Source organism: Altericroceibacterium xinjiangense, from assembly GCF_003958635.1.
GTDB lineage: Bacteria > Pseudomonadota > Alphaproteobacteria > Sphingomonadales > Sphingomonadaceae > Altericroceibacterium_A > Altericroceibacterium_A xinjiangense.
In genome coordinates, this window is the sequence record NZ_RSEK01000007.1 from 56348 (window position 1) to 114018 (window position 57671).

Below are 57671 nucleotides of genomic sequence, written 5' to 3' on the forward strand. Positions count from 1 at the left end.
GCGTCTGTTCAGCTGGCTTGAGCACCACGGTGCAGCCGGCAGACAGCGCCGGGGCGATCTTCGACACGGCCATAACGAAGGGGAAGTTCCACGGCACAATCGAGCCGACGACGCCGACCGGTTCACGCAAAGTGAAGGCGTGCCATTCACCGGGAGCGGAGGGGGTCAGCGTCTCGCCTGCGAGTTTCGTCGCCCATCCTGCGTTGTAGCGCAGCTGTCCGGCCGCCCCCATCACCCCGGCGAACTTCGCCATCATGAAGGGCATTCCGTTGTCGAGCGTTTCCGTGAGGGCGATCCGCTCCCCTTCCCGCTCGATCAGGCTGGCCAGCTTCAGCAGCATGTCCGCCCGGGTGGCGGGCGGGGTTGCGGCCCATTTCGGGAAAGCGGCGCGGGCGGCCTTTACCGCCCGGTCGATATCCTCCGCCGCGCCGGAAGCAGCGCTGGCGAACGTTTCGCCGGTCGCCGGATCGGTCACGTCGAAGGTCTCGCCGCTGGCGGCGGCTACGAATTCGCCATCGATGAACAGCTTGCGCGCCTTGGATTCAAGCTCGCTGCGCAGGGAGTTCAGCGTATCGGGGGAAAACGGTGCGGTCATGTCGTGGCCTTTCGGTTGGCGATGGCGTTCTGCCGCTTCACGCGGCGCGGTCCTTGCGGACCGGGATCTCCTCGGGAGGAAGCGAGCGGCCAAGGATCAGGTCGGCGGCGCGTTCCGCGACCATGATCGTCGGCCCGTTGGTGTTGCCGCCCGGCACGGTCGGCATGACGGACGCATCCACCACGCGCAGCCCCTCAATCCCCCGCACGCGCAACTGGGGATCGCAGACGCTGTCGGGATTGCCGCCCATTGCGCAGGTGCCGACCGGGTGTTGGGTGACCCCGGCGTTGGCGCGGATGAATTCGTCCAGTTCGTCCGCTTCCGTCAGATCGGCGCCGGGCAGGATTTCCCGCCCGGTCAGATCGGCTTGCGGCGGGGTGCTGTAGATCTTGCGGACAATCTCGATCCCCCGGCGCGCGGTTTCGAAATCGGCTGCATCGGAAAAGATGTTGAGCGTTATTGAGGGCAAGTCCTTCGGATCGGCGGACTTCAGCTTGACCCAGCCGTGGCTGCGCGGGTGGAGCAGGATGACGTCCGCGGTCATCCGGTGCTCCTGCCGTTCGCCGACGCCAGGGACCCATATCTTCGCGTCCATCCGCACCGGGTTGGACCAGACCTGGATATCCGGTTGGGCCAGGTCCGGCCGGGTCTTCAGGATCGGATTGCAGCTGTTCACCTGCGTGGCAAATACGCCCTTGCCGGTCAGCGCCCAGCGAAGGACGGACAGCGCAACCTTGTCGAAGCGAAGCTGGTTAAGGAAACTTTCCGGTTTCGCCATCGCGAAATGGACCGGAACCCGCGGGTGTTCCTGCAGGTTGCGCCCGACCATCGGCGCGTCGAGCACCGGATCGATCCCCACGTCGCGCAAATGCTCCGCCGGGCCGATGCCGGACAGCATCAGCAACTGCGGCGAGTTATAGCTGCCGCCGGACAGGATCACCTCGCGCCGGGCACCAAAGTAGCGGACCTCGCCCTCCCGCTCCACTTCCACGCCCACGGCCTGGCGGTTCTCGATCAGGACGCGGCGCGTCATCGCCCGGGTGATCACCGTCAGGTTCGGGCGGGACAAGACGGGCGCGAGATAGGCGCGGGCGGTGCTGGCCCGGCGACCTTTTTCGTCAATCGTCAGCTCACCCCGGGCAAAGCCTTCCTCCACTTCTGCGTGAAGATCTTCGGTGGTGTCGAACCCGGCCGCCTTGGCCGTGCGCATCAGCGGTTCGTGCAGGAGGTGATCGGTCTGGATCGGCTGGACCGCCAGCGGGCCGCTGTCGCCGTGATACGGCCCCGCCCCGCGCCAGCTGCGCTCCATCTTCTTGAAATAGGGCAAGACGTCGGAATAGGACCAGCCTTCGCAGCCCATCTGCCGCCAGGTGTCGAAGTCCAGACTGTGCCCGCGCATGAAGAACATGCCGTTGACGGAGGACGATCCGCCCAGCATCCGCCCGCGCGGAACCGACAGGCGGAGTCCGCCCAGATGCGGTTCCGGCTCCGTCATCATCGGCCAGGTGAAATCCGGGTTCATGAACGCGCGCATGAAGCCCAGCGGCATGGAGACCAGCCAGTGCTTGTCGCTGCCGCCTGCTTCCAGCAGCAGGACGCGCTTGTCCGGGTCCGCGCTCAGCCGATTGGCAAGTACGCAGCCGGCGGAACCGGCGCCGACGATGATGTAATCGTAGATTGCCGGATCAGAAATGAGAGCCTCCGCACGTTTCGCCGCGCCGGCTGCCGTGTCCAGGTCGGTCATGCCATCCCCTTTTCGCCGGCGACTGGCTGTTCTTTGATCGCCTGCAGATGTCCTATCCCGCCACCGGACAGTGTCAATCACCGATCCGCCTCACCCCCATCGCCGCTTGCGCCCGAAGGCTTGAACGGAAATAGTGCGCAAAACAGCGTAACGCGGAAGAGGGTAAGGCCGACATGGCGGATTCGTTCGATTACATCATCGTGGGCGCCGGTTCCGCCGGCTGCGTCATCGCTAACCGGCTGACGGAAGACCCGTCGGTTTCGGTCCTGCTGCTGGAAGCGGGGGGTGAGGACAAGCAGTTCTTCTACCGGCTCGCCCTGGGGTTCCACAGCTGGCGCTATCCCGAAACTAACTGGGATTACGAGACAGAGCCGGAACCGCACCTGGGCGGCAGGCGCATCGGCTTGCCGCGTGGGAAGGTGCTGGGGGGATCCTCCACCATCAACGCCATGCTCTATTCGCGCGGGCACCCGGGCGATTACGACTTATGGCGCCAGATGGGCTGCACCGGATGGGGTTTTGAGGATGTCCTGCCCTACTTCCGGCGCGCGGAGACCAACTGGCGCGGGGAGACGGACTACCACGGCGGCTCCGGCCCCCTGCAGGTCAGCCGCGTGCCAACGGAGCGGTTCCTGGGCAAACCGGTGATCGAGGCAGCGCGCCGCCTGGGCTATCCGATCACCGACGATCACCATGGCGAACAGCCGGAAGGCTTCGGCGGCGGGGATACGACCACGGACGCGCGCGGGCGGCGGTCCAGCGCCTCGCGCGCTTACCTGGATCCGGTCCGTTCCCGCCCCAACCTCACGATTATCACCCGGGCGATGGCTCGCCGCATCCTGATGCAGAACCGCCGGGCCGTGGGCGTGGAAGTGGAGCGGGACGGAGAAGTCCGCTACTTCGGCGCCCGGCGGGAGGTGATCCTGTCCGGCGGCGTCTACAACTCGCCCCAATTGCTGATGCTATCAGGCATCGGCCCGGCGGAACACTTGCGCGAGATGGGGATCGAGCCGGTGGCCGACCTCCCCGGGGTGGGCCGCAACCTGTCGGAGCACGCCGGCTTCTGGTCGCAGTATGCGACGAAGGAAAACGTTACCCTGCTCAATGAGCTGAGGGCCGACAAGCTGGCGCTTTCGTTCGCCCGCTGGCTGGTGTTCGGAACCGGGGTGATGGCATCCCAGTGCAACAGCTGCCACGCCGAAATCCGCACGCAGGAAGACGTCGCCCAGCCCGACATCCAGATCTACTTCAACCCCGTGCGCGCCGACGCCAAACCGTGGTTCCCCGGGATTGGAGAACGGCAGGAACACCGCCTGACCGCCGTTACCTGCCTGCTCCAGCCGCGCAGCCGCGGCTGGGTGAAACTGCGGTCCGCCGATCCGAAGGACAAGGTGCGGATCACCCTGAACCTGATGGCCGACCAGTGGGATGTGGATACGCTGGTCCGCGGCGTTGAACGCGTGCGGGAACTCTACGCCACGCCGCCACTATCCGATCTTGTCGCACGCGAACTGATGCCTGGGCCGGATGTCCGCTCCCGCGACGAGATCGAGGCCTGGTTGCGTGAGACGCTGATCACCACGCACCATTCTGTCGGCACGTGCGCAATGGGCATCGGAGAAGAAGCGGTGGTCGATCCGCAACTGCGCGTTCGGGGGATCGAGGGCCTGCGGGTGTGCGATGCCTCGATCATGCCGACCGTGCCTGGCGGCAACACCAACGCCCCTTCGATCATGGTCGGCGAGAAGGCGGCGGACCTGATCCGCGGCCAGTCCCTCCCCGCGGCAGACATCGACAGGCGCGAAGCGGCCTGAGCGAACTTAAGGGGACAGGGTCCGCACGCGGGCCTTGTCCCCTTCCGCAAGCGGTGTTTTTCTTGGCCGGTCGTCACAAACCGGTCACATCGCGGCGGCACTTCGTCCTGGTATGAGGGGCGAACCGATGAACCGCGTTACCATCTTCCTGACCAATCCAGCCGCATCCGATTTCGAAGACTACGCCAACGGGGAAAGCCTCTACCGTTTCGAACGGATCGGACCCGAAGGACCGGATCATACGGTGAGTGGACCGGTGCCGATCTTCATCGATTGGGTGCTGCCGGAGTTGTCGGGACTGGAAATGTGCCGCCGCCTTCGTGCGGACCCGGCGCTGCGCGATGCGCACATCACCCTAGTTCTGGACTTCGACGATCTGGACGATCGCCGCCGGGCGATCCGCGCCGGAGCGGACGATTACCTGATCGGCCCGCTGGAGCGCAGAACCGTGCTCGACCGGGTGATGGCGCTGCGCCCCAACCGCCCTTGCGCCAACCGCCACGTGGTGGGCGTCTCCAGCCTCGTGGTCGATCTTACGGCCGAACAGGCCCAGTGGAACGGTACGCCGCTGCAGATCCGCCCGAATGAGCTGCGGCTGCTGTGCTTCTTCACCGAAAACCCGAACCGGGTCTTCTCCCGCCAGGAACTGATCGAGGCGCTGGGCAAGGACAAGTCCCCGGTCGACGAACGGACCGTCGATGTGTGGGTCAAGCGGCTGCGCATGGGGCTGAAGCAGGCCGGCGCGCGGCACTTGCTGCGCACGGTCCGCACGCGCGGCTATGTGCTGGATGCCCCTCGCGCGATGCACTGATCGCAGCGGTTACCTTGGTTGAAACAAGAAAGGCCCGACTCTCGCATGAGAGCCGGGCCTTTCTGCTCAGGGCTCCTTCTCTTTAGAAGGCGACCGAAGCCGACAGCCCGACCTTGGTTCCGACGTCGTACGTGTTGACGTCCACCCGGTTGCTACCGACCTGCTGATATTCCTCGTGCCTGCGGCCGAAGATGTTGCGCACTTCGAACTTCCATTCCGTGGTCAGGCCGAACAGGTCGACGCCCTGCCGCGCGACGAAATCGACCCGCAGGCCGGGTTGCTCGATGATGTCCGGCTGCCCGGTATTCACCAGGCCGCGGCTCGTCACGCGCTCACTGGCGTAGCTGATGAGGAACGTCTGCTGCGACAGGCGGTCCAGGTCTTCCAGGCCGATCTGCACGTTGACGATATGATCCGATTGCCCGGTAAGCGAAGCGCCGTCGCGGAAGAAGTCCGTCGCGTTGGTGGAAGACGCGGCGAACACCGCTACCGTATCGTCTTCATCAACGTTCAGGCTGGACTTGGTATACGTGTAGTTGCCGATCAGCAGCAGCTGGCGCGTATCGAACATCCCGCCGAAGGACTGCAGGTCGAAGTTCTTCTGCACTTCGACTTCCGCACCGTAGAGCGTGGCCTCGGGCGCGTTGGCGAAGCTGGTTATGAACCGCTCGCTCGCAACAAAGGTTTCGATCGGGTTGTCGATCTTCTTGTAGAACCCGGCGAGGGAGAACCGCTGGTTCCGGCCGAAATACCATTCGTACCGCGCTTCGGCGTTGGTCAGCTGGCTGTCCACCAGCAGCGGATTGCCGCGGAACATCCGGTTGGAATCCGGATCGAAGTAGAACTGGTAGATCAGTTCGCGGAACTGCGGCCGGGCCAGCGTCTTGGACGCATTCAGGCGCACCTGCATCTCCGGCATGAACTGCCAGGTCAGCGTGGCTGCCGGCAGCCAGTAATCGCGATTGAGGTTGGTTTCCGCCAGCGACGCACCGGGGGTGTTGAACACCTGGATCGGCGTGACCGTTTGCTCGGCGGTTTCGTAGCGCACACCGGCATCAAGCTGCAGCGTGTCGGTCAGCTGGGCATCGATCTTGCCGTACCCGGCATGGTTGAGCAGCCGGGCGCGGAAAGCCGGGTTGCCTTCGTTCGTCTCGATGAAGCTGACGTTGAAGTAATCGATCACCGTGGGCTGGAGCAGGAGATCGGGCCGGAACATGCCGACGGCCGGCGGGAAGTCGCTCGGCGCCTGGAACTGGAAGTCGCGGCGCGAGCTGGTCCGGTCGGTATCGGCATAATAGTATCCGGTGACGAACAGCAGTTCCGGCGTGAGCCGGTAGCCGACGTCGATTCCGCCGGTCCACAGGTTCTCGTTGAGATCGGAGAAGCTGACCGTAGCGTCGCCGCCGTTGCCGTTGTTCAGCCGGTTCACGAAATAGCCGCCGTACGGATCCGCATCCACGTTGGTCCGGACGTATTCGAACGACAGCTCATACGGTGCCTCGCGCTGCGAGTTCGCGTAGGCGCCGCGCAGGTCGACCGTCAGGTCGGGCAGCGGCCGCAACTCGGCGACCAGTTGGGAGTCGATCAGCTGACGTTCGAACCACGCGGTGTCCTGCTGCAGGAAGTCCGTGATCTCATTCGCGTTGCGCTTGCCCACGGCGTAGCGCGAGTTCTTCAGCGTGTCCCGGATGTAGAGGTTGGTCCAGCGCACGGTATTCTCGCCAAACTCAAACCCGAGACCCAGCATTCCGTTGGCGACGATGCGGTTATCGGTCGTCAGGCGGCGCATGTCGGTTTCGAGGATCGACAAGTCAGCCTGAAGCGATGTCTGGTTGATCGTATCGCGCGTGACCCAGGTATTGCTGTAACCCGCCGCGGCGATCACGCCCAGCGTGGCAGCCCCGGCATCGAACGATTGCCCGGCCGAAAAGTTGGCGGCGAAGTTCGGCGGCAAGGCACCGATCCGCTGCAGCACCGCATTGCGGCCGTTAACGATCTGCGAAGCGATCGGCGTGGTGTCCACCGTGCCCGAACTGATCCGGTCCCCGCTGGCGAAGAACGCCTCCAGCGCGGGCGGCAAGTCGCGCTGGCCGTTGTCAAACCCGGTCCAGTCGGTGCCGCTGCCGTAATAGGTGTAGCCGAAGTGGCCGGTTGTTTCCGAATCCACGGACAAGCCGGCGCCAATGGTAAGAAAGCCTTCGTCCGGCGTCGACCGGGTCGTCAGGTTGATGACGCCGCCGCCAAATTCGCCCGGAAAGTTCACCGAGTAGCTTTTCTGGACCAGCGAAGACGCGATGATGCCGCTGGGGAACAAGTCCAGCGGAACGACTCGCTTGAGCGGCTCCGGGCTCGGCAACGGGGATCCGTTCAGCAGAGCGAGGGAATAACGATCCCCAAGGCCGCGAACGTAGACGAAGCCGCTGCCTACGACGCTGAGGCCGGTCACGCGTTGCAGCGCACCCGCGATGTTGCCTTCACCGGTGCGGGCGATTTCGGCGGTCGAGAGAACCGAGACGACCTGCGTGGCCGCACGCTCGATATTCGCGTTGCGCCGTCCGGTCACGACGATTTCCGATCCGGGAATCGAGATTTCCGGCGTTTCGTCCTCGGCACCGACCGGGGGCGTGGGCGGGATGGCCGCAACTGCTCCACCGGTGGCCACACCGTCGGTCGCCTGGGCGTGCGCCAGCGCGGGTGTGACGAAAGCAGTGGTAAGCAGCAGCAGGCTGACGAGCCGCGGCGTGTTCATTTCAAGGTCCCCCTCGGACAAAAAACTGAAGCTCTTGCAGTGAGGGGGCAGCCGTTGCCGGCCGCCCCCCGTGTTCGCGGAAAGCGACCGATCAGGTGGTCGGCAGCGAAGTGCAGCTGTTGCCGGATGCGAAGTTCGCAGCCTGGCTGTCGCACGTCCAGCCGCGATACCAGGTATCGTTGCCGTCCCTGACCGCGCCAATGTACGTCGTCGTGTCAAAGAAGGCGGACAGCGTCTTCGGATCGAACGCGGCCACGGCGGCCTCGTTGGCTCCGTTGACGAACAAGCCCGTCAGCGTCGACGTGTAGGCGTCGTTGTTGTTCTGACCTTCGTTGAACTCCGCCGCCACTTGTGCAGGCGTGTAGCTGCCGGTGCCGATGAACTTGGTGGAGTTGCAGGCCAGCACCACCGAGTTGGCCGTCAGGGTAACCGGCTGGGTACCCGTTCCGTGCATCCGCAGGCATTCGTTGTTCGGGGCGTAGATGATCCCGTTCACCCACGTCATGTCGGTGTTGCCCCGCAGCAGGACGGCAGCCTGGTCATTGCTTTCGTTGTTGCTGCTGACTTCCGTCTGGATCGCGGTGAAGTTGGCGATCTTGCTCGTCTGCCGCGGCGTGTCGCTTTCAAAGCCGTTGCTGTCGATTTCCATCAGCGCATCGCCCCGGCCTGCACGCTGGAGCAGCAGCACGTACTGCAGGTTGGCCTGCACGCCGGTGTCCATGTCGAGGCTGTCGTCATCCGCGCCGACCGAGATATAGTGCTTGAAGTTGACGTTGCCGCCGAAGAATTCAGCGCCGTCGTCCGAGCTGTTGTAGCTCTGGTAGTAATCGAGCTGAGTGCCGCTGCCGACGCCTTCCAGCGTCAGGGACTGGAGTTCGGAGTTCGAACCGAGGACATAGCCCGAGTAGCGGATCTGGACGTACTTCATCACGCCGCTGCTGTCGGCCGGATCGTTGCCGCCGAAGACCGCCGGGTCCGCTGCGCCTTCGGTCTGGCGTTCGCACGTCTGGTTGGCGACGGAGCCGCTGGTGCAGTCCGTGATCGGCGCGCGGCCCATCAGCACCACGCCGCCCCACTGCCCTTGCGAGGTTTCGGTATTCAGGCCGAGCACGTTGTCGCGGCTGGTGAAGATGATCGGCTGGGTCGCGGTGCCAACGGCGTTGATCTGGTTGCCGCGGTTGACGGCCAGCCAGGACACGCCGGTGCCGCCGTAAAGGATGACGCCCGGCTCGATGGTCAGGGTTACGTCGGTGTCAGATGACGAGGCGGCAAACCCGCCGTCGGTGCCGACGTCCACGCGGCCCGGGATCTGGTAGAGCAGCCCGGGGACCTTCGTCAGGGTGATCGATTCATTGATGCGCGAGGGCAGGCTGCAGACGCGCCAGCTACCCGTCGGGCCCGTGATCGTGCCGGCGTCGATCAGACCCTGCGGGTCGGAGATCGTGGGACAGCCGGACGCCGGCGTCACGGTGCCGCCGTCCGTCGGAGTCGGCGTGGGTGCGGGCGTGGGAGCCGGGTTGTTGATCGTGATGTTGCCGCCCGTACCGGGCGAAGCAATGTCATCCGGCCCGCAAGCGGCAAGTGCCACAATGCTGGTGCCGAGGATGAGCGAGCGGGTGATTAGTTTCACTGCGAAGTCCCCCATGAGAATCGAGAGTGCGAATTCGTGGTCGCAACTCGCGAGCTAGGCGGGGGAAGTGACAGTTTAGTGGCAAATAAATGATTTGTTCACGTGACTATTAAATGACCGAATTGTGACATTTATGACAAGCAGTAGCGAAAGTTGAATGAATCTCGGGAATCAGGAGGCCGCCTTTCCCGCATCGTGTTTGTTACGTCTTGATGACGGTCTTACATTTTTGTTTCACTTTCCCGAAAAAAGGTGCAGAATTTCTCCATAAACAAACGATTAGGAGAGAAGATCATGGCTGTAGCTTTCGTCTGCGCCGTCCTGTGCACCGCCCTTGCCCCGCCCATGCCGGTCGCGACCGAGCAAGCCGCGGCGCAGGGGCTGGATGTCGCCTTTGAAGAGATGGCACAGGACCGCACGGAAACCGCGATTGCGCGCCTGGAAGGCGCTGCAGAGCCTCACGCGTCCGAACCGGCCCTGCTGATCAATCTCGGCACCGCCTATGCCCGGGAAGGCCGGACCCTCGATGCAGAAAGGATGTATCGCGCCGCGATCACCAGCGAGAAGCGGTACGATGTCGAGCTGGCGGATGGCCGATGGGTCGATTCGCGCTCGGCCGCCAAGCTTGCCCTGGAGCACCTCGACCGGGCGAAAGAATTCGCCATGCGCTGATCGATGCTCCTTTAATAACAACTGACAGGAGAACCCGCGCGGCTTGACGGCGACGCGGGTTTTCTGTCGCCGGTTGTCACGCATTTGTCATTTGCGACCGGCAGAGGCCGGGGGAGCAGGAGGGCTCCCGATGATTCTCGCCGTGACAAGACAAGCTGCCGCCATCGCGCTGGCCGCCTGCCTTTGCGCCCCGGCCCAAGCGGATGTCCTGGAAGTGGGCGCCGGCGCGGCGCGCTGGGTCTCGGGCCCGCTGACGCATGAATCCGCACCGGCTGAAGCTGCATGGACCGACATTCCCGTTCCGGAAGAAGCGATTGTCGACCCCGGCCTCAGCGGATCGCGGGTTCCGGCGGCCTATGCCGCCCGGGTGACGGAGCTTGCCGCCCGTTACGATCTCAGCCCCGCCTTGATAGAAGCGCTAGTGTGGCAGGAAAGCCGCTGGCGCGCCGACGCCGTATCGCCAGTCGGCGCACGGGGCCTGGCCCAGCTGATGCCGGGCACGGCGCGCGAGCTTGGCGTCGACCCGAACGATCCCTTCGCCAATCTTGAAGGCGGCGCGCGCTACCTGCGCGCACAGATCGACCGCTTCGGCGGCGACCTGGAGAAGGCGCTGGCCGCCTACAACGCAGGCCCGGCGCGCGTGATGCGTGCAGGAGGCATCCCGCGCATCCGTGAAACCCAGATCTATGTCGCCTCCGTGCTGGGGCGGCTGACCAATCACACCCGGAAGGACTGAAGCAATGCGTTTGTATTCCCGCTTGGCCGCGCTTTTCGCGCTGCTCATCCCCGCCGCTGCGCACGCGCAATCGGCCGACCCGCAGGGATCCGGTCCGATTGTCGCGGCGCTCGGCTGGATGCAGGGCACCCTGCTTGGCAACGTCGCCACCGCCGTCGCCGTCATGGCCGTGGCCGCGGTCGGCTTCATGATGCTGACCGGACGGATGAACTGGCGCTTCGGCGCGACCGTGATCGTCGGCTGCTTCGTGCTGTTCGGCGCCGGATCGATTGTGACGGGCATTCAGTCGGCCGCGGCGGTCGGTTGAGCCATGGAACTTGTCCGCCACCCGGTGCACCGCGCGCTCACTCGCCCGCAGATGTTTGCCGGGGTGACGTACAACTATTTCATCATCAACGCCGCCGTCACCACCGAGCTGTTCCTGATCACAGGCAGCTTCCTGGCCTTGCTCGCGGCGTTGGCGATCCACGTGGTCGGGTACTTCGCGTGCCTGCGCGAGCCGCGGGTGTTCGATTTGTGGATGACCAAGGTCAGCCGCTGCCCGCGGGTGAAGAACTGGAAGCGGTGGGGCTGCAACAGCTACGCCGCCTGAGGAGAGAAGCATGGGCGTGAAGACCAGATGGCGGGGCCCGGCGGCCTGGAGCGGCAAGGAAGCCCACGCCGGCGACCGCCTGCCGTACGCCCGGCTGATCGACGAACACGCCGTGCTGCTGCGCGACGGTTCGCTGATGATGGCGCTGCAAGTGCCCGGTCTCCTGTTCGAGACAGAGGAAACGGACGCGCTCAACGCCCATGCCGCGACTCGCGAGGTGATGCTCCGCTCCAACCTCGATGCGCGCTTCGTCCTTTATCACCACGTGATCCGGCGCCGGGTGCACGTGGAGCTGGACGGGCGGTTCGACGATCCGCTCGCCGCCCACATCGACCGGCGCTGGCGCGAACGGCTCGGCGCTGGCTCGCTGTTCATCAATGACCAGTTCGTGACGCTGGTAAGGCGCCCCGCACGCGGCAAGGCGGGCCTGGCGGAGCGGGCCGGCAAGATGTGGCGCCGGAAAGGCAGCGCGCAGCTTGAAGCCGACCCGAGGGAGCTGCGCTCCCTGCGCGCCGCGGCGCAGGCGCTGGCTGCCTCGCTCGGCGATTACGGCGCACGGCTGCTGAGCGATTACGTGGGCCCGAAGGGGAACACCAACAACGAAACGCTCGAGCTGCTGAGCGCTCTCTACAACGGCGAGATGCGCCCTGTGCGCCGCCCGGCCGAGAGTACCGATATCGGACGGATGCTGCCCTATCGCCGCGCCAGCTTCGGGCTTGATGCGATGGAGCTACGCGGTTCTTCCGGCGCGGATTTCGCCGCGATGCTCAGCCTGAAGGACTATCCCGACGCAACCTCGCCCGGGTTGCTCGATGCGCTGCTGCGCCTGCCGCACGAACTGGTGGTGAGCGAAAGCTTTGCACCTGCCGAACGCCAGACCGCGCGTGAACGCATCGACCTCGCGATCCGCCGCCTGCGCTCCGCGGATGAGGAAGCGATGGCCGAACGCGCCGACATGCTTGCCGCGCGCGATGCGCTGGGCAACGGCGCCGTCAGCTTCGGGGATCATCACCTGACCGTGCTCGTGCGCGAAAGCACGCTTGGCCGGCTGGATGAGGCGACTGCCTCTGCCGCCGCCGCGCTCGCGGATGCCGGCGCGGTCGCAGTGCGCGAAGATACGAACCTTGAGCCTGCCTTCTGGGGCCAGTTTCCCGGCAACGAGGGCTATCTTGTCCGCCGCGCCCTGATCTCCAGCGCCAACATGGCGAGCTTCGGGTCCCTGCATGGCTTCGCGCTCGGCCAAGCGGACGGGAACCACTGGGGCGAAGCGGTGACGCTGCTGCAAACGACCAGTTCCACCCCGTTCTTCTTCAATTATCATCACGGCGACCTCGGCAACTTCACCGTCATCGGCCCCTCGGGTTCCGGCAAGACGGTGGTGATGAACTTCCTCGCCGCGCAGGCGCAGAAGTTCAGCCCCCGCACGATCCTGTTCGACAAGGATCGCGGCGCGGAACTGTTCATCCGCGGAATCGGCGGGCGGTACGACCGGATCCATTCGGGAGAGCGGTCCGGCTTCAATCCGCTGGCCCTGCCCGACAGCCCCACCACCCGCGCCTTCCTGCATGAATGGTTAGCGGTTCTGCTGAAGGCGGAAGGTCCGGAAGAACTCGCGTCCATCGCTGGCGCGGTCGATGCCGCTTATGCCAACGACGCCTCTCTCCGGCGCCTGCGCCATTTCCGGGAACTTCTGTCCGGCACACGCCGTCCGCAGCCCGGCGATCTGGCCGACCGGCTGGCTCCCTGGATCGAGGGCGGGGAGCACGAATGGCTGTTCGACAACGCGGCTGACCGGCTGGATCTGTCCACCCGGGTGCTCGGCTTCGACATGACCGCGCTGCTCGACAATCCGCGCTTGCGCACGCCGGTGATGATGTACCTGTTCCACCGGATCGAAGAGCGGCTGGACGGCGAGCCGACCATGATCCTGATCGATGAAGGCTGGAAGGCGCTGGACGATGAAGTGTTCGCCGCCCGCATCCGCGATTGGCTGAAGACGTTGCGCAAGCGCAATGCGCTGGTCGGGTTTGCTACCCAAAGCGCCCGCGACGCGCTCGACAGCCGGATCGCTACCGCGCTGGTCGAACAGACCGCGACGATGGTGTTCATGCCCAACGCCCGGGCCCGGGCGGAAGATTACTGCGAAGGGTTCGGCCTCACCGCGCACGAACTGGCGCTGATCCGCAGCCTGCCTGCGCACAGCCGCTGCTTCCTGGTGCGCCAGCCCGATGCTTCGGTGGTGGTCCGGCTCGACTTGTCGGGTGCGCCGGAAGTGCTGACGATCCTTTCCGGCCGCGAAAGCGCGGTCCGGCGGCTGGATACGATCCGGGCGCAAGTGGGCGATAACCCGGCCGATTGGTATCCGGCGCTCACCGGTCAGGCCTGGCCCGGCGAGTCCGATGCGGACGAGCAAGTCTTCCCGATGTGGGAAGCGGCCGAATGAACGCCGCCTCCTGCCAGGCCGCGCTCCAGGGCGTCGGCAGCGGCGTCGCCGCTTCCCTGCAAGGGGTGGACTGCGCGGCTAACGCGATGGCGCAAGCCGCCTTCGGCCGGCTGTTCGCGCCCAATGGCGCGCTGGTCCCGGTATTGACGATCCTGCTGACGCTGTATGTGGCGTTCTTCGCCTTTGCCCTGATCACCGGACGCAGCCGTGTGGGCGTTTCCGCGCTTACCCCCCGGATGATGACGCTGGGCCTGGTGCTGACGTTCGCCACCAGCTGGGCCGCGTACAGCCAGGTGGTGTGGAACCTCGCCACCGGTGCGCCGGACCAGATCGCCGGAATACTGATGGGCATCGACGGTTCGGCGACCCGCGGCTTCGCCGACAAGATCGATGTCGTGTTCGGCGCGCTGATCCAGGCTTCGGGCGGAGAGGCGATGCAGGCCCCGCAAAGCGCCTTTTCGCCGCCGGGGTTGATGTGGTTCGGCGGCACCCTGCTGCTGCTTGGCACGGTTGGCGTGCTGGTGACGACGAAGATCGCCTTGTCCGTCCTGCTTGCGCTGGGCCCGGTGTTCGTGGTGCTGGCGCTGTTTTCCGGCACGCGCGGGCTGTTCACCGGCTGGCTCAAAGGTGTGGTACTGCTGTCGATCGCCCCGATGCTGGCGGTGTTGAGCGGATCGCTGATGCTGGAACTCGCCGTGCCGGTGCTGTCTGCACTCGCGGCGACGCCCGGGCAGATCGATCCCCGCGCCGCGATGGGCTTTTTCCTGATCGGGGCGGTCCATGCCTCGCTGATGATCCTGGTGATGAAGGTTGCCGGCGCAATGGTCGCTGGCTGGCGCGTATTCGGCCTTGCCGGCTCGGAGCGCGACAGCGGCCGGGCGGATTCCCCCGCCCGCACTCAGGTGGAACGCACTGTTGCACCCGCCCCGAGAGCCGAAATCATCCAGGGCGCGCTGGCATCTTCCCGTCAGATCCGGCTGGCTTCTATCCCCGCCTCCACCCCGGCAAACGACACTGCCCCGGCCTCTGTCCGGCGGGAGACGAAAGTGATCGGCACTGCCGCGTCCGCCGCCCCAAACCCGATTCAGCCCGGCGCCGTATCGCGCGCGCACGGGATTGGCAGCCGCTTCCGCGCTGCCCCCGCCCGATCCACGGAGATGCTCAAGTGAAACGCGCATTTTTGGCAGGCGCGCTCGGCGCCGCCATTCTCGCCTGCCCAGCCAAGGCCGACCCCCGGCTGGTCGAACGGCTGTACAATCCGGATGAGGTCGTCCGGATCGAAGGCCGGGTGAACGTGCAGGCGACGATCAAGTTCGGCGAGGACGAGCATATCGAGAACGTGGCCATCGGCGATTCCAACGCCTGGCAAGTGACGCCGAACAAGCGGGCGAACCTGCTGTTCATCAAGCCGCTCGATCCCAAGGCTGCCACCAACATGACGGTGGTGACCGACCGGCACACCTATTTCTTCGACCTTGTGCCCAGCGGGCGGGGAAATCCGCTGTACGTGCTCGCCTTCACGTATCCTGAGCCGATCGAGGCGGAGCCGGCCCTTTCCGTCCCCGCCAATCCGGCCAGCCCGGTCGAGATGGCGGCGGCCACGGATCCGTACGCGGTCGTCGATCCGGCACAACTCAACTTCGCGTGGGGGGCCAGCGGTGCGCAGAAGCTGCTGCCGACCAGCGCGTTCGACGATGGGGAAGCGACCTTCCTCGCCTGGCCGCGGGAAACGCCCGTGCCGGCAATCCTGGTCAAGGACCGCGAAGGAACCGAAGGGCCGGTGAACTTCGCGGTGCGGGGCGAGACGATCGTGATCGACGGCGTCCCGCGTGAGATCGTGCTGCGCTCCGGGCAGGACAGCGCCTTGCTGCTGAACAACGGTCCGGTGCGCGATCCCGCCGCCCCCGAACTCGCCCGCGCCGGAAAGGTGAAGTAATGCGACTTGCGATGCGCCTGCCCGAACGGAAGGCAACCGAAGACACGGACATCGACCCGCGGGAGCAGGAAAGCGCCGAGATCATCGATCTGGCGAGCCGCACGTCCTATCCGATGGTCACCCAGCGCAAGGGCAAATCCGATGCCCTTGGTCTCGCCACCGGGATCGGCGTGGTCGCGCTGCTCGGCGCGGCGACGCTCTGGGGATTGAGCAACGGGCGGATGGAACAGCCGGCAGCGGAACAGCCCGGTAACGCGGCGACTCCTGTCCCCGCAGCGGCTCCGGCCCCGGCGCCGGTCGTCAGCGCACCGCCGCCGGCCCCCATGGCGATGGCGGCCAATCCGGCGCCCAGCCCGGTGCTGGCGAACCCGCCGATGGCGAACCCTGCCCCAGCCGCCAATCCGTACAGTTCGCCCACGGTCGTGTTCGACGCCAGCAGCCTGCCCCCGATGGCCGACGCCGCGCCGCTTGCCGCGCCGGACGCGGCGGGTCAGCCCGGCAGCGCCGGAGCATCCGACTTCGCCAGCCGCATCGGCGGGATAGGCGGAGCGCCTGCCCAAGCGCGAGTTGACATCGATCCGGCCACCACGGTCACGCAGGGCACGATGATCCCCGCCGTGCTGGAAACCGCCATCGACACCGACGTACCGGGATACGTGCGCGCCGTGGTCAGCCAGGATGTGCGCAGCTTCGACGGACGGCGGGTGCTCGTCCCGCGCAGTTCGCGGCTCGTCGGCCAGTACCAGTCGGGCCTTCAGGCCGGGCAGAAGCGCGCCTATGTCATCTGGACCCGGCTGATCCGGCCCGATGGCGTTTCGGTCCAGCTCGCCTCCCCCGCCACCGGGTTCGACGGGACCACCGGCCTCGCCGGGAAGGTCGACAACCACTTCTTCCAGAAATTCGGTTCGGCGATGCTGCTGTCGGTCGTCGGCGGCTTGTCCGCGATCGGCACCGGGGGCGCATCGCTGATCGTCGGCGGCGGTACCAGCGCGGCGTCGGCCGCGGTGACCGAAGGCGGCAAGATCGGCCCGACCGTACGCGTGCGGCAGGGAGAGCCGATCCGTGTGTTCACCGCGCGCGATCTCGACTTCAGCCGCGCACCGCGGTTGTGAACGGAAACGATTCCATGACCGCTGAAGTCCACGCACTGGTGCCTGCGCCCGCTGCGTCTCCATCGCGCAGCGGCAGCGTCTATCTTGACGCCTATCTCGCCCCGTTCGCCGATTGGCTCGCGTGCGACAGCGTGACCGAGATTCTCGTCAACCGGCCCGGTGAAGTGTGGGTCGAGGATGCACGCCAGCCGGGAATGCAGCAGATCCAAGCGCCCGCGATCGACGACGCGCTGATCCAGCGCCTGGCGGAGCAAGTCGCACGCGTCAGCCATCAGGGAATCAACCGGGAACACCCGCTGCTGGGCGCGACCCTGCCCGACGGTGCCCGCGTCCAGTTCTGCGGACCGCCGGCCACCCGCCGCCATTGGGCGATGGCGATCCGCCGCCATCGCCGGCTGGACCTCCCGCTCGATGCCTATGACACCGGCCCGCTCGCTCCTGCCGATGAAGTCACAATGCCGGATCCGGTTGCCGAGCCGATCGCGTACCTGCGCGCGGCAATCGCGGCCCGGCGGACCATCCTGATCTCCGGCGGCACATCGACCGGGAAGACCACGTTCCTCAACGCCATGCTGGGCGAGATCCCGCGCGAGGAACGCGTCGTGCTGGTGGAAGACACGCCGGAACTGAAGTTCCCTGGATCGAACGGGGCCGGTCTGGTCGCCGTGAAAGGGGAACTGGGCGAAGCCAAAGTCACCGCCAACGAATTGCTGCAGGCCGCGCTTCGCCTGCGGCCCGACCGCATCGTGCTGGGGGAATTGCGCGGCGCGGAAAGCGTCAGCTTCCTGCGCGCGATCAACACCGGCCACCCGGGCAGCTTTTCGACCATCCACGCCAACTCCCCGCGCGGCGCGCTGGAACAGCTTTCCCTGATGGTGATGCAGACCGGTATCGGCCTTACCCGCACGGACACCCTTGCCTACGCCGCTTCGGTGATCGATGTCGTCGTCCAGCTCGAACGGAGGAGCGGGCGCCGCGGAATCGCTGCGATTCAACCGGCGAACGACCTGATCTGAAACGGCGCTCCCGCCAGGCCTAAGGGTTTCTACGGAACGACAGCCACCGCCGAATGCCCGTATATTCCGCTGTCCGGTTTTCTGCCGGAGGACGGGAGGACGGTTGAGGTGCGCGCGACTTGGCTCCGATGGTTCAGGCTTGCGGTTCGGCTCCGCGCCGACCGATCCGGAGTCGCGGCCGTCGAACTCGCCCTGCTGCTGCCGTTTCTTGTCCTGCTTCTGGCCGGGTTGATCGATTATTCGCGCTTGATCGTCACCGGAATGCAGGTTCGCTCGGCCGCGCAGGCGGGCGCCGACTACGCGCTGCTGCACGGATGGGATCAGGACGGGATCACCCAATCGGTCATGTCCGCCACCACCCTCGAGGTGACGGCCAATCCCGCGCCGCAACGCCTGCAGGGCTGCGTTTCCGGCACCAGCATCATCCCAACGACCGAGCCGACATGTCCTTCGGGCGCGCAACCCGGCGAATACGTTACCGCATCCGCCACGGCGCCTTTCAGCCCTCTGATGCCATGGCCGGGACTGACCCTGTCCAGCAGCTTGTCTGCGGACGCGATGGCGAGAGTGCGATGATCCGCCGCGTCCTGCGCTCCCTCGTCCGGTGCCAGGCAGGTTCCGCGGCCATCGAGGCAGCCTTCGCGCTGCCGGTTCTGTTCATTACCGTCTTCGGGACGATCGAGTTCGGCCGGCTGGCGCTGGTCCAGTCTTCCATCAACTATGCGGTAGCGGAAACTGCCCGCTGCGCCGTCATCCGCCCGGATGTCTGCGGCACGTCCGACCAGGCCGCTGCCTACGCTGCGGACAGGATCCGGGTGGCGCAGGTTCCTGCCGCCGCCTTCACCCTGACAAGTGAAGTGTGCGGAAAGAAGGTCAGCGCGCAAGTCCAGCATCAGCTGATCCTTTACCGCCTCTTCGACGATCCAACCCTCACAGCGGAGTTCTGCCGCGAATGATCGTGCGAAGATTCCCCCTCGTCCGAACTCGGCGGCTTTCCGGGCTGGCCCGCGACGAATGCGGCGCAGCCGCCGTCACCGTGGCGGTGCTGCTGACGGTGACGATGGGTTTCGTCGGGCTTGGGGTCGATGTGGGGCACAGCTACCTTACGCGGCGATCCCTGCAAAACGCCGCCGATTCCGCCGCGTTCAGCGCCGCCACGTCTCTTGCTGCGCGGGAAACCACCGTAGAGGCGGCCGCTCACGCAATTGCTGCGAATTATGGCTTCACCAACGGTGAGAACGAGGTGTCGGTCATCGTCAACACGCCGCCGTCGTCCGGTCCGAATGCCGGCCTTCCGTGGGCGGTCGAAGTCCTGCTGGCGCGACCCGGTCAGAAGTTCTTTTCGGGCTTGTTTCTTTCCGAAACAAGCATGGTGCGGGCGCGGGCAGTCGCGCACGTCAGTCCGGCCGCGAACGCCTGCGTCATGGCCCTGAACTCGACGGCCGAAGCTTCCTCGTTGCAGACGGGCTCGGCCGATATCACGCTCGATGGCTGCTCCCTCTTTTCCAATTCGAATTCGTCCTCAGCCCTGACGCTGAAAGGTTCGGCCACGCTGACAGCACCGAGTGCGGGAGTCGTCGGAGGCTATGACGCCGACTCCAGCAACCTCGGGGCAACACCCGTGCTGACCGGGCAAAGACCGATAGAGGACCCCTATGCGGATATGCCGGCGCCGTCCTACAACGAAAGCGCTTGCCATCCCAGCTCAGGTGGCTCGCTGCCTTCCGGCACGTACGGGGACGGTTCCACGCCGATGGTGTTTTGCGGCGGGCTGCAGATCAACAGCGGCGCGGAGGTCGTCCTCAATCCCGGGATATACGTGATCGCCGGCGGCACCTTCCAGGTGAACGGCGGAGCAAGTCTGACCGGGACCGGCGTAACCCTGTTTTTCACGGAAGGGGCTGTTCCCGACGACTACGCCACGATCCGGATCAACGGCGGTGCGGTTATCGATCTTACTGCACCAACGAGCGGCCCGACCGCCGGTGTGGTCCTCTACCAGGACCGGAATGCCCCCGCGGGGGGAGACAACCGCCTGAACGGCGGATCCGAGCAGAAATTCGGCGGCGCCGTCTATTTTCCCAGCCAGACGATCAACTTCAATGGCGGATCCGAGACCACCAGCGGAGCAAGCGGCGGCTGCACCCAGCTCATCGCCAGTCAGCTGGCCTTTAGCGGGAATTCCAACCTCTCCTTCGATTGCGACGGCATGCCGATCCGGAGACCACGCGCGGTGTACCTCGTCGAGTAGCCCCTGCAGCTACTCCGTACCGTAGTTCTACAGATTGGGTTGAACGGCTTCCCCTGCCATTCTTAGCGTTAAGTGATTGAGGGAATTCGTTGATGATCCTGGATTTTTCGACCGTGATGTTTCTCATCGGGGTTGGACTGTGCGGCGCGGCCCTGGGCTGGGCGGCGATCAGCGACGCGAAGCGCTTCGTGATACCCAATCGCGTATCCCTGCTCATTTTCGCCGGTTACCTTTGCACCGTCCCCCGTTTCGAACCGGAGTTGTGGCTGACGGGACTTGCCGCAGGCATGCTTATCCTCGCGGTCGGCGTTTTCCTGTTCGCCTTCAGGATGGCTGGCGGCGGCGACGTAAAGCTGGCGGCGGCGATTGGCTTGTGGGCGGGCGCCGGTCACTTCGGCCCGTTCGTGATGGTTGCGTCTGCGGCCAGCCTGCTGCTGGCGATCGCAATGCTGACCACTCCGCTGCCGCGCCTGTTCGGGCGGCGGATTTCCGCCATTGGCATGCACAGCGCAGCCCAGCCGGCGCTGCGTGCGCCGATGCCGTTCGCCCTGCCGCTTGCAGCCGGCGGGTTCTGGGTTCTCCGCCTCCACCTCATGTCGCTGGTCTAGGAGAGCATAGTGGCTCGCAATCGCCGCATCCTCTACCTTGGCGCAGCCTTCCTGCTGGCAGGCGGCACGGTCGTGCTGACGCAGCAGTGGCTCCAGAGCGAAGTCGCCCGGGCAAGCGCGACTGCTTCGGCAAGCTCGCAGAAGCCTGCCGTTCAGGTGCTTGTCGCCCGGCGCACCTTGTCCACCGGCACGATCCTCAAGGCGGAAGACCTCGGCTGGCAGGCCTGGCCGGAAGAGGCGTCGCTGGAAAACTACGTCACCCGCGACGGCGGCTCGGCCGATCAGTTTACCGGCTCGGTCCTGAGGACGGAGCTTGCCCCCGGTCAGCCGGTGACGAAAGGAAACGTGGTCGATCCCGAAGACCGGAGCTTCCTCGCTGCCGTTCTGCAACCCGGCTTTCGCGCCGTCACCATTGGCGTATCGGCGGCGACCGGCGTGGCGGGTTTCATCCGCCCCGGCGACCGGATCGACCTGATCCTCAGCCGCGTGATCAACGGCGAAGGCGGAAGCCGCCGAGTCATCACCAACACGGTCCTGCGAAACGTCCGGGTCCTGGGCATCGACCAGCGCGCCGCCAGCGGAGAGGAAGAGGACGTCGCCGTTCCGCAGACGGCGACGCTCGAAGTCACCCCAAGACAGGCTGAGGCCGTGGCCGGAGCCAGCGAACTCGGGCGGCTTTCGCTCGCCTTGCGCAGCCTTGCGTTGAACGATGGCACTCCTGAAGAAGACCCTGGGCCAAGTCGCGCCACCTCCTTCGGCGATGCGCCGTCACCGGTACGGGCAGCCCGTCCAGCGCCGCCTTCTCCCGCCCGCGGCGGTCCGCCTCCTCCGCCCCCACCCCCGCCCGTGGAGGTGGTGCGGGGTGGGCGAACCAACGGGAGCCAAAGTCAATGATCCGCCCCCTCGCGGCCGCCATCCTGTTGGCAACGGCAGCCGCCCAGTCCGTTCATCCGGCTGCCGCGCAGGAAGTCGTCTCCACCCGAGGGGCGCAGATGCGGCTCCCCGTCGGCGCAGGACGGCTGATCCGCCTCTCCCGACCGGCAGCTTCCGTGTTCGTCGCGGATTCGGATGTGGCCGATGTCCACGTGCGGTCGCCGACGCTGATCTACGTCATGCCCAAGGCACCGGGCAGCACCGCGCTCTTCGCGATCGATGCAGCTGAACGAGTAGTGCTGGGAACAGATATCGTCGTCGGCTTTGACGAGGAACGTCTGGCAACGACTATTCGCCAATACGCCCCGGACAGCCGCGTCACGGTCAGCAGCCTTGGCGATGCCCTGGTCCTGTCCGGAGAAGTGCCGTCAGCGGCGGCGGGAGAGGAAATCCTGCGCATGGCCAGCCGCCTCATCGGAGCCGGCGAGGATCGCGAAGCGCGGCTCATCAACCGCCTGACCCTTACGGTATCCAATCAGGTCAATCTCCGCGTCCGGGTGGCGGAGGTCTCGCGGGAGGCGGGGCAGGCGCTGGGGTTCAACTGGAACGCGATCGGAAACATCGGCAATCTCGCGGCAGGGTTCGCCACCGGCGGTCCGCTCCCCCCCGAAACGAGCGGAACGATCTACGGCGGCTTCCAGTCGACTGACGTGCAAGTGGACTTGCTGATCGACGCACTTGAACGCCAGGGCCTGGTCACCGTGCTGGCCGAGCCCAATCTCACGGCCCGGTCGGGTGAGCCGGCAAGCTTCCTGGCCGGCGGCGAATACCCGATCCCTGTCCCGCAAGGGCTCAACCAGATTACCATCGAGTACAAGCGTTACGGGGTCAGCCTGTCCTTCGTGGCCACCGTGCTCGACGCCGATCGGATCAGCCTCGACGTCCGGCCGGAAGTCAGCCAGCTTTCCAGCGATGGGGCCATCACGCTCAACGGCATTACCGTGCCAGCCCTGACCACGCGATGGGCGGAAACGACCGTGGAGCTTGGCAGCGGGCAAAGCTTCGCGATCGCAGGCCTGCTGCAGAATACGACCGGGCGCGAAGTCGAACGGCTGCCGGGTCTCGGCGATCTTCCCGTCCTCGGCCAGCTGTTCCGGTCCACCCGTTTCCAGCAGAAGAAGACGGAGCTGGTGATCATCGTCACGCCTTATCTCGTCCGTCCGGTAAGCCAGCCCCTGCCGACGCCGGTCGATCTGCTGGAGAACGACCGGACGATTGGGACGACAGAGACAAACCTGGCATCGATGGTCGCCTATCCGGAAGACCTGCACGATCCCCTGGACCTTGCCCCGACGCAAGGCAGCGCAGGAACGGATCCGGCGCGAAGGTTCCGGCGTGGAGAAGTCAAGCGGCTGCCCGATGCCAGCACAACGCTCGAGCCTGGATCCCAATGACCGCGAAACTCCCAGACGCCCTCCGTTTCCAGGCATTCCTCACCGACGGGCAAGCGATCGAATCCGTCGCCGAGGCTGCGCGCATGGCCGGTCTCGGCGACGATGGAATCCACCCCGGCGGATTGCCGGCTGCCTTGCAGGCGCTGTCCCTGGGCCGGGCGCCGGAGATCCTGCTGGTCGATCTGAGCGAAGCCGATGACCTGATCGCGGCCGTGGACCAGCTGGCCGATGAGTGCGAACAGCACACCCGCGTGATCGCGCTTGGGTCGGTCAACGATATCCACCTCTACCGCAAGCTGATCGAGATGGGGGTGAGCGATTACCTGATCAAACCCCTGGACCCGCAGCAGGTCGCTTCCGCGCTTCAGCGCGTGCGCACCTCCTTGACACCCGCGCTGCCGGAAAAAACCACATCGACGCAAGTCGTTGCGGTAATCGGCTCGCGCGGCGGGGCCGGCTCGAGCAGCATTGCCACGTCCCTCGCCTGGGCTCTTGCCCACCGCCACCAGCAACGGACCGTGCTGGTCGATCTCGATCTGCAGTTCGGCTCGGTGGCCATGACGCTGGACTTGGAGCCTTCACGCGGACTGCGTGAAATTCTCGGCACTCCGGACCGGATCGATACACTGCTGATCGCCTCGGCCATGAGCCAGGAAAGTGAGCGACTGCGCATCCTTAGCGCCGAAGAAAGTTTGGAAGCCGATATCCAGGTCGGGGAACAAGGCCTGAAAGCCCTGCTGGAAGCGCTCCAGCCGGACAGTGATCAAGTCGTGCTGGATGTGCCCCGACGGCTCGACAGCCTTGGCAGGGGCGCCTTGGCCCAGGCGGAGGTTATCTGCATCGCCGCGGACCTCAGCCTTGTCAGCATGCGCGACACCAAGCGCTTGCTGAAACTGTGCCAGGACATCAATCCCGCCGCGCGCCGCCTACTGGTGGGAAACCGGGTTGGCGGAATCGTTGGCGAAGTGCCCCAGCCAGAGTTTGAGCGGGGTATCGGCGCCAAGTTCGATTTCCGCCTCCCGGACGATCCCAAGGCGGCGGCGGCGGCGGCCGATCAGGGCAAGTCCCTGATCGAAACGGCGGCCGAAAATCCGTTCGCGGCCGAATTCGGCCGCCTGCTCGGGCAAATCCAACCGTCGACCGAAGACAAGCCGGACAAGGCTCCGGAAAAGAGCCTGCTGAAGCGGCTGTTCGGGTCCTGACAAGCAGGTCATCCCGCAATTTCAATATGTTGCCTAAACACCACGGAAACGTAGGAAGCTACTCAAGTAAGTATCCCTACCGATACTCATGAACAGAGCAAAGGAACACTATCCGAATCGGGAGCAGGCCCCAGCGGCTACGCATCCTTGAGGACGGTAGAAGAAGGGGAACAGGAATGTTCAAACTTATTAGAAAGCTTTCCGCAGACAACAGCGGTGCCACCGCGATCGAGTACGGGATGATCGCAGCGCTTATCTCCCTTGGTGTCATTGTCGCTGCGAACACCATCGGAGGCAATCTGACGGCGAAGTTTCAAAGCATCGCTACTGAAACGGGAACGGCAGCGCCGACGGCGTAAGTAGCGTCAGGAACCAATATCCGACTATATGGCCCCGGGCGACATCAGCCCGGGGCTTCCTTTCAAGAACGTCGCCCGATCATCTGATCGGAACCACCTTCAGGATCGGGCAAGAGGCATCCGATGTTCGGACGTAAGCCCAGAAGCGAACCAGGCGCCGTTGCGCCACTTCCCGGCCCGGTTGACGGGATCGCTGCCGCCCCGGCACCCGCGCCCGGCGTGCTTCCCGAGATCGAGGTATTTCCGTCCGCAGTGTCCGCCCCGGCGGCCAACGACACACCCGACACGGTGCAGGAGGCTGCCCGCCTCGTTCAACCCTACATTCTGGAACGGATCGACAGCGAGGCCGCCAGCAAGCTCGAACGTGACGAGTTGAGAAGTGAGCTGGCGGAAATCGCGCCCGAGGCCATTCGCGAGCTCAAGCTCCAGCTGAACCACCGGGAACAGGACCGGCTGCTCACTCTCCTGCTCGACAACATGCTCGGTCTCGGCCCGCTCGAACCGCTGCTGGCCGACGATACCATCACCGATATCATGGTGAACGGACCGGACCAGATCTATGTCGAACAACGCGGCAAGCTCGTCCTGTCACCCGCCCGTTTCCGGCATAACGAACACCTGATGAGCGTGGCGACCCGGATCGTCAGCCGGATCGGTCGCCGGGTCGACGAATCCTCTCCGCTGGTCGATGCCCGCCTGCCCGACGGCAGCCGCGTCAACATCATCATCCCGCCGCTGGCGATCGACGGTGCTTCGATCTCGATCCGCAAGTTCTCCAAGAAGGCGATCAGCCTTGATATCATGGCGAACCAGCAGAACCTCTCGCACGCCATGGCAACCGTCCTGAAGATTGCCTCTCGTTCAAGGCTGAACATCCTGATTTCGGGGGGCACCGGATCGGGCAAGACGACGCTGCTTAACGCCTTGTCCCAGATGATCGCGACCGACGAACGTGTCGTGACGATCGAGGACGCAGCCGAGTTGCAGCTTCAGCAGCCCCACGTCGTGCGCCTGGAGACCCGCCCCGCCAATCTTGAGGGCAAGGGCGAAATCAGCATGCGCGATCTGGTAAAGAATGCGCTGCGGATGCGCCCCGACCGGATCATCCTGGGTGAAATTCGCGGCGGCGAAGCAATCGACATGCTGCAGGCGATGAACACCGGGCACGACGGGTCGCTTGGCACCATCCACGCCAACAATCCGCGCGAAGCGCTGACCCGCCTGGAAAACATGGTCAGCATGTCCGGGATCAACCTGCCCCCACGGGCGATGCGCGCGCAGATCGCGGGAGCGGTGCACATGATCGTGCAAGTCAGCCGGATGCGCGACGGGGTGCGGCGCATCACCAGCATCACTGAAGTCGTCGGGATGGAGGGCGATGTCGTCACCACGCAGGAACTGTTCTCCTTCAAATTCGAAGGGGAAGGAACGGACGGCAAGCTGAAGGGCCGCTTCGAATCGGCTGGCCTGAGGCCCCATTTCACGCAAAGAGCGGAGTACTTCGGGCTCGATCGCGTCCTGATCGAGGCGATTGGATAGATGCTGTTCCTGCTTACCGCGGCGTTCCTGGCAGTCGCCGTGTTCGGCGGTGCATATGCGCTGAAACAAGGCAAAAGAAGCTCAGTCGTCCGCCGGGCCCGGGCGCTGGAAGTCAGCCGGGGCTGGACGAAGACGACCTCCGCCGGGCCGGGCCGGATCACGCGCAATCAGGCCGGCCCGCTCGACCAGTTGGCCCAGCGTCTGCTTCCGCGTCCGGCCATCCTGCGAGCGCGGCTCGAAGCGACCGGGCTGCGGCTGACCATCGGCCATTATCTTGCCGCCACCGCCGGGGTGACGGTGCTTGTCGCCGGCTTGTTGCTGACAATCGGCGCCGGGTTGGCAGGCGCGATCCTGCTCGGCGGCGCGGCCGGCATCTTCCTGCCCCACGTTGTTGTCGGCAGGATCGGTGCGCGGCGCAGCGCGCGGTTTCTCAAGGCACTTCCCGATGCAATCGGCCTGATTGTCCGGGGATTGCGCGCCGGCTTGCCCATTGGGGAAACGGTGGCCGCCGTGGCGCAGGAAAGTTCCGGTCCGCTAAGCCAGGAATTTACGGGGATCGTGCATCAGGTCCGGCTGGGGCAATCGCTTGAAGACGCGATGTGGTCCACGGCGCGCCGGCTGGACATCACCGAGTTCAATTTCCTGGTCATCAGCTTGTCGGTCCAGCGGGAAACGGGCGGCAACCTTGCCGAGACGCTGGACAATCTGGGCCAGATCCTGCGCGCAAGGGCCCAGATGCGGCTGAAGATCAAGGCGATGGCTTCCGAAGCCACTGCCAGCGCGCTGATCATCGGCTCCCTGCCCTTCGTCATGGCCGTGCTGATGATGCTGGTCAGTCCGGACTATCTGACGGTGCTGATCACCGAACCGCTTGGCCGGATGCTGGCTGCGGGCGGGTTCGCCAGCCTCGTCATCGGGGCGCTGATCATGGCCCGCATGATCCGGTTCGAGATATGACTGCTCCGCTCGCGCTCGACAGCTCGGCCGTAGCGATCGCAGCGGGCGGCGCCATGTTCCTGGCGCTGCTTTCGGTCATGCGGGCGCTGGCTCCCGTCGACAACGTCGCCGCGCGGGCTCGCAGCCATGCCCGCCGGCGCGATCAGTTGCGGGCGGCCTGGCTTGCTCCTCGCGACATCAGGCGCCGCAAGACCAAAGGCATAGCCAAGCGTGTTGTCCAGCGACTGAAGCGCGTGCAAAGCAAGGAGGAAGAGGAAGCCTCCGGGCTGCTGGTGCAGGCTGGCTGGAGATCCCCTGAAGCCGTCATCGTCTTTCTGGCCGTCCGGATCGCCAGCCCGGTGGTGCTCGCGCTTGCGTTCTACATTCTTGCTCCGTCGCTGGTGGAGGACATCACGTTCACCACCCATGTTGCTGCCGGGGTAGCCGGAATCGCGGCGGGCGGCCTCCTGCCCAAGATGCTGCTGAAGAACGTCGGCAAGCGGCGACACCAGAAAGTCCTGAAGGGTTTGCCGGAAGCGCTGGACCTGCTGGTGATCTGCGCCGAAGCTGGTCTGAGCCTCGACGCTGCAATCAAGCGCGTCGCCAGGGAAATTGGACCGAGCTGGCCCGAAATGGCCGACGAGTTTGGCCTGTCGGCGGTGGAGCTGGGCTTCCTGCCCGACCGCCGAAAAGCGCTGGGCAACCTTGCGAAACGGACGCCGATCGCGGAGATCGAGGCGCTGGTGAACACACTGGCCCAGACGGAGAAGTACGGCACTCCGCTTGCCCAGGCGCTGCGCGTGCTGTCTCAGGAATTCCGCTCTACCCGGATGATGCGGGCGGAGCAGAAAGCCGCACGGCTGCCGGCCGTGCTCACCGTGCCGATGATCGTGTTCATCCTGCCGCCGCTGTTCATCATCCTGATCGGGCCGGCGATCGTGCAGGCGTTGCTGACGGTTGGCGGCTGACTAATCCGGACTGCCGGGAGCCAGTCTCCTGCGCGCCCGCTTGCGCAACGGCCTTTCCGATCAGGATCAGGGCCGGGCCATCTCCCAGCGCGGTCCGCGCGGCGAGCGGCAGCAGGTCGAGCCGGGTGTGGAACCGGCGCTCTGTCGGCAAGCTGGCGTTTTCCACCAGCGCAACGGGCGTATCCCCGGGAAGTCCGGCCTCGATCAACCGGGCTGAAACCACCGAAGCGGCGGCCTTGCCCATGTAGACTGCCAGCGTCGTGTCGGGATCGGCAAGGGCCTGCCAGTCGAGCTTCAGCTCCTCCCCGGCGCGGGCATGTGCGGTGACGAACGTCAGCCGCCGCGCTTGTCCTCGCAAGGTCAGCGACAAGTTCAGGCCCGCCGCGGCCGCGCTGGCGGCCGTGATCCCGGGACATATCTGGACCGGGACACCGGCGGCCAGGCAGGCGTCCAGCTCCTCGGTCGCGCGCCCGAAAATTGCCGGATCGCCGCCTTTCAACCGCACCACCCGCGCCCCTTCAAGGGCCGCCTCGACGATCAGCGCGTCGATGGTCTTCTGGTCCTTGGAATGGCGACCGGATCGCTTGCCGACCGAGACCTGCCGGGCGCTGGATGGGACAAGCTCCAGCACGCCGGGCCCGACCAGCGCATCGTAGAATACGACGTCGGCGGCGCGGATCAGCCGCTCTGCCTTGCGAGTCAGCAATTCGGGATCGCCGGGGCCTGCGCCGACCAGCCACACGGTTCCGGGTTCGAAATCGTTCACTGTGCCGCCTCCTGAATTGCGACTTGTGTATCGGCAAGGATCCGCGCCAGCAACGGGCGGCAGCTGCCGCAGTTGGTTCCCGCTCCCGTGCAGGCGCCGATCCGCGCGACATCGGTGGCGCCACCTTCGACAGCGGCGAGCACTTGCTGCTCCCCAATGTCGTGGCACACGCAGACGATCGGGCCCTTGGACGGCTGCGGCTTGGCGGGCCGTGCCGCAAGCCATTCCGGCAGGCTGGCCGGCTCCTGCGCCAACTGCCCGGCGATCCATTCTCGCGGCGGCAGCACCCCGGAGCGCGTGAGATACAGCGCTGCAACCAGTTGGCCTGCTTCATCGCACACCACGATCCGCCGCATTCCGCGAGCCAGGTCGCATGCCTCGCTCTGGTGCCCCTCGGGCAGGAGGCTATCGGTATCGACAGCCCCCATGCCGGCCAGCTCAGCCAGCCAGCCGCCTTCCACCCGGGATCGCGACCACCAGAGGGCAGTCGGGGTGGTGGGCGTCCGGGTCAGCAGGAACCCGCGCCAGTCGGGGGCGATCGGCTCAACGAGCGCCGGGGTGTTCTTGAAGCCGGGTTGCCCGGACACCGGATCGGTTGCCGGGGTCGCCAGGCGCCCCGTACGCCCGATACTGGCGAAGGCATCGCCCCAGTGCATCGGGACATAGACTTCGCCCCGGCGCTGGCTGTCCCGAACCGCCACGCGGTAGGCAGCGGACCCGTGGGGCGTGGAAACCTGGGCCAGCCCGCCTTCCTCAAGGCCGAACCGAACCGCATCCTCGGCATGGATTTCCAGCAGCGGCTCTCGCCGGTGGAGCGCCAGTTTCGGGCTGAGGCCGGTGCGCGTCATCGTGTGCCACTGGTCGCGGTAACGCCCCGTGTTGAGCCGCAGGGGAAAGCCGGAAGCGGACTCTGCCTCCCCGGGCGATACCGCGATCAGGTTGAACCGGCCGTCGGCGGTTGCCGCCTTGCGCGCCAGCGGGTGGTTGCCGCCCCACTGGAACGGCTGCATTCTCTCATACTCGGAATCGCTGCAATCGGCCCATTGCGTCAGATCGAGCAGCTTGCCGTGCTTTCCGGCAAGCGCGGTCATCGCCGCATACTCGCGGAAAATGCCCGCCGGGCTGCTGTAGGCGAAGGCCTTGGCATACCCCAGCCGCGCCGCGACATCGGCGATGATCCGCCAATCGGCCCGTGCCTCGCCCGGGGCGCGGAACAGCGCGCGCTGGCGGCTGACCCGGCGTTCGGAGTTCGTCACCGTCCCGTCCTTTTCCCCCCAGCCGAGCGCGGGCAGGCGAACATGGGCGTAGCGGGCGGTATCGGTATCCGCCATGATGTCGGACACCACCACGGTCGGGCAGCGGGAAAGCGCTTCGCGCACGAAACCGGCGTCCGGCATAGACACCGCTGGGTTGGTTCCCATCACCCACAGGAAGCGGACGCGGCCATCGTGAACCGCGCGGAACAAGTCCACCGCCTTCAGGCCTGGGCCGGAACACAGGTTCGGCGTGCTCCAGAACCGCGCGACATCGGCCCGCTCTTCCGGGGAGAACCCCAGGTGGCAGGCCAGTGTGCTGGCCAGCCCCCCGACTTCGCGCCCGCCCATGGCGTTCGGTTGGCCGGTGATGCTGAACGGCCCCGCCCCGATCCGATTGATCCGCCCGGTTGCGAGATGCAGGTTTAGGATCGCATTGCCCTTGTCCGTCCCGCAGACGGACTGGTTGGCGCCTTGGCTGAACACCGTGACCATGCGGGGGTGCGCCGCCACGAGATCCGCCAGTTTGCGGAACTTGGACGCAGGAATACCGGGATCGCAGTCCAGCCCATCCCAGAAGTTCGGGGGAACGGCGCAGGAGCCGCGCAGAAATTTCTCGTCCGTAACGCCTTGGGCCTTCATGTCGGCGAGAAGCGCATTGAACAGGTCGACATCGCCGTCCGGGGGGATTGCGATGTGCAAGTCCGCTTGTTCGGCTGTTTCGGTCCGGCGCGGATCGATCACCACGATCTTCGTACCGCGCCGTTCCCGCGTCTTCTCGATCCGCTGCCAGATGACCGGATGGCACCAGGCCGTGTTCGACCCGACGAGGATTATCAGGTCGGCGCAATCGAGATCCTCGTAGGAGCACGGCACCACGTCCTCACCGAAGGCCCGGTTGTGGGCCGCCACCGCACTCGCCATGCACAGGCGCGAGTTGGTGTCGATGTTGGCCGAACCGACGAACCCCTTCATCAGCTTGTTGGCGAGGTAATAGTCTTCCGTCAGAAGCTGGCCGGAAACGTAGAAGGCAACGCTGTCCGGGCCGTGCGCCGCGATGGTGTCCCGCATCCGGCCGGCAACTTCGTCCAGCGCCCCATCCCAGCTTGCCCGCTCATCCCCGATCATCGGGTGCAGCAGGCGCCCCTCCAGCCCGACCGTTTCGCCCAGGTGCGTCCCTTTTGAGCACAGCGCCCCCCGGTTGGCGGGATGGTGCCTGTCACCCTCGATCCGCACCTGGCGGTCGGCGCTCACCGTCGCCGCGATGCCGCAACCGACGCCGCAATAGGCGCAGGTGGTACGGATGGGCGCCATCGTTCAGGCCGCCTGCTGCGCAGGAACCGGCCCGAGCACTGCCTCGCGCAGCAGGAAGATGCGCCCGGCATCGACCTTCAGGGGGATCGTCGGCGTGCAGCCCTCATCATCGCCCAGCGCTTCGCCGGTCTTCAGCGAGATGCGGAAGTTGTGCAGCGGGCAAGTGACGCTGTCGCCATGGATGATCCCCTGGCTAAGCGGCCCTTGCTTGTGCGGGCACTTGTTTACGAGCGCGTAGATCTCGCCCCGCATGGTGCGGAACACCGCGATTTCTTCTCCGCCGACGACCGGAAGTGTCCGGGCCGAACCGGGTTCGATCTGCGTAACGGGACCGATATCGAGCCAAAGGCCATGCATCATGCGTTCTCCAGCAAAAGGGGACGGACTTCGCCCAGATGGGCGTGAAGATCGTTGCGATCGCCCGCGGCGCGCTTTTCCCACGGGTCGTCCTGCATGAACTGCTGGGAGTAGCGGAAGCGCCCGGCGAGCCATTTGACGGCCTCGGAATCGTCGAACAGCTGGGCCTTCACGGATTCGAGCCCGACTCGCTCGATCCACGGTGCGGTGCGTTCAAGATAGTGCGCCTGTTCGCGGTAGAGCTGCGTGAAGGCAGCGCAGACATCCATCACTTCCTGCTCGGTTGCGACCTTGCACAGCAAGTCGGTGCCGCGCAGCTTCATGCCGCCGTTGCCGCCAACGTGCAGCTCATAGCCGGAGTCCACGCAGACCACGCCAAAGTCCTTGATCGTCGCTTCGGCGCAATTTCTCGGACAGCCGCTGACCGCGATCTTGAACTTGTGCGGCATCCAGCTGCCCCAGGTCATCCGTTCCAGCTTGACGCCGAGACCGGTGGAGTCCTGCGTTCCGAACCGGCACCACTCCGACCCGACGCAAGTCTTCACCGTGCGCAGGGACTTTCCGTAGGCATGGCCCGAAACCATCCCGGCAGCGTTGAGATCGGCCCAGACAGACGGAAGATCTTCCTTGCGGATGCCGAAGATATCCAGGCGCTGCCCACCGGTAACCTTCACCATCGGCGCGTTGTACTTTTCGACCACGTCCGCGATCGCCCGCAGTTCCTGCGGATTGGTGATCCCGCCCCACATCCGGGGTACCACCGAATACGTGCCATCCTTCTGGATGTTGGCGTGCAGCCGCTCATTGACGTAGCGGCTCTTCTGGTCGTCCTCGTACTCGCCGGGCCAGGCGCACAGCAGGTAATAATTGAGCGCCGGACGGCAGGACGCGCAGCCCTCGGGAGATTCCCAGTGCAGTTCCTGCATCACTTCCGGGATCGCCTTCAATTCCTTTTCCAGGATCAGGCGGCGCACGTCGTCATGGGTGAAGCTGGTGCAGCCACACAGCGTCTTGGGGCCTTCCTGCACGTCTTCGCCCAGCGTCAGCGCCAGCAGGCTTTCGACCAGCCCGGTGCACGAACCGCAGCTCGCGCTCGCCTTGCACTGGGAACGGACGGCGGCAAGGCTGCATGCCCCGGCCTTGATGGTGTCGACGACCTGGCCCTTGGAAACGCCGTTGCAGCCGCAGATCTCGGCATCATCCGAGAGCGCCGCAACGGCAGCGTTAGGGTCCCCGAGCGCACCTCCGGACGCGAACGCTTGCCCGAAGATCAGCGCTTCGCGAATGTCCGAAAGGTCTTCTTCCTTCTTCAGCAGGTCGAAATACCAGCTGCCGTCGGCGGTATCACCATAGAGCACCGCACCGATCAGTCGGTTGTCCTTCAGGACTACCCGCTTGTACACACCGCGCGCGGCATCGCGCATCACGATATCCTCGGTGCCCTCCCCGCCGGTAAAGTCCCCAGCGGAAAACAGGTCGATCCCCGATACCTTGAGCTTGGTCGAGGTAACCGATCCGGCATAACCCGAACCTTCGGGCGCCTTCTCCGTCACCTTGTCCGCCAGCGCGCGGCACATCTCCCACAGGGGGGCGACAAGGCCGTAGCAAGTCCCGCGATGCTGGACGCATTCCCCAACCGCGAGGATCGCCGGGTCGGAGGTGATCATGTGATCGTCGACCATGATGCCGCGTTCGGTGTCCAGCCCGGCCGCCTTGGCGAGCGCGGTGTTGGGCCGGATGCCGACCGCCATCACCACGATGTCGGCGGCAATTTCCCGCCCATCATTCAGCCGGACCCCGGCGACATGGCCGTCCTTCTCCAGAATCGCGTCGGTGTTCGCTTCGGTCAGGATGGTCTGGCCGCGCTTTTCGAGCTCGGCCTTGAGCAGCCAGCCGGCCGCTTCGTCCAGCTGGCGCTCCATCAGCGTGCCCATCAGGTGGATCACGGTGACCTTCATCCCGCGCAGGGACAAGCCGTGTGCGGCCTCAAGGCCAAGCAGCCCGCCGCCGATCACCACTGCGCTGCCGCCGCGATCGGCGGCAGAAAGCATCCGCTCGACATCATCGAGATCGCGGAAGGTCACGACACCGGGAAGGTCCTTTCCCGGCACTGGGATCACGAACGGATCGGACCCGGTGGCGATCAGGAGCTTGTCGAACGGCTCGACATGGCCGGACTGCGAAACGACCTGCCGGTGCTCCCGGTCGATGTGGACCACGGGATCGCCGGTGACCAGCGCGATCCCGTTCGACGCGTACCACTCGGGAGTGTTGAGCACGATGTCGTCGAACGTCTTCTCACCGGCGAGCACGGGCGAAAGCATGATCCGGTTATAGTTCACGCGCGGCTCGGCGCCGAAGATCGTGATGGAAAAGCGGTGAGGATCGCGGGCGAGGATTTCCTCGACTGCCCGGCATCCGGCCATGCCGTTGCCGATCACCACCAGCCGCTCTCGCGTCTCGGTTGAAGCGGCCTGCTCAAAGCCTGTCTGCGCGTTCACTCGTCGTCCTTTCAAAACGCGCACGCAAAAAAGCCGCCAAGTTTCATCCCGAAGGATTCAACTGGCGGCACCGTTGCCACGCATGTGATTGGGTGTCGAAAGGCCCCTGCAGCCCTCCTACGGTGGAGGGCGAACCGTTCGTCTGAAGCAAGACTAACCGATTCGCCCCCCTGACTGCAAGCGCATTTTGCGTTGCAGCATGAAGATCAGAAGCTCACGCCTGCCATCAGGTAGATTTTCGTCGTGTCGACGGCGAAGGAAACGGCATCGTAATCCGCATACACGGCCAGCAGGCTGACCCTGCCGATGTTGAAGCCGAGCGTCGCATCCCATTCATGCCCGTATTCGACATCGCCCACATCGCTGTCGAACTGGTGATACGTCAGAGCAGCGTTGAGCCCCGGAAGCAGCGGCACAGCCGTGAACTTCCGCCCGATCGTGACATAGGCATCCTCCAGCCCCGCGTTCGGCGTGGTCACGAACATGTCCGCCAGCCCATTGAACCTGTGCCGAGCCGCCAATGGAGTCTGGAGGGCGAAGCCGTTGTCGCTGCCCAGCTTCTCCCACCCCCCGGTCACCCCGAAGCCGAGCACGCTCGCCCCGGCTTCGGCAGCCATGTAGTCGGCCGCATAGTCGCGGGCGCCGGTCCGCCAGTCCAGCTGCCGGGCATAGCTCGCCTTCAGGTCGACATTCGCGAGCACCAGCGGCACGTTCGCGGTCGCGAGGACGCCGTACGTCTGGCTCGACAACGCCTCGACCAAAGGATCGTCATAGTCGATCAGGTAGGAAAAGCCCTTCAGCTTCACCGGCCCGGCGTTCACGCCGGAGTTGAGGAAAATGAAGTCGCCGTCATACGCCTGATGCGGTCCGGCATCGCGGCCGAACGCGGTGCGCTGGCTGATGGCGTATGTCGCATCGAACGCCATCGGTCCGAACGCCGCCTGCGCCCGCACAGCGTCGAATGTCTGCTCATTCTGACGCCAGGGAGCCGCCGAGACCCAGCGCCAGTCGTCGAGAGCGATCCGCTGCCGCCCCACGATCACTTCCTTGTTGCTGCCTGTCCACGAAAGCTGCAACCGGTTGATCTCAAGGTTTTCCGCGTCCGAGACGACGGAATAGAGCGGCCGGCGCTGATCGGACACGACCGGGAAGGCAAAGGCGTTGTAGCTGTCGGTCAGCGCCACCGTCCCCAGACCTTCCCCCAGCACGGCAAAGTCGCCGGCCTTCACCTCGAACCCAGCCCGCAGGCGAGCGGTCAGCGCATCCGCATCCTGCAGCGCGTTGTCCTGCTCAACCCGTTCATAGCGCATCCGAAGCTCAAGGATCGGATCGAGAGTGATCCCTTCCCCGATGACGACTGGCTCCTGGGCGAAAGCCGGGGACGACAGCGCAAGGACGGCCGCCCCAAGGCCGGAGGCAAGGCATGATCTCGTATTCATTGAACGAACTCCCGAAGAAGCCCGTCAGGCTGTCCTCTCGAACGGGCCGGCCGCTGACGGGCCGGTCCCCTGCCGACCATCAGATACGCACGCCCTGAACGGCCGCGCCCCACGTTGTCCGCCAACGGACCTTTACTACCGTCAACCCGCCGAGTGCTATCAGTGCGATTACGGCGAATACCAGAAATCCGGCCTGCGGACTGCCGGTGTACTGTTCCGCCAAGCCGAGGGAACTGGACAGGAAGAACCCGCCGATCCCGCCAGCGCACCCGACCAGCCCTGTCATTACCCCAATTTCCCTGCGGAACCGCTGCGGAACGAGCTGGAACACCGCTCCGTTTCCAGTGCCGAACGAAAGCATTGCGACGACGAACAGAGCGAGGGCCACCGCGAGTGAGCTTGGTCCGGTGCTGATCGCGACCAGCGTCACCGCCGCCAGCATGTAGACGAACGACAGCGTCCGGATCCCGCCGAACCGGTCCGCCATCGCCCCGCCCAGCGGCCGGATCAGCGATCCAGCGAACACGCATCCAGCGGTGGCATAGCCTGCCTCAACCGCCGTCAATCCGAATTGGTCAACGAAGTAGATCGACAGCGAAGCCGTAAGCCCGACAAAGCCGCCGAACGTCACGCCGTAGAAAAGCATGAACCACCAGGCATCCCGATCCTTCAGCGGTTGGAGGTACACCGACCATGTCATCGGGGGCGGCTGGTCGGGCGAATCCTTGGCCATCACCATGTAGGCCACGAAGACGATCGCCAGCGGGATGCAGGCCAGGCCAAGCACGCTGGTCCACCCCAGCGCGGCAGCAAGCGTCGGCGCGAACAGTGAGGCAAGCACCGTGCCCGAATTGCCCATGCCTGCCACGCCAAGCGCCTTGCCCTGATGCTCGGGCGGATACCAGCGGCTGGCGAGCGGCAGCGCCACCGCGAAGCTCGCCCCTGCAAAGCCGAGCACCACGCCCAGCAGAAGAACGGAAGCAAAGCTGCCGATGCCGATCAGGTATGCCGCAAGCAACCCGCCGATGACGACCACTTGGCCCAGGGCACCGGCACGTTTCTGTCCGATCCGGTCACCCAGCAGACCCATCACGATGCGCAGCAAGGCACCGGCAAGGTTGGGTACGGCGACCATGAAGCCCTTCTGCGCGGGACTGAGACCGAGATCCTCTGACACCAACGGGGCCAGCGGACCCAGGATAACCCAGACCATGAAGGCCATGTCGAAATAGAGAAACGACGCGATCAGCGTCGGGCGGTGACCCGACTGCCAGAAGCTCCTGTTCATGGGTGTGTCCTTTCGTGGACTTGACGAAAACGGTGACCGGAGGAACCTCGCACACGCGGGCGCGAAGCCCGCGAGGGGGCAAGGACGGAATGCGCAACGAAGGCGAACTGGTGCTGGCGGCGGGGTTTGCCAGCGAGAAAGGCCCGCGGGCCGAAAACCAGGATTTCGGGGGAATACACCTCGGCACCCCGCTGGAACGGGTGCGGCACGGCGCGATCGCCGCAGTCGCAGACGGGGTCAGCGGCGGCAAGGCGGGCCGGGTCGCGGCGGAACTGGCCGTGCGGGCGCTGATCGAAGGCTTCTACGCCACGCCCGAAACGCTGGGGCTGGCACGGGCGATGAACGATCCTCTCGCCGCCTACAATCGCTGGCTCCACACCCAGGGGCGCGGCCATGCGATGCAGGACAGCGCAACCACCTTTACGGCCTTGGCCATGCGAGGCCGGCGCGCGCATCTGGTCCACGTCGGCGACAGCCGCGCCTGGCGCTTTTCCGAGGATCGGCTGACGCGGCTGACCACCGACCACGTCCGCCCCGAGCCGGACCTGCGTCACGTGCTGATTCGCGCGCTGGGCATCGAGGCGGACTTGCGGCTCGATCACGCGACGCTCAACCTGGCAGAGCACGACCGCCTGCTGTTGACCACCGATGGCGTTCACGGCGTACTGGGGGAGCGGCGGATCGCCGCGATCTTGGCCCGCCGCGCCTCGGCCGAAGCAACCGCGAGCGAGATTGTCGCCGAAGCGCTGCGGGTTGGCACCAGCGACAACGCGACCGCTCTGGTGATTGACATCGTCCGCCTGCCTGCGCCCGATCACGACGGTGTGTTCGCCGGGCTCTCCGCCCTCCCCGCGATCGAGCCGCCGAATGCCGGCGAAAGCATCGACGGCTTCCGCATCGACTACGTGATCAATCAGGGCCGCTACGCCACCCTGTTGGCCGCAACGGACAGTGAGACGAACAGCCGGGTCGCGCTGAAATTCCCGCGCCCTTCGACCTTGAGCGAACGGGCCTTGCGGCTCGCCTTCGCGCGCGAAATGCTGATCGCGCAGCGCGTGGACAGCCCGTTCGTGCTTGCCGCCCATCCGCTGCGCCCGGATCGGCAGAGCGCTTTGTACGGCGTGCAGCCGCTGATCGAGGGGGAAACGATGGAGGACCGCCTCAAGCGGGACGTTCCGCCGCTGGAATTCGCGCTCGCCCACGCGATCCGGTTGACTCGTGCGGTCGCGGCGCTGCACCGGCTTGAGATCGTTCACCGCGACATCAAACCCGAAAACGTCATGCTCGGCACCGACGGAGGATTGAAGCTGATCGACCTCGGGGTGGCCCGCCTGCCCCGGACGGAAGACTTCGCGGGCGAGGATATCCCGGGAACGCCCGGCTATATGGCGCCCGAACAATTCAACCGCCACGCGGGCGATGCCCGGACCGACATCTTCGCCCTGGGCGTCACGCTTTACCGCTGGTTCACCGGCAAGTGGCCGTTTGGAGAGCAGGAGGCCTTCCAGCGTCCGCGCTTTTCCAGCCCTGCCCCGCCTTCGCGCATACGTCCGGAAATCCCCAGCTGGCTTGACGATGCGATCCTGACCGCGATCCAGCCGGACCGGGAACAGCGGTATGACGATGCCGTCGGCCTGCTGCGGCGGCTGGAAGGTGGCGGCAGCCTGATGCGCGCGCCGCCCCGCTACGTCCCGCTGATCGAACGCGACCCGGTGCGTTTCTGGCAACTGCTCAGCGCAGGGCTGGCGCTGGCCCTTGTCGTTTCGCTGCTGCTGTGATCGCCTGGTCTTCACGGCCGACTTCCGGTTTACGCACGCAAAAAAGCCGCCACGACTTGGCCAGAAGGCCAGATCGGGCGGCGCCGTTGCCACGCTGTTGACTGTCGCCGGTTTCGCCTGGAGGCACCCCACTCTGGGCGCCGCTCCACCGACGAGGCGCAGGATAAGCGAACTAGCGCGCCGGCGTAAAGCGCTTTCTTTTGCAGCGCAGCAAATCAGCCGGGGAGCTGGGCGAGATAGTCCTGCAAGTGGTCCGGATCGAACGAGCGGCCGTCAAAAAAGCTGTTTTGCTCCATGACCATGGCGCCCTGCTGCGCCGTGACGGCGGTCGGCCGGTCAAGGCTTCCTTCCACCTTGGAGCTGGCGCCCGGCAGCAGGTCTCCCGTGCCGATCAGCGCACTTCGATAGACGTCCGGCCGGAATACTCGGGCGGCCTTGCGCGCGTCTTCGGGATCGAAGGCGAATCGATCCCAGCGAACCATCTGCGTGTAAAGCCACTCGGCCTGGCTGACCCAGGGGAAGTTCGCCGCCTCCCGGTGCTGGAACATGAAATCGGGGTAGTGGATCGGATCCGTTCCCTGCGTAAGCACCAGCCGATCGGAGATCGCCCGCAGCACCTGGTCCGGATCAGCGTCCAGATAGCGCCGCCCCGAAAGAATGGCCGCGTTCGCTTCCCAGTTCGCCGGATCGACGAAATGGGCGCCAGCCTTGCGCATCGCGCGGATCAGCGCCTCGATCTGCCCGCGCCGTTCGTCCAGCTGGCTGGCGCGCAGGGCGAGCACCTTTTCCACTCCGCGCCGCCAGATCTGCGCGGTGGCAAGCACGATTCGCCCGGCCCCGCGATCGACCGCGACGCTGTTCCACGGCTCTCCGACGCAGCTCCCGTCGATCTCCCCGTTCTCGAGCGCATCGGCGACGAACGGCGGGGCGACGGTGACGATCTCCACGTCCTCGTCCGGGCGGATGCCGCAGCCTGCCAGCCAGTACCGCAGCATGTAGTTGTGGCTGGAATAGCGGTGGACCACGCCGAGGCGGATCGGGCGGCCCGCATCGCTCCGAGCCTTGGCTTCCCGCGCAAACGCCGCGCCGACTTCCCGCGCATCGCCCAGCCCGCCGCCGGGGTTCACCCGGTCGGCCAGATCGGGCACGAGCGTGATCGCGTTGCCGTTGAGGCCGAGGACGAACGGCGCCGCGAGCGGCTGGGGCGGCCGTCCCCGGCCAAGCGTGGTTGCAATCGCCAGGGGGGCCAGCAAGTGCGCGGCGTCGGAGTGGCCATAGAGCAGCCGGTCGAGCACGGTCGCCCACGACACGTCCCGGACAAACGCGAGTTCCAGCCCTTCCTCGGCCGCGAAACCGTGCTCGGCGGCCAGGATCGGCAGGCACGCATCCACCAGCGGCAGAAAGCCGATGGTCAGCCGCTCGCTCATTGTCCATCTCCGATCAGTTCGTGTGCGGTCACCACCGCTTCGGCGATGTCGACGATCCGGCGATTGGCCTTCATCGCCTTGCTGCGCAATTCCGCATAAGCCGCCGGTTCCGGCAATCCCCGGCTTTTCATCAGGATGCGCTTGGCCTTGTCGATCGTCTCCCGATCGGCCAGCTTGCCCTTGGCCTCATCGAGATCCGCCTGCAGCCGCGCAAAGGCGCTGAACCGGCGGACCGCGAGATCGAGCAGCGGACGGATCCGGTTCGAAGCCAGGCCATCGACGACATAGGCCGAAACCCCGGCATCGACCGAGGCAGCAATCGCCTCGTCGTCGGATTCGTCGACGAACATTGCAATCGGGCGGGCAAGCGCCCGGCTGACGGCGAAATATTCCTCCAGCACGTCGCGCGAAGGATTGCCGAGGTCGATCAGGACCACGTCGGGCCCGATTTCCTCGATCCGCGCCAGCAGCCCTCGCCGCTCCGTCAGTACGAAGATTTCGCTGCCCTCGAGCTGCACCAGCCCTTCTTCGATGATCGAGGCCCGGCTGGCGCTTTCGTCTATGATCGCGATCCGCATGCCGCCCCCTATTGCACCGCAACAACGTCAAAGCGCAACCGGTTGAATGCACGATGGAAGAACCAGCCGCCGGCGCGGAGCACAAGCAGTCTCCCTAGCGGCTCACTTGGGCCCGATCCGTCCTATAATAAGGAAACAAGCGCTGCTGCGCCCGTTGATGGAAAGAGATTATAACAACTTAGATATAAGGGCTCCCGGATTTGGAACGCGAGCGGATAATTGCTATTGGCCTGCTCACGGAAACGAACGTCCGGATGCTGGGCAGCAGCCTGAAGAAGGTCTTCCCCATCCCTGAGGACGGCCGCTTCGATGCCCTGTTGCAGGCCCTCGATGAGGAAGACAGGGAGCGCACGCGCACAGCCTCCGGCACGGCGAATCCCACCGACTAGCCGTCAGGAAACTGTTTTCGTCTTGTACGCGTGCACGGCCAGCCGCTCTATGGAGCGCATCAGGGCGGCGCGGGTAAAGGGCTTTTGCAGCAAGGGAACCCTTGGCTGGTCTTCGGTCGACCCGGTATAGCCACTGATCAGCAGGACCGGCACATGCGGCCATGACCGCTGCACTTCGTCGGCCAGGGTCCACCCGTCCATGTGCGGCATCTTTACGTCGCTGATCACCAGTTCAGCCTGCGCCGCGGCCATTTTCGCCAAGGCTGCGTAGCCGTTCGGCGCTTCGGAGACGGAATGCCCGGCCTCCCGCAGCATCTCGGCGACAGCCACACGCACCAGCGGCTCATCATCCACCAGAAGGATGGTCAGCGTGCGGCCGGGCTGTCCTTCATCCACCGGCGCGAGCGGAGCCGCGGCCGTTTCTTCCGCTTCGGCCACCGGCAGCCAGATAGCCACTTCCGTGCCGGCACCCGGCTGGCTGCTGAGGCGAAATCCTCCGCCCATCTGCGACGCGAGGCCGTGGACCATCGACAGCCCAAGGCCTGTGCCCTTGCCGAATGCCTTGGTTGAATAAAACGGCTCGGTCGCGCGGGCGAGCGTCTCCTCGTCCATGCCCTTGCCGGTATCGGTTACGCAGATCCGCAGGTAGGCTCCGGGGCCAACCCCGGGCACCTCCCCTGTTTCCAGTGTCACCGCTTCGGCACGGATCGTCAGCGTTCCGCCTTGCGGCATGGCGTCGCGGGCGTTCACCGCCAGGTTCAGCAAAGCCATTTCCAACTGGTTCGGGTCCGCCATGGCCGCAGGCAGGCCTTGCGCGCATTCGATCGCAAGTTCCACCGGAGCGCCGATCGAACTCTGGATCAGGTCCTGCAATCCCGCAAGCAAGGCCGCGATGTTCACCGCACGGGTTTCCAGAACCTGGCGCCGGGCAAAACCGAGCAGGCGCTGGACCAGCGTCTTGGCCCGCTCGGCCGATTCGAGCGCGTTGCCGATCAGGCGCCCGGCCCGCGGGTCCTGCTCGGCGTAACGGCGCTGCAACAAGTCGAGCGCGCCGGTGATCGGAGTGAGCAGATTGTTGAAGTCGTGCGCGACGCCGCCAGTCAGCTGGCCCAGCGTCTCTATCTTCTGGGCTTCGTGCAGCTTGGCAAGGGCAGCTTCCCGCTCCCCCGTCGCTTCGGTGACGCGCTGCTCCAGCGAAGCCGTGAGATCCCGCAGTTCCTGCTCGATCGCGCGCCGCTGGGTGATGTCGTAGAACAGGATCGCCACCCGATCCCGCGCCCCGTCGGCCGTCGGGAAGGCATAAACGTCGAACCACCGGCCCAATGGCGCGGCGAATTGCTCAAAGCGTGCCGGAGAGCCGGTCCGGGCGACTTGCCCATAAATGTCGAGCCAGTGCCGTTCCAGCTTCGGGGCCAGTTTCCGGACGCTCTTCCCGACGACATCGGCCAGTCCGGTCTGCCGCTCGAACGCGGGATTGGCTTCAACGAAGCGGTAATCGCGGGCGACGCCGTTCCCGTCAAATTGCATCTCGACGATGCAGAAGCCCGCCTCGATCGATTCGAACAGGGAGCGGTAGCGCTCCTCCCCCTGCTTCAGTTCCTTTAACCGGGCGCGCGCCTCGTACTGGCGGCGCCGGCCGCGCAGCGCGGAATGTCCCAGGCTGACAAGGGTAGTCGGATGAAAGGGGCGTTCGAGAAAAGTCACGTTGCCCAGCAAACCGAGGTAATGGACAGCGGAAGGATTGCGCTCAAGCCCGCCGCCGCGCGTGGTGAGCAGGATGAACGGCATGTCGGACCATTCCTCCTGCCCCTCTATCCAATCAGCCAGTTCACTGGTGTCGGAACTTCGCAAGGCTTCTTCGGTCACCAGCACGAAGCCGGCCCCGCGCTCCAACTCCGGGATGAGTTCGGCCGGGCAGCGCACCGCGGCGGATGCGATACCCGCTTCCGCCAGCACCGCGGCCGCCACGGTGGCATCCCTGCCTGCCGGGGCAAGCAGCAAAGCGCGTTCGGACGATTTCCCGCCCATTATTCCTGCTCAGGCAGCAGGGAGTGATCGCTGACGAGTTGCGGCACGCCTCGCAGCACGCCCTGGAATTGCGTCAGCGGTTCTCCCAACGTCACTCCGCGGCTGCCGATGCGGTATTCGCGAATCGTATCCTCGTGCGGACCGGTCCGCTTCTTGACTACCGATATCGCCCGCTTGACCCGCCCGATCGCTTCGAAATAGCGCAGCAGGACCACGGTATCGGCGAGATACGTGACATCCACCGGGGACCGCATGTCGCCGACGAGGCCGTGCTGGGCCACGGTCAGGAATGTGGTAGCGCCCTGCCGGTTCAGGAATTGCAGCAGTTCGTGCATATGCAGCACCAGCGCGCTTTCCCCCGGCATCGCTGCCTGATAACCGTTGAGGCTGTCGATCACCACGGTGCGCGCGCCTTCCGTTTCGACGCAGTGACGCACGCGTTCGGAAAACTCGCCCGGGGTCAGTTCGGCTGCGTCGACCTGCATCACCATCAGCCGGCCGTCGTCGATCAGCGGCTGCAGATCCATACCGACGCCCTTTGCCCGCTGGATCAGAAGGCCAAGCTCCTCGTCGAAAATGAACATGGCCGCCCGCTCGCCTCGTGCAACCGCCGTCACGATGAAGTTGAGCGTCAGCAGCGACTTTCCGGTTCCGGCAGGCCCCAGGATCAGAACGCTCGACCCCCGCTCCACCCCGCCGCCCAGCAAGGCGTTCATCTCCGAGGAACTGGTGCAAAGCACGTCGCGGGAAAAATCCTTCCGGTGTTCGGATGAAATCAGCCGCGGGAACACCTGCACGCCGCCGGTCTCGATCTTCAGATCGTGGTAGCCGCCGCGGAACCGCTTGCCGCGATACTTGACGACCCGCAGCCGGCGCCGTTCGGCACCGTAGTCGGGCGCCAGTTCCTCCAGCCGGATCACGCCATGCGCGATGCTGTGCACGGTCTTGTCGTGCTCGCTCGCGGTCAGGTCATCGAGCATCAGCACGGTCGCTCCGTGCCGGGCGAAGTAGTGCTTCAGCGCCAGGATCTGCCGGCGGTAACGCAGAGAGCTTTGCGCGAGCAGGCGGATTTCCGACAAGCTGTCGAGCACGAGACGGTCAGGCTTCACCCGCTCGAATTCCCGGAAGATCCGCTTGGTCGCCTCACCCAGTTCAAGATCCGAGGAGTAAAGCAGGCTCTGCTGCTGATCCTCGTCCAGCAGGCTTTCGGCGGGAACCAGCTCGAAGACCGAAATCCCATCCAGCGTCCAGCCGTGCGATACAGCGCTGGCCCGCAGTTCCAATTCCGTTTCCGACAAGGTGATGTACAGCACCTTTTCCCCGGCCTTCACGCCTTCGACCAGGAACTGCATTCCAATCGTGGTCTTGCCCGTTCCCGGGCTGCCTTCCAGCAGGAACACCCTCTCCCGTGTCAGGCCGCCATTCAGGACATTATCCAGCCCGCGTATTCCAAACGCGGCCTGTTCGGGAATTGTGTTCGTCATCGTGTGCCGAGATTCCATTCTTCTGTGCGTGCTGCCTATAACAGAGGCACGGTGCGCCCGATAGCGCCCCCGGGAGGGCTTGCGGCAAGCGGCAAGGTAAGGCAGCAGGGACGCCGGACCGGGACCGCATCGCGTCCCGGACGTAAAAGGAGGCATCCCGCTTGGCGGATCTTGCGACCGACACCGGTCTTGGCGGCTTGCGCGTCCTCGTGATCGAGGATGAGCCGCTGATTTCCATGCTGCTGGAAGAAATGCTGTTGGATCTGGAGTGCGAGGTCGTGGGACCGTTCGCGGATTATGACAGCGCCTCGGAAGCGAGCCAGGGCGGCGGTTTCGACGTCGCGCTGCTCGATCTCGATCTTGCGGGCCGGAACACCGATCCGATCGCCGGGGAACTGGCCCGGCGCAACCACCCGTTCGCCATCGCCAGCGGCGCACCCCCAGCAACCGATCACGGCGCGGCAGCGGTGCTGCCCAAGCCGTTCACCATGGACAGGCTCGCGGCCGTCCTGCGGGATCTTCGCGCTTCGCTCACAAACTGAAGCGGCCGGTCCGTTGCCGGACCGACCGCTCTGGTTTCCACCGTGCCGCTGCTTCAGGCGCGGGGCTTTTTCGATTTCGCCCATGGCTTGCGGTCCGGCCCGCCCGGGCGTGCCTTGCCCCCGGGGCCGCTGCGCGGCCCATTGCGCTGGCCCTCGCGCGGACCGCCTGCGCGGCGGTTCTGCCGCGCCGCATCCCGCGGCGGCTCAGCGGACGGTTCGATGTGGACATCGTTCTCGTCCTCGCCCGCGGTGCGTTCCAGTGCCTTGGCGAACTTGTCGGCCACGATGCGCGGAACCTGGATGTGGGTTTCGTTGGCGCCGATGCGGATTGCCCCGATCTCATTGCGCGTGATGTGGCCGCGGCGGCAGAGCAGCGGCAGGATCCAGCGCGGATCGGCATTCTGCCGGCGGCCGATGTCCATGCGGAACCAGACGGTATCCTCGAAGCCGGGACGATGGCGTTCCTGCTGCGCTTCCCGGCGTGCCTCCGGTGTGTTCTCGATCAGCTCTTCCGGTTGCGGCAAGGCAGCACGGTGGGCACGGACGAGCGCCGCGGCGATGTCTTCGGGCGACCGTTCGGCCATCAGGCGCGCGGCGAGATTGCGATCCTCCTCGTCGAATTCGGCCGGCTCGAGCAGGGCTTCGAGCAACCGCTCACGGTCCTGCTTGCGGATTGTCTCGGGCGTCGGCGCATCGATCCATTCGGCCTCGATCCGCGCTCCGCGCAGCATGCCTTCGACCCGGCGGCGACGCGGATAGGGCACGACGAGCACGGCCGTCCCCTTCTTGCCCGCGCGGCCCGTACGGCCCGACCGGTGCTGCAGCGTCTCGGCATCGCGGGGGATTTCGACATGGACCACGAGGCTGAGCGTCGGCAGGTCGATCCCGCGCGCGGCAACGTCGGTCGCGACGCAGACCCGCGCCCGCCTGTCCCGAAGGGCCTGCAGGGCCTGATTGCGTTCCGACTGGGAATGTTCGCCCGAAAGCGCAACGACGGCAAAGCCGCGTTCCTGCAGGATCGCGTGCAGACGGCGAACGTTCTCGCGCGTGGCGCAGAACAGCATCGCGGTTTCCGCTTCGTGGAACCGCAGCAGGTTGACCACCGCATGCTCGATCTCGGACGGGGAGACGGTCATTGCCTGATAGGCGATGTCGCCGTGCCCACGATCGTCACCGACAGTGGAAATGCGCAGCGCATCACGCTGGTAACGCTTGGCCAGCGCAACGATCGGGCGCGGCATGGTGGCGGAAAACAGCAGCGTGCGCCGCCCTTCCGGCGTTGCGTCGAGGATTTCCTCAAGGTCTTCGCGGAAGCCCATGTCGAGCATCTCGTCCGCTTCGTCGAGGACGACCGCCTTGAGGGCGCCGAGGTCCAGCGCCCCGCGTTCCAGATGGTCTCGCAAGCGGCCTGGCGTGCCGACGACGATCTGCGCGCCGCCGCGCAGGGCGCGCCGCTCCTTCGACGGGTCCATTCCGCCGACGCAGGTCGCGATCCGCGCACCCGCCTGGCCGTACAGCCAGATGAGTTCGCGGCTTACCTGCAGCGCCAGTTCGCGCGTCGGGGCGATTACCAGCGCCAGCGGCCGTTCGGTCGGCGGCACGGTGCCGTCGGGGCCCATCAGGTCGGGTGCCATGGCCAGCCCGAAGGCGACCGTCTTGCCGGAACCGGTCTGCGCCGAAACGATCATGTCGCGTCCGGCGGCTTCGGGTTCAAGCACGGCAGCCTGTACTGGCGTGGGTTCGGAATAGCCGCGTGCGGCCAGAGCGTCGCCGAGAATCGGCGGAATGTTTGAAAAAGGCATGGTTCTCTTTGGCAAGGCGCCGAAAACATCGTGTGAGCGCCGGTTTTGAAGCCGGTGCATCGAACGCCGCGGCCACTTGAATCGCTTCCATAGCGGCAGCCGCTTGAATGCAAGCTGTCTCTTACGCAGAATCTCTGGAAAAACGCAAGTCAACCCTTCGGCCTTGGCCTTCAACCCGCTAAAGGGCCGGTGTGAACGCGTCCATCCTGCTTGGCTCCGACAAGACCGGAGCCCCGGTCCAGCTCGACATCGAAGAACTCCTGGCCACCCGGCTGCTGGTCCAGGGGAACAGCGGCTCGGGCAAAAGCCACTTGCTGCGCCGCCTGCTGGAAGAAAGCGCCGGCATGGTGCAGCAAGTCATCATCGATCCGGAAGGGGACTTCGTCAGCCTGGCAGAACCGTTCGGCCACGTGGTGATCGACGGCTCGGCTTATGCCGATGCGGAGATCGGCGTGATCGGCGCCCGCATTCGGGAACACCGCGCCTCGGTGATCCTCGCGCTCGACGGACTGGAGATCGACAGCCAGATGCGCTGCGCCGCCTTGTTCCTGTCCGCGCTGTTCGATGCCCCGGCCAAGCACTGGTACCCCGCGCTGGTTATCGTCGACGAAGCCCAGGTGTTTGCGCCGGCCGCCGCGGGAGAGGTCAGCGACGAAGCGCGCCGGACCTCCCTTGCCGCGATGACGAACCTGATGTGCCGCGGCCGCAAGCGCGGGCTGGCCGGGGTCATCGCCACCCAGCGAATCGCCAAGCTGGCCAAGAACGTTGCGGCCGAAGCGTCGAACTTCCTGATGGGCCGCACCTTCCTGGACATTGACATGGCCCGCGCTGCCGATCTTCTGGGCATGGAACGGCGGCAGGCGGAACAGATCCGCGATCTTGAACGGGGTCACTTCCTCGGCCTTGGCCCCGCGATCAGCCGCAGGCCGGTGGCGGTGAAGGTCGGCGCGGTGCAGACCAGCGCCCGCTCCGTCTCTCCCGGCCTGATGCCGCCCCCGCCCTCCTCTCCGCAGGAAATGGAAGCGCTGCTCCACGCCGATCTGGACGAAGCGACCAGCCAGCCGGCCCCGGTCATGCGGCGGGAACCCGAACCGGCAAAGCCGGACGATCTGCATGAACGGATTTCCGGCTTCACTGCCCCGCTGCCGCCCGAAGCCGCCCCGGAGCCCAGCGAACCGGAAGATGTCGAGCCTCTGCTGCGGGAAGTCCTGGCCGAAATGACGGCGGAGGAAGGCTGCACGTTCCAGCCAGCCGCGACGCTGTTCCAGGACTTCAACGTCCGTTGCCGGATGCGCGGCCTGAGACGGCATGGCCTCGACGCAATGCAGTTCAAGCGCCGGTTCGCAGTTGCGCTGGCGGGACTTGGCGATGAAGCGGACGCGGCCGAACTGGGCGAGGCGCTCCGCCTGGCGGAAGGCGTGCCGGACGATCTGGTCGCGCCGTTCCTGATGATTGCCAAGGCCGCCGCCGAAGGTGCGCCCTGCCCGGACGACGATACCCTGGCGCGGATCTACGGCACCAATTCCCTTGGCCGGGTCCGGCGCTTGCTGGAATATCTCGAAAAGATGGGCCTGATCGTGATCCGGACCGATTTCGGCGGGCGGCGAACGGTAACGATCCCCGAACTGAACCTGACCACGCTCGCCGCCTGAGGGAGCATCGGGCGCGTCGCACCTTGTGCCCGATGGACCGATCGAGCTTGTCCCACTAGATAGCCGCGATCTTTCAGGAGGGGTGCGATGCACGAAGCCGGTGATGTTTCCCTGCTGCGCGACGGCTTCATCCTGCTTGGCTTTGCGCTGGGGTTCGTGCTGGTCTTCCGGCGGATCGGGCTGGGCGCGACGCTTGGCTATCTTGTCGCGGGGGTTGCGGTCGGGCCGCACGGGTTCGGCTTCATCGGGGATGCCGAAGGCAAGCTGGGCTTTGCCGAACTTGGCATAACCCTGCTGCTGTTTGTCGTCGGGCTGGAACTGAATCCGGCGCGATTGTGGCGGATGAAGCGGGACATTTTCGGACTTGGCCTGATCCAGGTGACCGTCTGCGGGCTGGCACTGGCGGCATTCATCTGGACCACGGCCGGGTTCACCCTCGCCGCCGCGCTAGCGCTCGGTCTTCCGCTTGCCTTGTCCTCCACCGCCCAGGTGCTGCCGATGCTGCAATCGTCGGGGCGGCTGCGGACACCGTTCGGGGAGCGGGCATTTTCGGTGCTGTTGTTCCAGGACCTGTCGCTCATCCCGCTGATCACGATCCTTGCGGTCCTGTCCCGCAACCCGGCGGATGCCGGCGGGCCGCCCGGCTGGCAGCTGGCAATCTACACCGTGCTGGCGATCGCGGGCATCTTCGCCGCTGGCCGGTTCCTGCTCACGCCCCTGCTGCAGTTGATCGGCCGGCTGGGAGAGCGGGAGATGTTCGTCGTCGCCGCGCTGTTCACCATCGTGGCCTCGGCAGCGCTGATGGAATTCCTCGGTTTGTCGACCGCGCTGGGCGCGTTCGTCGCCGGGGTCGTGCTGGCCGATTCGCCCTATCGCCATGAACTGGAAACCGACGTCGAGCCGTTTCGGTCGATCCTGCTGGGACTGTTCTTCCTGGCCGTAGGCATGATGCTGGATCTTGGCGCAATTGCCGAACGGCCCCTGTTCGTGCTGTCGATGGCGGCTGGCCTGATCGCGGTGAAAACCGGCGTGATCCTGGCGCTGGGCCTGCTTTTCGGGATGAACTGGCGCGGTGCGCTGGCACTGGGCTTGCTGCTGAGCCAAGGCGGCGAATTCGGCTTCGTGCTGTTCGCGCAGGCCGAACATGCGCTGCTCATCTCAAGGGAGGCATCCAGCTTGTTCGGCGCTGTCGTCACCTTGTCGATGGCGCTGACGCCGCTGCTGATGATCGTCACCCGCCGCTTCCGCAAGCCGCCTCCCGGGCCGGAGCAGACGCGGGAAGAACCGGTTTCCGACGGCGCCAGTGCGGTGGTGGTCGGCTATGGCCGCTTTGGTCAAACAGTCGCGCAGATACTGCTGACCAGCAACTTGTCGATCACGCTGATTGACCGCGACATAGAGATGATCGACGTGGCCGGCAGCTTCGGGGCGAAAGTCTATTACGGAGACGGAACGCGGCTGGATGTGCTGCGGCAGGCAGGCGCCGGGGATGCGCAGCTGATCCTGTTCTGCCTCGACGGCGATCAGCTGACGGCCGAGTTCCTCCACGCCGTGCGTGAAGCGTTTCCAAAGGCCGCCGTCTTCGCGCGCACGTTCGACCGCAAGAGCCTGATCGAGCTGCGGAATGCGCCAGTTGAAGGGATCTTCCGCGAAGTATTCGAGTCCGCAATCGGCATGGCCCGCCTGGCGCTGAACGCCGTCGGCGTGAACCAGGAACAGATCGACCGCGCGGAAGGCAAATACCGTACCCGCGACAGCGAGCGGCTCGACATGCAATTCGAGACCGGCAGCTTGCGCACCGCACAGGACCGGATTCTGACGCAGCCGGAGACGAACGAAGCCCCCTAGACCCGCTCACGTGCGAAAGAAGGCGATTACTGCTCCTCGGAGGTCCGCTCTCCGACAAGTTGGTAGAACCGGCCGATGAGCTCGCCAATTGTCTCAGCTTTTTCCCGCAGCTCCTCGTCCGCGGCCACAAGAGGATGCTTCTCGATGAAGTCGGCCCACATGCTCGCCATAAGGTGCGCCCGGTCGAGCACCTCGTGGGAATGAAACGGATCGAAGTTCGGCGTCATACATTCCTTCTAGCTTACTTCCTCCCGCGCTGAAGGACGCATTTCAGGGCTCTGATGCCGCACCCTTCCCCGCCACCGTCACCCATTCGCGCACGCGCCATTCGGTGACGAGACCTTGGGTAACGTAGGGATCGGCCCGGGCGAACGCTTCGGCTGCCTCCGGTCCCTGCCCGGCGAAGAGCAGCAAGGCTTCGTCGGGCGGGTTCAGCGCTCCGCCCAGCAGCAGTTCGCCCTTGTCGGCAGCCTCGCGGGTCAGGTCGAGGTGCTCCTTGCGCAGGGCCGCGCGGCGCTCAAGGTAGTCAGGGGCGAGGGTGTAGATCAGGAGGAAGTGCTTCATCCCAACTCCCCTACCGCAAGGAAGGATCAAGCGCATCCTTCCGGATTGCCAAGCCAGGGCGGAAGGCCGGCGTGGATCAGCGTGACCTTCCCCTCGCCATCGATTTCGAACCGCAGACCCGCCTCGCTGCCTTGCGGGCTCCACGTCAGGTTCTTTCCGGGAGTGACGATGTACTCGTGGGCGGCTTCCACTGCATCAGGATAAGCGCGGCGAACATCCGCCTCGGTCGCACCCAGGCCGATCCCGCGTTCCGTCTGGATGGGAGAATCCCGCATCACCGTGATGCGGGTGACGCGCTCCCCATCGCTCATCACATAGATATCGGGGTAGCGGCCGGTTGATAGGGTGCGGCAGGATTCGGACAACTGAACGTCGTCCTCGCGCAAGCCGACCTCCCCGGTGGTTGGCGGCGGCTTGCCGAGCGCGATTGCGCCAAGTCCAGCAGGGGTAAGCTGGTTGCTGTTGCTGGCGGATGGCGCCGATGTGCGGGTGGTTTCCACAGCCGAGGGAGCAGGTACCGGCTCCGGTCCGGGAGCCGGCGGCTGCCCGGAATCGCAAGCCGCAAGGGCCAGGGCAAAGGCGGCGACGCCGTACTTTATGGAAAAGCGCATTGCGCCGCCGCCTTTTGCGTCAGTCCGGATCAGGGCAGCTGGCGTGCCATCATCAGGTGGTTCTGGATGATCGGCAGGTGCGCCCGTGCCCAGCCCTGCAGGGCCTGCCACTGGTTCATCTGCGCACCGACCTGCAGCATGGCGTAAGCCCTTTCGTGGCTCAGCATCATCTGCTGCTTGTAAAGCGCGTTGAAGTTCGCGGCGGTGCCCGCGCTGCGCAGGGCGCTGAGGCTGGCCTGCTGTTCGGCAGTCAGCGTCATGTCGATCGGCACGCGCGCTTCGGCCGCGGCCCGCTGCAACGTCTGGGTCGCCATCGTGTGGTCGTTGATCATCTTCTGCGCATAGGCGCGCACCTGCGGATCGGTGCTCATCGGGGTTGCAAGCTGCGCGGCCTGGATTTCAAAGGCGCTGTTGGCCGCAGCCATGTGGACGAAGGCCTGCTGCGTAACGCCCACTCCGGGCATGCCGGCGACAGCCGCGTTGGTTCCAACCCCAACTCCGGTACCGGCTCCGGCATAGGTGTTGCAGGCCGAAAGCGCGGCGGCACCGGCAATGGCGAACAGATATCCTGGTTTGATCTTCATGGGTTATTCTCCTTTCCCCTGCCGACGAACGGCAGGGGAAGGCGTTCCGCAAAAGATCGCACCAGAAGAACCCGATGTCGATCTATTCGGCAGCGGGAAGATAGATTTCGCCGCCTTCTTCCCGGAACTTGTCGCGCATTTCTTCCATGCCTTTCTCCGCGTCTTCGGCGGCAAGGAATGCATCGCTCGGCTGGTTCTGCCTCGCTGCAAACTCGCGCACCTCCTGCGTGATCTTCATGGAGCAGAACTTCGGGCCGCACATCGAACAGAAGTGTGCGGTCTTGGCTCCTTCTGCCGGCAGAGTCTGGTCATGGTACTGTTCGGCCGTGTCGGGATCGAGGCTGAGGTTGAACTGGTCACGCCAGCGGAATTCGAACCGCGCGCGGGACAGCGCATCGTCCCGCACCTTGGCCGCCGGGTGCCCCTTGGCAAGGTCCGCCGCGTGGGCGGCCAACTTGTAGGTCACGACCCCGACCTTCACGTCGTCCCGGTCGGGCAGGCCAAGGTGTTCCTTCGGCGTGACATAGCAGAGCATCGCGGTGCCGTACCAGCCGATCTGGGCCGCGCCGATGCCGCTGGTGATGTGATCGTATCCCGGCGCAATATCGGTGACGAGCGGGCCGAGGGTGTAGAACGGGGCTTCGCCGCAAGCCTCCAGCTGCTTGTCCATGTTCTCCTTGATCTTGTGCATCGGCACGTGGCCGGGGCCTTCGATCATCACCTGCACGTCCTGCGCCCAAGCCCGCTTCGTCAATTCGCCCAGCGTGTAGAGTTCGGCGAACTGCGCCTCGTCGTTGGCATCGGCGATGCTTCCGGGACGCAGGCCGTCGCCCAGCGAATAGGCGATGTCATAGGCCTTCATGATCTCGGTAATGTCGTCGAAGTGTTCGTAGAGGAACGACTCCTTGTGATGGGCAAGGCACCACTTGGCCATGATCGACCCGCCGCGCGAGACGATCCCGGTGACGCGCTTGGCCGTCATCGGAATATACGGCAGACGCACCCCGGCGTGGATGGTGAAGTAGTCCACGCCTTGCTCGGCTTGTTCGATCAGGGTGTCGCGGAAGATCTCCCAGGTCAGGTCTTCCGCAATCCCGCCGACCTTTTCCAGCGCCTGGTAGATTGGCACGGTGCCGATCGGCACCGGGCTGTTGCGGATGATCCATTCGCGCGTGTCGTGAATGTTGCGCCCGGTGGACAAGTCCATCACGGTGTCCGCACCCCAGCGGATCGACCAGACCATCTTGTCGACTTCGTTCGCAACGTCGCTGGCGACGGCGGAGTTGCCGATGTTGGCGTTGATCTTGACCAGGAAGTTGCGGCCGATTGCCATCGGCTCCGATTCCGGGTGGTTGATGTTGTTGGGAATGATCGCCCGCCCCCGCGCCAGCTCGTCCCGTACGAACTCGGGCGTGACGTAATCGGGGATTGCCGCGCCCCAGTCCTGCCCGTCGCGGACATGGTCCTTCAGCATCGCACGGCCGAGGTTTTCCCGCTCCGCGACATATTCCATCTCGGGCGTGATGATTCCGCGGCGGGCGTAGTGCATCTGGCTGACGTTGGCGCCCGCCTTGGCGCGCAGGGGCCGCCTGACCACATTCGGGAACGCGGGAACCCCGCCGGAACGATCGGGCCCGAGCTGGCCGTTGTCTTCCGGCTTCACTTCGCGGGCGTCGTATTCCTCCACGTCGCCCCGCGCCATGATCCACTCGCGGCGAAGCTGCGGCAGGCCGGCGTTGATGTCGATCTGTGCTTGCGGGTCCGTGTAGGGCCCGGAGGTGTCATAGACGCGGACCGGCGGCTCCCCGCTGGAAGGCTCAAGCGCGATTTCACGCATTGCCACCTTGAAGGGGCCGACGTGGATCTTGCGGCTGCCACGAATCGGACCGGTGGTGACGCCGATTTCGACAGGAGAATTGATGTCGGCCATGTGCGCTCCTCGAAAGGCGGACGGAGAGCGCGCGTTGCGACCCTTCCCTCCGCCCGTGCTAACGGGTTCAGGTTCGACGGGTCGGGCGGCGTTACCCGCCCCTCTCAGCCACATGGCTCCCCGGGGATGCCATGCAATCTAGGCGCTTCCGAAAATCACGGCAAGCGCCCTGTCGCCAGGATGCACCGGGCGCGGGATGTGGTATGCTCCGCCCCGGCAACCGCCATCAGAAGGAGAGGTGCCGTGAATATCGCGACACACCTGACGACGAAACTGGCAATCCGGATTCTCCCTGCTCTCGCGCTTACCCTGCCCGCCGCGACGCTGGCGCATCACGGCTGGGGCTGGACGCAGGGTGAGGAAACCCGCCTTGTCGGCACGATTGAGCAAATCGACTTCGGCAATCCCCACATGCACTTGCGAATTCGAACCGAACAAGGCCCGTGGGAAGTGGACTTGTCTCCGCCGATCGTTGCCCAGCGCTCCGGCTTCGGCCCCGGCGCCGCGAAAGTGGGCGACCGCGTCGTGATCACCGGCCACCGGGCGCGCGATCCAAAGATCAGCGCGTTCAAGGGCGAAACGATCACCGTCAACGGCAAGACGTACGACGTGTACCCGAACCGGGACAAGACGCTGAAGTCCGGCTGATCCGGCGCGCTTGAACCGGGCGCCGCTTTCCGGCGGCGCCCGGCAAAGTCAGGCTTTCGACGCGATCCAGCCGTCGATCTTGCTTTCCAGTACCGGCAGCGGCAGCGCCCCGGTGCCGAGCACTTGTTCGTGAAACTCCCGGATGTCGAACTTCGGGCCCAGCGCGGTTTCCGCCTTCTGGCGCAGTTCCTGGATCTTCAGCGCGCCGACCTTGTAGGCTAGCGCCTGGCTGGGAATGGCGATGTAGCGTTCCACTTCCGCCGTGGCATCGGTCCGCCCCATGCCAGAATTGTCCAGCATGTATGCGATCGCCTGATCGCGGGTCCAGGCCTTGGAATGGAGCCCGGTATCGACCACCAGCCGCATCGCGCGCAGCATCTCGTCGTTCAGCGTGCCGAAGTGCTGGTACGGGTCCTCGAACAGACCCATCGGATAGCCCAGCGTCTCGGCGTAAAGCGCCCAGCCTTCTACGAACGCGGTGTTGCCGCCGAAGCGCATGAACGCTGGCAGCGCCTCATTCTCCTGCGCCAGACTGATCTGGAAATGGTGCCCCGGTGCGCCTTCATGCAGATAGAGCGAGGTCTGCCCCGGAGTGGTGCGGCTCGGGAGGTCATAGGCGTTGTAGTAGAAGATCCCCGGGCGCGATCCATCGGCCGTGCCCGACTGGTAGCTGCCGCCAGCTTCGAACTTTTCGCGGAATGGCTCCACGGCCCGGATTTCCAGCGGAGACTCCGGCGTGGTCGCGAAGTAGTGCGGCACGTGCGCTTCCACCGCCCTTCCGATGGCGTAATAATCCTCTGCCAGCTGTTCCCGACTCTCGGGCTTGAATTGCGGATCGGTGCGGATGAACTCGAAGAACTCCTGCAGCGAACCGGTGAAGCCGACTCGCTGCTTGATCTTCTCCATCTCACCGCGAATCCGTGCCACTTCCGACAAGCCAAGGTCGTGGAGATAGGCGGGCTCCAGCGGCAGCGTGGTCGTCTGCTCGATCATCTGGCGGTAAAGCCGTTCCCCGCCCTTCATCTGGCTCAGCCCCACGCTGTCGCGCGCCGCCGGAAGGTACTCGTCGCGCAGGAAATCGCGCAGGCGGCGGTTGGCCGGGTAGATCGTGCTGGTCAGCGTGTCGCGGTATTCCGCCGTCAGCCGTGACTTGTCCGCCGCGGAAAAGCCTTCCGGGAACATCGCCACCGGACCCCAGTACGGGGATGCGTCCACCGGCTGGGCCAGCTGGGTGTCAAGCTGCTCGATCATGTTGCGCACGGTCAGCTTCGTTTCCACCACGCCGCTGCCCAGTCCTTCGCGGAACCGGCCGATGGTGCGGTCGATCAGCTTGGCGTATTCGGCGTGACGCTTCAGGTTGTTGTCGTAATCGGCAACCGTCTTGAACGGCGCCATGCCCTGCCCGCTGGCAATCGCGGGATAGAAGGTGTGCAGCCCTTCGAAGTGGTTGATCGGGCGCACCTCAGTCAGCGCCAGCACTTCCGGAGTCAGGCCCTTCAGCGTCTGCTCCCGGTCGTACCGGAATACGTCGTAGGCGATCCGGTCGGTCGGGTTCAGCGCCGCGCGATCGATCGCTGCCAGGGCGGCAAGCTCTTCCTGCGCCGCCCGGCGCTGGGCTTCGGTAAAGGCGTCGCTGTAGTAGTCTCCGATCCGGTCGGCATAGCGCATGTCCCCGCGCGACAAGGCCGACAGCGGATTGCGCGAAAGGCTGGCCTCGTCGGCAGCGTCGAACAGCGCGAACAGCTTGTCATGCTCGCTCTGCGCGCTGGCAGTCGCGGCGGTAGCGGCGCCCGGCTGGGCCAGGGCCGGTCCGGCACCAAGCGGAAGAGCAGCGGCGGCAAGCAGGGCAAGGCGAAGTCTGAGCATGGACACATCCCGAAAACTGGCCGAACAAGCCGGCCGCAAGAACCGCGATCGCTTGACCGCCAACGCGCGGCCAACCTGTCAGACATTGCCTTTGCGAGACGTGAACGCAAACAGCCCCTCGTCCAACTGTCCACCGGTTTCGATGGAAACCTTCCCCACAGGGCCGCGGTGGAGTTGCGCCGACAGCGGGAGCCGCTAAGACAAGGCCCATGGGCGAGAGCCGGTGCGACATCGCCATTGTTGGAGGCGGGCTTTCGGGCGGGCTGATTGCGGCTGCACTTGCCCGCCATCGGCCCGAGCTGACAGTGCGGCTGATCGAAGCAGGGCAACAGCTCGGCGGAAACCACCGCTGGAGCTGGTTTTCCACCGATCTCGATGCCGTCGGCACCCAGCTGATGCAGCTGTTCCCCCACGTCTCCTGGGAAGGCCACGAAGTTCGCTTTCCCGGCTTCGAACGGCGGCTGGAGACCGGATACCGCTCGCTTGTCTCGCCCGATTTCGATGGTGCCTTGCGCGATCTTCTGCCGGCCGAGGCGCTGGTCTGCGGCCGCAGTGTGATCACGCTGGACGCCGACGGGGTGACCCTGGGCGACGGGCACCGGATCGCCGCGGGCGCGGTGATCGACTGCCGCGGCCTTGGCCCCTCCGCGCATCTTACCGGCGGATGGCAGGTGTTCTATGGTCGCCACGTGCGAACTCGCGCACCCCATGGCGTTGAGCGGCCGGTGATCATGGATGCCATGGTCCGCCAGCACGGCACCTACCGCTTCATCTATGCCCTGCCGCTGGCACCGGACGAACTCTTCATCGAAGATACCTACTATGCCGACGACCCCACGCTGGATGAGCCCGAACTGAAAGCCCGGGTCGATCGCTACTGCGCTCGTCACGGGTGCCAGGGCGAAACGATCCATGAAGAAACAGGCATCCTGCCGGTGATTACCGGCGGCGACTTCGAGCGGTTCGAGGCAGAACAGCGGAT

At 65.4% G+C, this 57671-nt stretch carries 50 protein-coding genes and 1 riboswitch (2 of these 51 running past the window's edge); of the genes, 29 read left to right on the forward strand and 21 right to left on the reverse strand.

Going from position 1 to position 57671, the window contains the following annotated elements; all coding sequences use genetic code 11:
- Both ELY13_RS09575 and ELY13_RS09580 read right to left on the reverse strand, forming a co-directional pair.
- Nucleotides 1-595, reverse strand: partial view of an aldehyde dehydrogenase family protein gene (locus tag ELY13_RS09575; RefSeq protein ID WP_126173696.1) — the start only. It extends 899 nt beyond the left edge of the window; 595 of the gene's 1494 nt are visible here — the first part of the coding sequence; it begins with the start codon at nt 593-595; its stop codon lies beyond the left edge, outside the window.
- Nucleotides 596-632: 37 nt separating this feature from the next.
- Nucleotides 633-2339: a GMC family oxidoreductase gene (locus ELY13_RS09580; RefSeq protein ID WP_126173697.1), complete on the reverse strand. Its 1707-nt coding sequence runs from the start codon at nt 2337-2339 to the stop codon at nt 633-635.
- Nucleotides 2340-2512: 173 nt separating this feature from the next.
- Between ELY13_RS09580 and ELY13_RS09585 the strand changes: the two genes are divergently transcribed.
- Together ELY13_RS09585 and ELY13_RS09590 are read left to right on the forward strand one after the other, a co-directional pair.
- Nucleotides 2513-4153 carry a GMC family oxidoreductase gene (locus ELY13_RS09585; protein WP_126173698.1) on the forward strand — a complete coding sequence of 547 codons (1641 nt, stop codon included), beginning with the start codon at nt 2513-2515 and terminating at the stop codon, nt 4151-4153.
- Between the two features lie 127 nt (nt 4154-4280).
- Nucleotides 4281-4964, forward strand: a complete 684-nt coding sequence (locus tag ELY13_RS09590) for a response regulator transcription factor (protein WP_126173699.1) — start codon at nt 4281-4283, stop codon at nt 4962-4964.
- 82 nt (nt 4965-5046) lie between these two features.
- Here the strand turns inward: ELY13_RS09590 and ELY13_RS09595 are convergent, their stop codons facing one another.
- Entirely contained in the window at nt 5047-7713 is a 2667-nt protein-coding gene (locus ELY13_RS09595; protein WP_126173700.1) for a TonB-dependent receptor domain-containing protein, read from the reverse strand.
- A 91-nt stretch (nt 7714-7804) separates the two neighbouring features.
- Nucleotides 7805-9358, reverse strand: coding sequence for a hypothetical protein (locus ELY13_RS09600; protein ID WP_126173701.1), 1554 nt, complete (start codon nt 9356-9358; stop codon nt 7805-7807).
- Nucleotides 9359-9637: 279 nt separating this feature from the next.
- Between ELY13_RS09600 and ELY13_RS09605 the strand changes: the two genes are divergently transcribed.
- From ELY13_RS09605 to ELY13_RS09700, 20 genes are all read left to right on the forward strand, one after another.
- Nucleotides 9638-10015 (forward strand): hypothetical protein, encoded by a 378-nt coding sequence (locus tag ELY13_RS09605; protein WP_126173702.1) that lies wholly within the window; start codon nt 9638-9640, stop codon nt 10013-10015.
- Between the two features lie 130 nt (nt 10016-10145).
- Nucleotides 10146-10751, forward strand: a complete 606-nt coding sequence (locus ELY13_RS09610; RefSeq protein ID WP_126173703.1) for a lytic transglycosylase domain-containing protein — start codon at nt 10146-10148, stop codon at nt 10749-10751.
- Nucleotides 10752-10755: 4 nt separating this feature from the next.
- Nucleotides 10756-11058, forward strand: coding sequence for a TrbC/VirB2 family type IV secretion system protein (locus tag ELY13_RS09615; protein WP_126173704.1), 303 nt, complete (start codon nt 10756-10758; stop codon nt 11056-11058).
- A 3-nt stretch (nt 11059-11061) separates the two neighbouring features.
- Nucleotides 11062-11343: a VirB3 family type IV secretion system protein gene (locus ELY13_RS09620; RefSeq protein WP_126173705.1), complete on the forward strand. Its 282-nt coding sequence runs from the start codon at nt 11062-11064 to the stop codon at nt 11341-11343.
- A 10-nt stretch (nt 11344-11353) separates the two neighbouring features.
- Nucleotides 11354-13786 (forward strand): VirB4 family type IV secretion/conjugal transfer ATPase, encoded by a 2433-nt coding sequence (locus ELY13_RS09625; RefSeq protein WP_126173706.1) that lies wholly within the window; start codon nt 11354-11356, stop codon nt 13784-13786.
- Nucleotides 13783-14955, forward strand: a complete 1173-nt coding sequence (locus ELY13_RS09630) for a TrbL/VirB6 family protein (protein WP_126173707.1) — start codon at nt 13783-13785, stop codon at nt 14953-14955. The genes ELY13_RS09625 and ELY13_RS09630 overlap by 4 nt, the downstream gene beginning before the upstream one ends.
- Entirely contained in the window at nt 14952-15722 is a 771-nt protein-coding gene (locus ELY13_RS09635; protein ID WP_126173708.1) for a TrbG/VirB9 family P-type conjugative transfer protein, read from the forward strand. Before ELY13_RS09630 ends, ELY13_RS09635 begins: the two co-directional genes overlap by 4 nt.
- Nucleotides 15722-16834, forward strand: a complete 1113-nt coding sequence (locus tag ELY13_RS09640) for a TrbI/VirB10 family protein (RefSeq protein ID WP_241233624.1) — start codon at nt 15722-15724, stop codon at nt 16832-16834. Before ELY13_RS09635 ends, ELY13_RS09640 begins: the two co-directional genes overlap by 1 nt.
- 14 nt (nt 16835-16848) lie before the next feature.
- Entirely contained in the window at nt 16849-17850 is a 1002-nt protein-coding gene (gene virB11 / locus ELY13_RS09645) for a P-type DNA transfer ATPase VirB11 (protein ID WP_126173709.1), read from the forward strand.
- 108 nt (nt 17851-17958) lie between these two features.
- Nucleotides 17959-18426 carry a TadE/TadG family type IV pilus assembly protein gene (locus ELY13_RS09650; protein ID WP_164549761.1) on the forward strand — a complete coding sequence of 156 codons (468 nt, stop codon included), beginning with the start codon at nt 17959-17961 and terminating at the stop codon, nt 18424-18426.
- Nucleotides 18423-18806 carry a TadE/TadG family type IV pilus assembly protein gene (locus ELY13_RS14995; RefSeq protein ID WP_164549762.1) on the forward strand — a complete coding sequence of 128 codons (384 nt, stop codon included), beginning with the start codon at nt 18423-18425 and terminating at the stop codon, nt 18804-18806. The genes ELY13_RS09650 and ELY13_RS14995 overlap by 4 nt, the downstream gene beginning before the upstream one ends.
- Nucleotides 18803-20101, forward strand: a complete 1299-nt coding sequence (locus ELY13_RS09660; protein ID WP_126173711.1) for a pilus assembly protein TadG-related protein — start codon at nt 18803-18805, stop codon at nt 20099-20101. Before ELY13_RS14995 ends, ELY13_RS09660 begins: the two co-directional genes overlap by 4 nt.
- A gap of 92 nt (nt 20102-20193) precedes the next feature.
- The gene (locus ELY13_RS09665; protein ID WP_126173712.1) at nt 20194-20709 is read left to right on the forward strand and encodes an A24 family peptidase; all 516 of its coding nucleotides are present in this window, start codon (nt 20194-20196) and stop codon (nt 20707-20709) included.
- 9 nt (nt 20710-20718) lie between these two features.
- Nucleotides 20719-21603 (forward strand): Flp pilus assembly protein CpaB, encoded by an 885-nt coding sequence (gene cpaB, locus ELY13_RS09670; RefSeq protein WP_164549763.1) that lies wholly within the window; start codon nt 20719-20721, stop codon nt 21601-21603.
- Complete coding sequence (locus ELY13_RS09675; RefSeq protein WP_126173714.1) at nt 21600-23036, forward strand: type II and III secretion system protein family protein; 1437 nt, start codon at nt 21600-21602, stop codon at nt 23034-23036. The genes cpaB and ELY13_RS09675 overlap by 4 nt, the downstream gene beginning before the upstream one ends.
- Nucleotides 23033-24238, forward strand: coding sequence for an AAA family ATPase (locus ELY13_RS09680; protein ID WP_126173715.1), 1206 nt, complete (start codon nt 23033-23035; stop codon nt 24236-24238). Before ELY13_RS09675 ends, ELY13_RS09680 begins: the two co-directional genes overlap by 4 nt.
- A 176-nt stretch (nt 24239-24414) precedes the next feature.
- Entirely contained in the window at nt 24415-24597 is a 183-nt protein-coding gene (locus tag ELY13_RS09685) for a Flp family type IVb pilin (RefSeq protein ID WP_126173716.1), read from the forward strand.
- A gap of 123 nt (nt 24598-24720) precedes the next feature.
- Nucleotides 24721-26136, forward strand: coding sequence for a TadA family conjugal transfer-associated ATPase (locus ELY13_RS09690; RefSeq protein WP_126173717.1), 1416 nt, complete (start codon nt 24721-24723; stop codon nt 26134-26136).
- Complete coding sequence (locus tag ELY13_RS09695; protein WP_126173718.1) at nt 26137-27093, forward strand: type II secretion system F family protein; 957 nt, start codon at nt 26137-26139, stop codon at nt 27091-27093. It begins immediately after the preceding gene.
- Complete coding sequence (locus ELY13_RS09700; protein ID WP_126173719.1) at nt 27090-28040, forward strand: type II secretion system F family protein; 951 nt, start codon at nt 27090-27092, stop codon at nt 28038-28040. The genes ELY13_RS09695 and ELY13_RS09700 overlap by 4 nt, the downstream gene beginning before the upstream one ends.
- Here ELY13_RS09700 and cobA read toward each other — a convergent pair.
- From cobA to ELY13_RS09730, 6 genes are all read right to left on the reverse strand, one after another.
- Nucleotides 27988-28806: a uroporphyrinogen-III C-methyltransferase gene (cobA, locus tag ELY13_RS09705; RefSeq protein ID WP_126173720.1), complete on the reverse strand. Its 819-nt coding sequence runs from the start codon at nt 28804-28806 to the stop codon at nt 27988-27990. The genes ELY13_RS09700 and cobA overlap by 53 nt on opposite strands.
- Nucleotides 28803-31373 carry a nitrate reductase gene (locus ELY13_RS09710; RefSeq protein WP_126173721.1) on the reverse strand — a complete coding sequence of 857 codons (2571 nt, stop codon included), beginning with the start codon at nt 31371-31373 and terminating at the stop codon, nt 28803-28805. The genes cobA and ELY13_RS09710 overlap by 4 nt, the downstream gene beginning before the upstream one ends.
- Nucleotides 31374-31376: 3 nt before the next feature.
- Nucleotides 31377-31730: a nitrite reductase small subunit NirD gene (gene nirD, locus ELY13_RS09715; RefSeq protein ID WP_126173818.1), complete on the reverse strand. Its 354-nt coding sequence runs from the start codon at nt 31728-31730 to the stop codon at nt 31377-31379.
- Nucleotides 31730-34231 carry a nitrite reductase large subunit NirB gene (gene nirB / locus ELY13_RS09720; RefSeq protein WP_241233625.1) on the reverse strand — a complete coding sequence of 834 codons (2502 nt, stop codon included), beginning with the start codon at nt 34229-34231 and terminating at the stop codon, nt 31730-31732. Before nirB ends, nirD begins: the two co-directional genes overlap by 1 nt.
- A 206-nt stretch (nt 34232-34437) precedes the next feature.
- Nucleotides 34438-35670, reverse strand: coding sequence for an alginate export family protein (locus ELY13_RS09725; RefSeq protein WP_126173722.1), 1233 nt, complete (start codon nt 35668-35670; stop codon nt 34438-34440).
- A gap of 79 nt (nt 35671-35749) precedes the next feature.
- Complete coding sequence (locus ELY13_RS09730) at nt 35750-36958, reverse strand: nitrate/nitrite transporter (RefSeq protein ID WP_126173723.1); 1209 nt, start codon at nt 36956-36958, stop codon at nt 35750-35752.
- Between the two features lie 14 nt (nt 36959-36972).
- Here ELY13_RS09730 and ELY13_RS09735 point away from each other — a divergent pair, with 14 nt between their 5' ends.
- The gene (locus ELY13_RS09735) at nt 36973-38736 is read left to right on the forward strand and encodes a bifunctional protein-serine/threonine kinase/phosphatase (RefSeq protein ID WP_241233626.1); all 1764 of its coding nucleotides are present in this window, start codon (nt 36973-36975) and stop codon (nt 38734-38736) included.
- A 215-nt stretch (nt 38737-38951) separates the two neighbouring features.
- Here the strand turns inward: ELY13_RS09735 and ELY13_RS09740 are convergent, their stop codons facing one another.
- Entirely contained in the window at nt 38952-40163 is a 1212-nt protein-coding gene (locus ELY13_RS09740; RefSeq protein WP_126173724.1) for a CmpA/NrtA family ABC transporter substrate-binding protein, read from the reverse strand.
- Nucleotides 40160-40741, reverse strand: a complete 582-nt coding sequence (locus ELY13_RS09745) for an ANTAR domain-containing response regulator (protein WP_126173725.1) — start codon at nt 40739-40741, stop codon at nt 40160-40162. The genes ELY13_RS09740 and ELY13_RS09745 overlap by 4 nt, the downstream gene beginning before the upstream one ends.
- A gap of 200 nt (nt 40742-40941) precedes the next feature.
- Here ELY13_RS09745 and ELY13_RS09750 point away from each other — a divergent pair, with 200 nt between their 5' ends.
- Entirely contained in the window at nt 40942-41130 is a 189-nt protein-coding gene (locus ELY13_RS09750; RefSeq protein ID WP_126173726.1) for a hypothetical protein, read from the forward strand.
- A 3-nt stretch (nt 41131-41133) separates the two neighbouring features.
- Here ELY13_RS09750 and ELY13_RS09755 read toward each other — a convergent pair whose 3' ends face one another.
- Complete coding sequence (locus ELY13_RS09755) at nt 41134-43158, reverse strand: hybrid sensor histidine kinase/response regulator (protein ID WP_126173727.1); 2025 nt, start codon at nt 43156-43158, stop codon at nt 41134-41136.
- Nucleotides 43158-44642: an ATPase domain-containing protein gene (locus tag ELY13_RS09760; RefSeq protein WP_126173728.1), complete on the reverse strand. Its 1485-nt coding sequence runs from the start codon at nt 44640-44642 to the stop codon at nt 43158-43160. The genes ELY13_RS09755 and ELY13_RS09760 overlap by 1 nt, the downstream gene beginning before the upstream one ends.
- Before the next feature lie 161 nt (nt 44643-44803).
- On the opposite strand from ELY13_RS09760, the gene ELY13_RS09765 reads away from it, so the two are divergent.
- Nucleotides 44804-45184 (forward strand): response regulator, encoded by a 381-nt coding sequence (locus ELY13_RS09765; protein WP_241233627.1) that lies wholly within the window; start codon nt 44804-44806, stop codon nt 45182-45184.
- A 53-nt stretch (nt 45185-45237) separates the two neighbouring features.
- Here ELY13_RS09765 and ELY13_RS09770 read toward each other — a convergent pair whose 3' ends face one another.
- A complete protein-coding gene (locus ELY13_RS09770) occupies nt 45238-46986 on the reverse strand; it encodes a DEAD/DEAH box helicase (RefSeq protein WP_126173729.1) in 1749 nt (582 codons plus the stop codon).
- A gap of 191 nt (nt 46987-47177) precedes the next feature.
- Here ELY13_RS09770 and ELY13_RS09775 point away from each other — a divergent pair, with 191 nt between their 5' ends.
- Nucleotides 47178-48638 (forward strand): ATP-binding protein, encoded by a 1461-nt coding sequence (locus ELY13_RS09775; RefSeq protein WP_126173730.1) that lies wholly within the window; start codon nt 47178-47180, stop codon nt 48636-48638.
- 87 nt (nt 48639-48725) lie between these two features.
- Nucleotides 48726-50486: a cation:proton antiporter domain-containing protein gene (locus tag ELY13_RS09780; RefSeq protein WP_126173731.1), complete on the forward strand. Its 1761-nt coding sequence runs from the start codon at nt 48726-48728 to the stop codon at nt 50484-50486.
- Nucleotides 50487-50512: 26 nt separating this feature from the next.
- Here ELY13_RS09780 and ELY13_RS09785 read toward each other — a convergent pair whose 3' ends face one another.
- The 5 genes from ELY13_RS09785 to thiC form a co-directional block, all read right to left on the reverse strand.
- A complete protein-coding gene (locus ELY13_RS09785; RefSeq protein WP_126173732.1) occupies nt 50513-50713 on the reverse strand; it encodes a hypothetical protein in 201 nt (66 codons plus the stop codon).
- 43 nt (nt 50714-50756) lie between these two features.
- Complete coding sequence (locus tag ELY13_RS09790; RefSeq protein ID WP_126173733.1) at nt 50757-51050, reverse strand: YciI-like protein; 294 nt, start codon at nt 51048-51050, stop codon at nt 50757-50759.
- 26 nt (nt 51051-51076) lie between these two features.
- Nucleotides 51077-51661, reverse strand: coding sequence for a hypothetical protein (locus tag ELY13_RS09795; RefSeq protein ID WP_126173734.1), 585 nt, complete (start codon nt 51659-51661; stop codon nt 51077-51079).
- 29 nt (nt 51662-51690) lie between these two features.
- Nucleotides 51691-52245 carry a DUF4142 domain-containing protein gene (locus tag ELY13_RS09800; protein ID WP_126173735.1) on the reverse strand — a complete coding sequence of 185 codons (555 nt, stop codon included), beginning with the start codon at nt 52243-52245 and terminating at the stop codon, nt 51691-51693.
- A gap of 82 nt (nt 52246-52327) precedes the next feature.
- A complete protein-coding gene (gene thiC, locus ELY13_RS09805; protein WP_126173736.1) occupies nt 52328-54175 on the reverse strand; it encodes a phosphomethylpyrimidine synthase ThiC in 1848 nt (615 codons plus the stop codon).
- A gap of 27 nt (nt 54176-54202) precedes the next feature.
- Nucleotides 54203-54308: riboswitch (TPP riboswitch) on the reverse strand.
- Nucleotides 54309-54418: 110 nt separating this feature from the next.
- Between thiC and ELY13_RS09810 the strand changes: the two genes are divergently transcribed.
- Nucleotides 54419-54823 (forward strand): DUF6152 family protein, encoded by a 405-nt coding sequence (locus tag ELY13_RS09810; RefSeq protein ID WP_241233628.1) that lies wholly within the window; start codon nt 54419-54421, stop codon nt 54821-54823.
- A 48-nt stretch (nt 54824-54871) separates the two neighbouring features.
- Here the strand turns inward: ELY13_RS09810 and ELY13_RS09815 are convergent, their stop codons facing one another.
- On the reverse strand, nt 54872-56689 hold the full coding sequence (locus ELY13_RS09815) for a DUF885 domain-containing protein (protein ID WP_126173737.1): 1818 nt from the start codon (nt 56687-56689) through the stop codon (nt 54872-54874).
- A gap of 209 nt (nt 56690-56898) precedes the next feature.
- On the opposite strand from ELY13_RS09815, the gene crtY reads away from it, so the two are divergent.
- On the forward strand, nt 56899-57671 hold the 5' portion of the coding sequence (gene crtY, locus ELY13_RS09820; protein ID WP_126173738.1) for a lycopene beta-cyclase CrtY. Its footprint extends 388 nt past the window's final position; the window shows 773 of its 1161 coding nt (coding positions 1-773); the start codon lies at nt 56899-56901; its stop codon lies beyond the right edge, outside the window.

What these genes read in the sequence shown, in the direction of transcription:
- ELY13_RS09625 (WP_126173706.1), top strand. Translation starts at nt 11,354, where the DNA reads ATGGGCGTGAAGACCAGATGGCGGGGCCCGGCGGCCTGGAGCGGCAAG.
- ELY13_RS09610 (WP_126173703.1), top strand. Translation starts at nt 10,146, where the DNA reads ATGATTCTCGCCGTGACAAGACAAGCTGCCGCCATCGCGCTGGCCGCC.
- ELY13_RS09785 (WP_126173732.1), bottom strand. Translation starts at nt 50,713, where the DNA reads ATGACGCCGAACTTCGATCCGTTTCATTCCCACGAGGTGCTCGACCGG.
- ELY13_RS09590 (WP_126173699.1), top strand. Translation starts at nt 4,281, where the DNA reads ATGAACCGCGTTACCATCTTCCTGACCAATCCAGCCGCATCCGATTTC.
- ELY13_RS09605 (WP_126173702.1), top strand. Translation starts at nt 9,638, where the DNA reads ATGGCTGTAGCTTTCGTCTGCGCCGTCCTGTGCACCGCCCTTGCCCCG.
- ELY13_RS09725 (WP_126173722.1), bottom strand. Translation starts at nt 35,670, where the DNA reads ATGAATACGAGATCATGCCTTGCCTCCGGCCTTGGGGCGGCCGTCCTT.
- ELY13_RS09770 (WP_126173729.1), bottom strand. Translation starts at nt 46,986, where the DNA reads ATGCCTTTTTCAAACATTCCGCCGATTCTCGGCGACGCTCTGGCCGCA.
- ELY13_RS09755 (WP_126173727.1), bottom strand. Translation starts at nt 43,158, where the DNA reads ATGGGCGGGAAATCGTCCGAACGCGCTTTGCTGCTTGCCCCGGCAGGC.
- ELY13_RS09615 (WP_126173704.1), top strand. Translation starts at nt 10,756, where the DNA reads ATGCGTTTGTATTCCCGCTTGGCCGCGCTTTTCGCGCTGCTCATCCCC.
- ELY13_RS09685 (WP_126173716.1), top strand. Translation starts at nt 24,415, where the DNA reads ATGTTCAAACTTATTAGAAAGCTTTCCGCAGACAACAGCGGTGCCACC.
- ELY13_RS09710 (WP_126173721.1), bottom strand. Translation starts at nt 31,373, where the DNA reads ATGGCGCCCATCCGTACCACCTGCGCCTATTGCGGCGTCGGTTGCGGC.
- ELY13_RS09695 (WP_126173718.1), top strand. Translation starts at nt 26,137, where the DNA reads ATGCTGTTCCTGCTTACCGCGGCGTTCCTGGCAGTCGCCGTGTTCGGC.
- ELY13_RS09665 (WP_126173712.1), top strand. Translation starts at nt 20,194, where the DNA reads ATGATCCTGGATTTTTCGACCGTGATGTTTCTCATCGGGGTTGGACTG.
- ELY13_RS09595 (WP_126173700.1), bottom strand. Translation starts at nt 7,713, where the DNA reads ATGAACACGCCGCGGCTCGTCAGCCTGCTGCTGCTTACCACTGCTTTC.
- ELY13_RS09730 (WP_126173723.1), bottom strand. Translation starts at nt 36,958, where the DNA reads ATGAACAGGAGCTTCTGGCAGTCGGGTCACCGCCCGACGCTGATCGCG.
- virB11 (WP_126173709.1), top strand. Translation starts at nt 16,849, where the DNA reads ATGACCGCTGAAGTCCACGCACTGGTGCCTGCGCCCGCTGCGTCTCCA.
- ELY13_RS09680 (WP_126173715.1), top strand. Translation starts at nt 23,033, where the DNA reads ATGACCGCGAAACTCCCAGACGCCCTCCGTTTCCAGGCATTCCTCACC.
- ELY13_RS09675 (WP_126173714.1), top strand. Translation starts at nt 21,600, where the DNA reads ATGATCCGCCCCCTCGCGGCCGCCATCCTGTTGGCAACGGCAGCCGCC.
- ELY13_RS09745 (WP_126173725.1), bottom strand. Translation starts at nt 40,741, where the DNA reads ATGCGGATCGCGATCATAGACGAAAGCGCCAGCCGGGCCTCGATCATC.
- ELY13_RS09795 (WP_126173734.1), bottom strand. Translation starts at nt 51,661, where the DNA reads ATGCGCTTTTCCATAAAGTACGGCGTCGCCGCCTTTGCCCTGGCCCTT.
- ELY13_RS09630 (WP_126173707.1), top strand. Translation starts at nt 13,783, where the DNA reads ATGAACGCCGCCTCCTGCCAGGCCGCGCTCCAGGGCGTCGGCAGCGGC.
- ELY13_RS09790 (WP_126173733.1), bottom strand. Translation starts at nt 51,050, where the DNA reads ATGAAGCACTTCCTCCTGATCTACACCCTCGCCCCTGACTACCTTGAG.
- ELY13_RS09585 (WP_126173698.1), top strand. Translation starts at nt 2,513, where the DNA reads ATGGCGGATTCGTTCGATTACATCATCGTGGGCGCCGGTTCCGCCGGC.
- nirD (WP_126173818.1), bottom strand. Translation starts at nt 31,730, where the DNA reads ATGCATGGCCTTTGGCTCGATATCGGTCCCGTTACGCAGATCGAACCC.
- ELY13_RS09760 (WP_126173728.1), bottom strand. Translation starts at nt 44,642, where the DNA reads ATGACGAACACAATTCCCGAACAGGCCGCGTTTGGAATACGCGGGCTG.
- ELY13_RS09690 (WP_126173717.1), top strand. Translation starts at nt 24,721, where the DNA reads ATGTTCGGACGTAAGCCCAGAAGCGAACCAGGCGCCGTTGCGCCACTT.
- ELY13_RS09600 (WP_126173701.1), bottom strand. Translation starts at nt 9,358, where the DNA reads ATGGGGGACTTCGCAGTGAAACTAATCACCCGCTCGCTCATCCTCGGC.
- ELY13_RS14995 (WP_164549762.1), top strand. Translation starts at nt 18,423, where the DNA reads ATGATCCGCCGCGTCCTGCGCTCCCTCGTCCGGTGCCAGGCAGGTTCC.
- ELY13_RS09640 (WP_241233624.1), top strand. Translation starts at nt 15,722, where the DNA reads ATGCGACTTGCGATGCGCCTGCCCGAACGGAAGGCAACCGAAGACACG.
- thiC (WP_126173736.1), bottom strand. Translation starts at nt 54,175, where the DNA reads ATGGCCGACATCAATTCTCCTGTCGAAATCGGCGTCACCACCGGTCCG.
- ELY13_RS09620 (WP_126173705.1), top strand. Translation starts at nt 11,062, where the DNA reads ATGGAACTTGTCCGCCACCCGGTGCACCGCGCGCTCACTCGCCCGCAG.
- ELY13_RS09700 (WP_126173719.1), top strand. Translation starts at nt 27,090, where the DNA reads ATGACTGCTCCGCTCGCGCTCGACAGCTCGGCCGTAGCGATCGCAGCG.
- ELY13_RS09740 (WP_126173724.1), bottom strand. Translation starts at nt 40,163, where the DNA reads ATGAGCGAGCGGCTGACCATCGGCTTTCTGCCGCTGGTGGATGCGTGC.
- ELY13_RS09580 (WP_126173697.1), bottom strand. Translation starts at nt 2,339, where the DNA reads ATGACCGACCTGGACACGGCAGCCGGCGCGGCGAAACGTGCGGAGGCT.
- ELY13_RS09815 (WP_126173737.1), bottom strand. Translation starts at nt 56,689, where the DNA reads ATGCTCAGACTTCGCCTTGCCCTGCTTGCCGCCGCTGCTCTTCCGCTT.
- ELY13_RS09660 (WP_126173711.1), top strand. Translation starts at nt 18,803, where the DNA reads ATGATCGTGCGAAGATTCCCCCTCGTCCGAACTCGGCGGCTTTCCGGG.
- ELY13_RS09780 (WP_126173731.1), top strand. Translation starts at nt 48,726, where the DNA reads ATGCACGAAGCCGGTGATGTTTCCCTGCTGCGCGACGGCTTCATCCTG.
- ELY13_RS09800 (WP_126173735.1), bottom strand. Translation starts at nt 52,245, where the DNA reads ATGAAGATCAAACCAGGATATCTGTTCGCCATTGCCGGTGCCGCCGCG.